At 65.9% G+C, this 56,682-nt stretch carries 52 protein-coding genes, 1 tRNA gene and 4 pseudogenes (2 of these 57 only partly in view); 28 read left to right on the top strand and 29 right to left on the bottom strand.

Annotation, left to right across the window (positions count from 1 at the left end; all coding sequences use genetic code 11):
* Positions 1-778, top strand: partial view of a phosphotransferase family protein gene (locus P3L18_RS16040; protein WP_276114623.1) — the 3' portion only. 293 nt of this gene lie to the left of the window's left edge; only the last 778 of its 1,071 coding nucleotides appear in the window; its start codon lies beyond the left edge, outside the window; it ends in the stop codon at positions 776-778.
* 20 nt (positions 779-798) lie between these two features.
* Positions 799-1,845 carry a hypothetical protein gene (locus P3L18_RS16035; RefSeq protein ID WP_276114622.1) on the top strand — a complete coding sequence of 349 codons (1,047 nt, stop codon included), beginning with the start codon at positions 799-801 and terminating at the stop codon, positions 1,843-1,845.
* Positions 1,846-1,891: 46 nt separating this feature from the next.
* Here the strand turns inward: P3L18_RS16035 and P3L18_RS16030 are convergent, their stop codons facing one another.
* Genes P3L18_RS16030 through P3L18_RS16015 form a run of 4 tightly spaced genes read right to left on the bottom strand, consistent with a single transcriptional unit; the run spans position 1,892 to position 5,750 of the window.
* The gene (locus tag P3L18_RS16030; RefSeq protein WP_276114621.1) at positions 1,892-2,848 is read right to left on the bottom strand and encodes an alpha/beta fold hydrolase; all 957 of its coding nucleotides are present in this window, start codon (positions 2,846-2,848) and stop codon (positions 1,892-1,894) included.
* A 28-nt stretch (positions 2,849-2,876) separates the two neighbouring features.
* Positions 2,877-3,776 carry an SDR family oxidoreductase gene (locus tag P3L18_RS16025; RefSeq protein WP_276114620.1) on the bottom strand — a complete coding sequence of 300 codons (900 nt, stop codon included), beginning with the start codon at positions 3,774-3,776 and terminating at the stop codon, positions 2,877-2,879.
* A 40-nt stretch (positions 3,777-3,816) separates the two neighbouring features.
* Positions 3,817-4,953, bottom strand: a complete 1,137-nt coding sequence (locus P3L18_RS16020) for an acyl-CoA dehydrogenase family protein (RefSeq protein ID WP_276114619.1) — start codon at positions 4,951-4,953, stop codon at positions 3,817-3,819.
* 2 nt (positions 4,954-4,955) lie between these two features.
* Positions 4,956-5,750, bottom strand: coding sequence for an enoyl-CoA hydratase-related protein (locus P3L18_RS16015; RefSeq protein WP_006372221.1), 795 nt, complete (start codon positions 5,748-5,750; stop codon positions 4,956-4,958).
* 277 nt (positions 5,751-6,027) lie between these two features.
* Between P3L18_RS16015 and P3L18_RS16010 the strand changes: the two genes are divergently transcribed.
* Positions 6,028-7,281 carry an MFS transporter gene (locus tag P3L18_RS16010; protein WP_276114618.1) on the top strand — a complete coding sequence of 418 codons (1,254 nt, stop codon included), beginning with the start codon at positions 6,028-6,030 and terminating at the stop codon, positions 7,279-7,281.
* Between the two features lie 63 nt (positions 7,282-7,344).
* On the opposite strand, the gene P3L18_RS16005 is transcribed toward P3L18_RS16010, so the two are convergent.
* Positions 7,345-8,571 carry a CoA transferase gene (locus P3L18_RS16005; RefSeq protein ID WP_276114617.1) on the bottom strand — a complete coding sequence of 409 codons (1,227 nt, stop codon included), beginning with the start codon at positions 8,569-8,571 and terminating at the stop codon, positions 7,345-7,347.
* A 109-nt stretch (positions 8,572-8,680) separates the two neighbouring features.
* Between P3L18_RS16005 and P3L18_RS16000 the strand changes: the two are divergent.
* From P3L18_RS16000 to P3L18_RS15985, 4 genes and pseudogenes are all read left to right on the top strand, one after another.
* A pseudogene (locus tag P3L18_RS16000) lies at positions 8,681-9,228 on the top strand (MarR family transcriptional regulator).
* Between the two features lie 183 nt (positions 9,229-9,411).
* The gene (locus P3L18_RS15995; RefSeq protein WP_276114616.1) at positions 9,412-10,566 is read left to right on the top strand and encodes an acyl-CoA dehydrogenase; all 1,155 of its coding nucleotides are present in this window, start codon (positions 9,412-9,414) and stop codon (positions 10,564-10,566) included.
* Positions 10,563-11,348, top strand: coding sequence for an SDR family oxidoreductase (locus P3L18_RS15990; protein ID WP_276114615.1), 786 nt, complete (start codon positions 10,563-10,565; stop codon positions 11,346-11,348). The genes P3L18_RS15995 and P3L18_RS15990 overlap by 4 nt, the downstream gene beginning before the upstream one ends.
* Before the next feature lie 173 nt (positions 11,349-11,521).
* Complete coding sequence (locus P3L18_RS15985; protein WP_276114614.1) at positions 11,522-13,174, top strand: AMP-binding protein; 1,653 nt, start codon at positions 11,522-11,524, stop codon at positions 13,172-13,174.
* Positions 13,175-13,266: 92 nt separating this feature from the next.
* Here the strand turns inward: P3L18_RS15985 and P3L18_RS15980 are convergent, their stop codons facing one another.
* Positions 13,267-13,407 carry a hypothetical protein gene (locus P3L18_RS15980; RefSeq protein WP_346348433.1) on the bottom strand — a complete coding sequence of 47 codons (141 nt, stop codon included), beginning with the start codon at positions 13,405-13,407 and terminating at the stop codon, positions 13,267-13,269.
* Here P3L18_RS15980 and P3L18_RS15975 point away from each other — a divergent pair.
* Positions 13,357-14,556 carry an SRPBCC family protein gene (locus P3L18_RS15975; protein ID WP_276114612.1) on the top strand — a complete coding sequence of 400 codons (1,200 nt, stop codon included), beginning with the start codon at positions 13,357-13,359 and terminating at the stop codon, positions 14,554-14,556. The two genes, P3L18_RS15980 and P3L18_RS15975, sit on opposite strands and share 51 nt — an antisense overlap.
* A 92-nt stretch (positions 14,557-14,648) precedes the next feature.
* Here P3L18_RS15975 and P3L18_RS15970 read toward each other — a convergent pair whose 3' ends face one another.
* The 3 genes and pseudogenes from P3L18_RS15970 to P3L18_RS15960 form a co-directional block, all read right to left on the bottom strand.
* Complete coding sequence (locus tag P3L18_RS15970; protein WP_276114611.1) at positions 14,649-15,221, bottom strand: dienelactone hydrolase family protein; 573 nt, start codon at positions 15,219-15,221, stop codon at positions 14,649-14,651.
* A 124-nt stretch (positions 15,222-15,345) separates the two neighbouring features.
* A pseudogene (locus tag P3L18_RS15965) lies at positions 15,346-16,202 on the bottom strand (SDR family oxidoreductase).
* Positions 16,199-16,717: an aromatic-ring-hydroxylating dioxygenase subunit beta gene (locus tag P3L18_RS15960; RefSeq protein WP_276114610.1), complete on the bottom strand. Its 519-nt coding sequence runs from the start codon at positions 16,715-16,717 to the stop codon at positions 16,199-16,201. Before P3L18_RS15960 ends, P3L18_RS15965 begins: the two are co-directional and overlap by 4 nt.
* Before the next feature lie 202 nt (positions 16,718-16,919).
* Here P3L18_RS15960 and P3L18_RS15955 point away from each other — a divergent pair, with 202 nt between their 5' ends.
* Genes P3L18_RS15955 through dmpG form a run of 3 tightly spaced genes read left to right on the top strand, consistent with a single transcriptional unit; the run spans position 16,920 to position 19,810 of the window.
* Positions 16,920-17,738, top strand: coding sequence for a fumarylacetoacetate hydrolase family protein (locus P3L18_RS15955; RefSeq protein ID WP_276114609.1), 819 nt, complete (start codon positions 16,920-16,922; stop codon positions 17,736-17,738).
* Positions 17,738-18,709: an acetaldehyde dehydrogenase (acetylating) gene (locus P3L18_RS15950; RefSeq protein WP_276114608.1), complete on the top strand. Its 972-nt coding sequence runs from the start codon at positions 17,738-17,740 to the stop codon at positions 18,707-18,709. The genes P3L18_RS15955 and P3L18_RS15950 overlap by 1 nt, the downstream gene beginning before the upstream one ends.
* A gap of 39 nt (positions 18,710-18,748) precedes the next feature.
* Positions 18,749-19,810 (top strand): 4-hydroxy-2-oxovalerate aldolase, encoded by a 1,062-nt coding sequence (gene dmpG, locus P3L18_RS15945; RefSeq protein ID WP_276114655.1) that lies wholly within the window; start codon positions 18,749-18,751, stop codon positions 19,808-19,810.
* Positions 19,811-19,829: 19 nt separating this feature from the next.
* Here dmpG and P3L18_RS15940 read toward each other — a convergent pair whose 3' ends face one another.
* The 4 genes and pseudogenes from P3L18_RS15940 to P3L18_RS15930 form a co-directional block, all read right to left on the bottom strand.
* Complete coding sequence (locus P3L18_RS15940) at positions 19,830-20,162, bottom strand: PaaI family thioesterase (protein WP_346348434.1); 333 nt, start codon at positions 20,160-20,162, stop codon at positions 19,830-19,832.
* A gap of 6 nt (positions 20,163-20,168) precedes the next feature.
* A complete protein-coding gene (locus P3L18_RS15935) occupies positions 20,169-21,557 on the bottom strand; it encodes an MFS transporter (RefSeq protein WP_276114607.1) in 1,389 nt (462 codons plus the stop codon).
* A 190-nt stretch (positions 21,558-21,747) separates the two neighbouring features.
* Positions 21,748-21,954 (bottom strand): annotated as a pseudogene (locus tag P3L18_RS28440) (acetoacetate--CoA ligase); the annotation flags it as partial.
* 152 nt (positions 21,955-22,106) lie between these two features.
* Positions 22,107-22,751 (bottom strand): annotated as a pseudogene (locus P3L18_RS15930) (acetyl-coenzyme A synthetase N-terminal domain-containing protein); the annotation flags it as partial.
* Between the two features lie 157 nt (positions 22,752-22,908).
* Between P3L18_RS15930 and P3L18_RS15925 the strand changes: the two are divergent.
* Positions 22,909-23,898, top strand: a complete 990-nt coding sequence (locus P3L18_RS15925) for an LLM class flavin-dependent oxidoreductase (protein ID WP_276114605.1) — start codon at positions 22,909-22,911, stop codon at positions 23,896-23,898.
* Here the strand turns inward: P3L18_RS15925 and P3L18_RS15920 are convergent.
* Both P3L18_RS15920 and P3L18_RS15915 read right to left on the bottom strand, forming a co-directional pair.
* A complete protein-coding gene (locus P3L18_RS15920) occupies positions 23,885-24,322 on the bottom strand; it encodes a TIGR03668 family PPOX class F420-dependent oxidoreductase (RefSeq protein WP_276114604.1) in 438 nt (145 codons plus the stop codon). The two genes, P3L18_RS15925 and P3L18_RS15920, sit on opposite strands and share 14 nt — an antisense overlap.
* A gap of 61 nt (positions 24,323-24,383) precedes the next feature.
* Positions 24,384-24,977 carry a TIGR03086 family metal-binding protein gene (locus P3L18_RS15915; RefSeq protein WP_276114603.1) on the bottom strand — a complete coding sequence of 198 codons (594 nt, stop codon included), beginning with the start codon at positions 24,975-24,977 and terminating at the stop codon, positions 24,384-24,386.
* Positions 24,978-25,071: 94 nt separating this feature from the next.
* On the opposite strand from P3L18_RS15915, the gene P3L18_RS15910 reads away from it, so the two are divergent.
* Genes P3L18_RS15910 through P3L18_RS15900 form a run of 3 tightly spaced genes read left to right on the top strand, consistent with a single transcriptional unit; the run spans position 25,072 to position 27,316 of the window.
* Positions 25,072-26,022, top strand: a complete 951-nt coding sequence (locus P3L18_RS15910; protein WP_276114602.1) for a YafY family protein — start codon at positions 25,072-25,074, stop codon at positions 26,020-26,022.
* 56 nt (positions 26,023-26,078) lie between these two features.
* Positions 26,079-26,471: a hypothetical protein gene (locus P3L18_RS15905; protein WP_006373021.1), complete on the top strand. Its 393-nt coding sequence runs from the start codon at positions 26,079-26,081 to the stop codon at positions 26,469-26,471.
* A gap of 2 nt (positions 26,472-26,473) precedes the next feature.
* The gene (locus P3L18_RS15900) at positions 26,474-27,316 is read left to right on the top strand and encodes an alpha/beta hydrolase (protein WP_276114601.1); all 843 of its coding nucleotides are present in this window, start codon (positions 26,474-26,476) and stop codon (positions 27,314-27,316) included.
* Here P3L18_RS15900 and P3L18_RS15895 read toward each other — a convergent pair.
* The gene (locus P3L18_RS15895; RefSeq protein ID WP_276114600.1) at positions 27,279-28,529 is read right to left on the bottom strand and encodes a cyclopropane-fatty-acyl-phospholipid synthase family protein; all 1,251 of its coding nucleotides are present in this window, start codon (positions 28,527-28,529) and stop codon (positions 27,279-27,281) included. The genes P3L18_RS15900 and P3L18_RS15895 overlap by 38 nt on opposite strands.
* Before the next feature lie 160 nt (positions 28,530-28,689).
* A complete protein-coding gene (locus P3L18_RS15890) occupies positions 28,690-30,117 on the bottom strand; it encodes an aldehyde dehydrogenase family protein (RefSeq protein ID WP_276114598.1) in 1,428 nt (475 codons plus the stop codon).
* Between the two features lie 158 nt (positions 30,118-30,275).
* On the opposite strand from P3L18_RS15890, the gene P3L18_RS15885 reads away from it, so the two are divergent.
* The 3 genes from P3L18_RS15885 (at position 30,276) to P3L18_RS15875 (ending at position 31,853) form a co-directional block, all read left to right on the top strand.
* Positions 30,276-30,596 (top strand): putative quinol monooxygenase, encoded by a 321-nt coding sequence (locus tag P3L18_RS15885; RefSeq protein WP_014359385.1) that lies wholly within the window; start codon positions 30,276-30,278, stop codon positions 30,594-30,596.
* A 100-nt stretch (positions 30,597-30,696) separates the two neighbouring features.
* Positions 30,697-31,401, top strand: coding sequence for a TNT domain-containing protein (locus P3L18_RS15880; protein WP_020171805.1), 705 nt, complete (start codon positions 30,697-30,699; stop codon positions 31,399-31,401).
* A gap of 2 nt (positions 31,402-31,403) precedes the next feature.
* Positions 31,404-31,853, top strand: a complete 450-nt coding sequence (locus P3L18_RS15875) for an Imm63 family immunity protein (protein WP_014359387.1) — start codon at positions 31,404-31,406, stop codon at positions 31,851-31,853.
* On the opposite strand, the gene P3L18_RS15870 is transcribed toward P3L18_RS15875, so the two are convergent.
* The 5 genes from P3L18_RS15870 to P3L18_RS15850 all read right to left on the bottom strand — a co-directional run bounded on the left by P3L18_RS15870 (position 31,845) and on the right by P3L18_RS15850 (position 38,563).
* Positions 31,845-34,190 carry an MMPL family transporter gene (locus tag P3L18_RS15870; RefSeq protein WP_079929153.1) on the bottom strand — a complete coding sequence of 782 codons (2,346 nt, stop codon included), beginning with the start codon at positions 34,188-34,190 and terminating at the stop codon, positions 31,845-31,847. The genes P3L18_RS15875 and P3L18_RS15870 overlap by 9 nt on opposite strands.
* Before the next feature lie 13 nt (positions 34,191-34,203).
* A complete protein-coding gene (locus P3L18_RS15865) occupies positions 34,204-34,839 on the bottom strand; it encodes a TetR/AcrR family transcriptional regulator (protein ID WP_276114597.1) in 636 nt (211 codons plus the stop codon).
* A gap of 109 nt (positions 34,840-34,948) precedes the next feature.
* The gene (locus tag P3L18_RS15860) at positions 34,949-36,475 is read right to left on the bottom strand and encodes a DEAD/DEAH box helicase (RefSeq protein WP_276114596.1); all 1,527 of its coding nucleotides are present in this window, start codon (positions 36,473-36,475) and stop codon (positions 34,949-34,951) included.
* A gap of 280 nt (positions 36,476-36,755) precedes the next feature.
* Positions 36,756-36,992: a hypothetical protein gene (locus tag P3L18_RS15855; RefSeq protein ID WP_276114595.1), complete on the bottom strand. Its 237-nt coding sequence runs from the start codon at positions 36,990-36,992 to the stop codon at positions 36,756-36,758.
* A gap of 35 nt (positions 36,993-37,027) precedes the next feature.
* Positions 37,028-38,563: a phospholipase C gene (locus tag P3L18_RS15850; RefSeq protein WP_276114594.1), complete on the bottom strand. Its 1,536-nt coding sequence runs from the start codon at positions 38,561-38,563 to the stop codon at positions 37,028-37,030.
* Positions 38,564-38,770: 207 nt separating this feature from the next.
* On the opposite strand from P3L18_RS15850, the gene P3L18_RS15845 reads away from it, so the two are divergent.
* The 3 genes from P3L18_RS15845 (at position 38,771) to P3L18_RS15835 (ending at position 42,585) form a co-directional block, all read left to right on the top strand.
* On the top strand, positions 38,771-40,228 hold the full coding sequence (locus tag P3L18_RS15845) for an NAD(P)/FAD-dependent oxidoreductase (RefSeq protein WP_006373009.1): 1,458 nt from the start codon (positions 38,771-38,773) through the stop codon (positions 40,226-40,228).
* A 99-nt stretch (positions 40,229-40,327) separates the two neighbouring features.
* A complete protein-coding gene (locus P3L18_RS15840; RefSeq protein ID WP_006373008.1) occupies positions 40,328-40,762 on the top strand; it encodes a MarR family winged helix-turn-helix transcriptional regulator in 435 nt (144 codons plus the stop codon).
* The gene (locus tag P3L18_RS15835) at positions 40,759-42,585 is read left to right on the top strand and encodes an MFS transporter (protein WP_020171800.1); all 1,827 of its coding nucleotides are present in this window, start codon (positions 40,759-40,761) and stop codon (positions 42,583-42,585) included. Before P3L18_RS15840 ends, P3L18_RS15835 begins: the two co-directional genes overlap by 4 nt.
* Here P3L18_RS15835 and P3L18_RS15830 read toward each other — a convergent pair.
* Positions 42,510-43,145 carry a GPR1/FUN34/YaaH family transporter gene (locus tag P3L18_RS15830; RefSeq protein WP_276114593.1) on the bottom strand — a complete coding sequence of 212 codons (636 nt, stop codon included), beginning with the start codon at positions 43,143-43,145 and terminating at the stop codon, positions 42,510-42,512. The two genes, P3L18_RS15835 and P3L18_RS15830, sit on opposite strands and share 76 nt — an antisense overlap.
* Before the next feature lie 194 nt (positions 43,146-43,339).
* Here P3L18_RS15830 and P3L18_RS15825 point away from each other — a divergent pair, with 194 nt between their 5' ends.
* Positions 43,340-44,611, top strand: coding sequence for a chloride channel protein (locus P3L18_RS15825; protein ID WP_276114592.1), 1,272 nt, complete (start codon positions 43,340-43,342; stop codon positions 44,609-44,611).
* Between the two features lie 97 nt (positions 44,612-44,708).
* Here the strand turns inward: P3L18_RS15825 and cynS are convergent, their stop codons facing one another.
* Both cynS and P3L18_RS15815 read right to left on the bottom strand, forming a co-directional pair.
* Positions 44,709-45,161 carry a cyanase gene (gene cynS, locus P3L18_RS15820; protein WP_006372329.1) on the bottom strand — a complete coding sequence of 151 codons (453 nt, stop codon included), beginning with the start codon at positions 45,159-45,161 and terminating at the stop codon, positions 44,709-44,711.
* Positions 45,162-45,296: 135 nt separating this feature from the next.
* Positions 45,297-45,533 (bottom strand): DUF4190 domain-containing protein, encoded by a 237-nt coding sequence (locus P3L18_RS15815; RefSeq protein WP_079930387.1) that lies wholly within the window; start codon positions 45,531-45,533, stop codon positions 45,297-45,299.
* A gap of 132 nt (positions 45,534-45,665) precedes the next feature.
* Between P3L18_RS15815 and P3L18_RS15810 the strand changes: the two genes are divergently transcribed.
* Positions 45,666-46,208 carry a hypothetical protein gene (locus tag P3L18_RS15810; protein WP_276114591.1) on the top strand — a complete coding sequence of 181 codons (543 nt, stop codon included), beginning with the start codon at positions 45,666-45,668 and terminating at the stop codon, positions 46,206-46,208.
* Positions 46,209-46,702: 494 nt separating this feature from the next.
* Here the strand turns inward: P3L18_RS15810 and P3L18_RS15805 are convergent.
* Positions 46,703-46,779: transfer RNA gene (locus tag P3L18_RS15805), tRNA-Leu, on the bottom strand.
* Positions 46,780-46,943: 164 nt separating this feature from the next.
* On the opposite strand from P3L18_RS15805, the gene P3L18_RS15800 reads away from it, so the two are divergent.
* The 3 genes from P3L18_RS15800 to P3L18_RS15790 all read left to right on the top strand — a co-directional run bounded on the left by P3L18_RS15800 (position 46,944) and on the right by P3L18_RS15790 (position 50,914).
* Complete coding sequence (locus P3L18_RS15800) at positions 46,944-49,301, top strand: MMPL family transporter (protein WP_276114590.1); 2,358 nt, start codon at positions 46,944-46,946, stop codon at positions 49,299-49,301.
* Positions 49,255-49,935, top strand: a complete 681-nt coding sequence (locus P3L18_RS15795) for a TetR/AcrR family transcriptional regulator (RefSeq protein WP_276114589.1) — start codon at positions 49,255-49,257, stop codon at positions 49,933-49,935. The genes P3L18_RS15800 and P3L18_RS15795 overlap by 47 nt, the downstream gene beginning before the upstream one ends.
* A 121-nt stretch (positions 49,936-50,056) precedes the next feature.
* Complete coding sequence (locus tag P3L18_RS15790; RefSeq protein ID WP_014359401.1) at positions 50,057-50,914, top strand: Bax inhibitor-1/YccA family protein; 858 nt, start codon at positions 50,057-50,059, stop codon at positions 50,912-50,914.
* Between the two features lie 69 nt (positions 50,915-50,983).
* Here the strand turns inward: P3L18_RS15790 and P3L18_RS15785 are convergent, their stop codons facing one another.
* Entirely contained in the window at positions 50,984-52,207 is a 1,224-nt protein-coding gene (locus P3L18_RS15785) for an acetyl-CoA C-acetyltransferase (protein WP_276114588.1), read from the bottom strand.
* A 59-nt stretch (positions 52,208-52,266) separates the two neighbouring features.
* Entirely contained in the window at positions 52,267-52,869 is a 603-nt protein-coding gene (locus P3L18_RS15780) for a TetR/AcrR family transcriptional regulator (RefSeq protein WP_276114587.1), read from the bottom strand.
* Between the two features lie 85 nt (positions 52,870-52,954).
* Between P3L18_RS15780 and P3L18_RS15775 the strand changes: the two genes are divergently transcribed.
* The gene (locus P3L18_RS15775) at positions 52,955-54,370 is read left to right on the top strand and encodes an MDR family MFS transporter (protein ID WP_079930405.1); all 1,416 of its coding nucleotides are present in this window, start codon (positions 52,955-52,957) and stop codon (positions 54,368-54,370) included.
* Positions 54,371-54,389: 19 nt separating this feature from the next.
* Here the strand turns inward: P3L18_RS15775 and P3L18_RS15770 are convergent, their stop codons facing one another.
* Complete coding sequence (locus P3L18_RS15770) at positions 54,390-55,328, bottom strand: GDSL-type esterase/lipase family protein (RefSeq protein ID WP_276114586.1); 939 nt, start codon at positions 55,326-55,328, stop codon at positions 54,390-54,392.
* 139 nt (positions 55,329-55,467) lie between these two features.
* Here P3L18_RS15770 and P3L18_RS15765 point away from each other — a divergent pair, with 139 nt between their 5' ends.
* A protein-coding gene (locus P3L18_RS15765) for a cystathionine beta-synthase (RefSeq protein ID WP_079930412.1) crosses the window boundary here: on the top strand, positions 55,468-56,682 show its 5' portion. Its footprint extends 186 nt past the window's final position; 1,215 of the gene's 1,401 nt are visible here — the first part of the coding sequence; its start codon is at positions 55,468-55,470; the stop codon falls past the right edge of the window.

The raw sequence follows: 56,682 nt of genomic DNA, 5'->3' as shown, positions 1-56,682 counted from the left end.
CGATGTGCCCCTCTATGTGATGACCTTCGCGAAAGGCCCGGTGGTGACCACCGAGACACCGCACTCGCTGAGCACCACGCAGACACGGCGGGAGATCGGTCTGGCGATGGCCGACACCCTGGCAGCACTCCACGATGTTGATTGGCACGCAATCGGTTTGGGCGACCTGGGGCGACCTGAGGGATTCAACGCACGCCACGTCTCACGGATGCGGCGACTGGTCGCCGACGCCGAGGGAAATGCGCCGGCCGAGTTCGCCGACATCGACGACTGGCTCCTGGCTCACACGCCGCCCGAATCCGGTGCGACCCTGGTGCACTGTGACTTCCGGATCGGCAACGTGGTACTCGAGCCGGACCCACCGGGCCGCATCGCGGCCGTGCTCGACTGGGAACTGTGCACCCTCGGCGACCCGCTGCTCGACGTCGGATACCTCGCCGCGACCATCCCCGAGCCCGGGCACGACCCGAATCCGACCGCAGCCCTGGGCACCGCGATGCTCGAAGCCGGATTTCCCGCCCGCGCCGAGCTCCTGGACCGCTACGCGGATCGCAGCGGACGCGACCTGAGCACCCTCGCGTGGTACACCACTCTCGCGCTGTGGAAACTGGCCGTGCTCTACGAGTACAGCCGTCGCCGAGTACTCGACGGCATCGGCGACCCGTACTACGCCGACCCGTCACTGGTGACGGCGTTTCTCGCCGACGCACGCCGCGCAGCAGGCCTGAGCGGAACCACCGGTCTGCACGCTGACGTCACCGACACCCGACGCACGTGACCGCACCAGAAGGAGATCTCATGGCCGAACAGTCGAACACCATGACGCAGCGCGAGTTTCACGACCCGCTCGTGGACCCGACACGAACCGACCTGCCGGACAAGTTCTTCGACCGCTTCGTGTTCAACCTGCACCCCGAATCGGCGACCGCGCCGTCGGTACTCATGGGGTTCGGGATGTACCCGGCCAAGAACACCGTCGACGGATTCGTCGTCGTGTCCGACGAGACCGAACAGCGCAACCTCCGATTCTCCACCGAGCTCTCCGACACCGACGGCGACGGTGGGGGGCCGTTCCGTTTCGCCGTTGTCGAGCCGAACCGGGTCTGGCGGCTGACGTTGGCGGACAACCCCATCGGGGTAGCCTTCGATCTCACCTGGCGCGCCCGCACACCTGCGTGGTTCGGCACCGTTGCGGTGGACAATGCCGGTGGCGAGTCGACCTCCTTCGAGCATCTCTTCCAGTCCGGTCGCTACGAGGGCACACTGACCATCGACGGCACGACCCACGCCGTCGATGGGTGGTACGGACAACGCGACCGTTCGCGGGGAGTGCGCACGATGTCCGGCGGCCAAGGCCTCCACATCTGGTACCAGGCGCAGTTCCCGGATCTGTCCATCGGATTCCTGCTCGTCGAGACCCGAAATCATCAGCGGCTGCTCCTCGAGGGAGCGGTGATGCACGAGAACGGCCTCGTCGATGACGTCACCGACGTTCGTCATCGTCTCACCTTCGACGACAAGCGCGACCTCGTCGAGGGCGTGGTCGAGGTGACCACCGAGTCCGGCCAGGTCTTCACCGTCGACGCCGATGCCCGAGCACGGGGCGGCTACATGGCCGGTGCCGGCTACGGCGGGCATCACGGAAAGCAACTCGGCCGCGATCACGTCGAATCCGACCGGTATCCGTTCGACGGCACCGTGAATCCCAGCACCGTCGACTCCGCACTGACCGACCGGCTGTGCCGGTTCTACTGGAATGGGCAGCAGGGCAGCGGGATCTTCGAGTTCGCCCTCACTCGCAGCCGTTCGTACGAGTACCTCCCGACGTGGATCGCCCAGCGCTGACCGCGTCGTCCTCTGAGCCCCGGTGGGGCAACGTCGGGCCACGGGTTCAGAAGGACGCCATATGGACGAAGGGCTCGACCGGACGACACCGTGGCGCACTCAACGGTCGTCCGGCGAGCCGGTCGTCGACCAACGATGCGATGTTCTCGTCGTAGGCGACCGTGTTGTGGTCGGCCAGGTCGTTCGGGCAATAGTTCTGGATGACGATGTTGGTCACCGATGGTCCTGGCGGGAGCGCGGATTCGCGCGTCTCCACGACCAGGTCGTGCCGCGAACTGATGGTCAGGTAGCGCACGCCGGGTCGGGTCATCCCGCCGCGTGCGGTCGCACGCACGAAGTCCGAACCCACGGTCCCGTCCCGAACGCTGGGCAGCGCATCACCAACCCGTTGTGCCAATGCGGGATCGGATCTCAGTTCGGTGAGCAGGCCGTAGAGGCGCACACCGTTGGTGATCGGCGCGATGCCGATCATGTCGTGCACCGTGCGATCGCCACCGAGATGATTGATGTAGTAGAGCGGGACCAATCCGCCCTCTGAGTGGCCGACCAGGTCGACGGTATCCGCGCCGGTCTCCCGACGGACGATGTCGACGAATCGCCCGATTTCGGCGGCCGACTCGGTCAACGCATTGACCTGCAGCAGCGGCAATTGTGTGCCGGTGCCGCGACCGTAGTCGGTGCCGTAGACGCAGTATCCCTGTGCGGTCAGGCGGGTCGAGAGGTAGGACCAGCTGACATAGGAGCTCTCGAACATTCCGTTGACCAGGACCACGGGACGTGGATGGCGGGGAGACGGTACGCAACCGGGTTTGTTCATGCCCGGCGGGATTGCGTCGGGATTGGCCAGCCCGTAGGCAAAGGCGTTGTTCCAGTTGACTTGCGGCGGTCCGGTCGGTGGGGGTGTGGCACTCGCGGGACCGGCCGCCGACGCCAGCCACATCAGCATGCACGCGAACGACGTCCACGCGATGCGAATGATTCCTCGGGATCGGGATCTGCACATTGGTGCCTCCTACCGCGAACGTCCTCACCTACACGGTGCGTTGGCTCTTGCTCGACGCGGAGGCAGCCTTGCTGCTCTCCTTGATCTGCTCCCAATCGGCGTCGGAGAGATTCGTCAGGCCGGCAAATGTCCCTGGACCCGCCAACATCTGACCCCCGTCCATCGCGATCGTCTGCCCGGTCAGATAGTCGCAGGCGTCGGAGAGCAGGAACATCGTCAGGTTGGCCAACTCGTCAATGGTGCCGGCACGACCGGCGGGGATCTGATCGGTCTGGGTTGCACCGACCGAGCTCTTGTCGGTGGGATTGAGCATTTCCCAGGCGTAGTCGGTCGGGATCGGCCCGGGGGCGACAGCATTCACGCGGATGTTGTACTTGGCCCACTCCACGGCCAATGACATCGTCATCGAGTGGACCGCGGCCTTGGCCATGGCCGAGGGCACGACGAATGCGCTTCCGGTCCACACCCAGGTGGTCAGGGTGGACAGGATGGAACCGGGCAGACCCTCGGCGATCCACCTCTTGCCGGCGGCGTGTGCGGTGTGAAAGGACCCGTTCATCACGGTGCTGGTGATGGCCGAGAACGCGCGCGGGCTCAGATCCTTGGTTTGTGCGATGAAGTTCGCCGCCGCGTTGTTGAGCACTCCGGTCAGCGGTCCGTGATCGGACCAGATGGTGGCCATCGTCGAGTCAACGCTGTCGTAGTCGCGTACATCCACCGTGTGGAAGTGCACGGACCCGGGTCGGGGAGCCGATGCCTCCTCGGCGGCTTCGGCGAGTACGGCCTCACGCCGGCCCCACAGGTGGACCTCGGCGCCGTGCTCCACCAGGTGGCGGGCGACGCCCCGGCCGAGGCCGGTACCGCCGCCGGTGATCAGGATGCGTTTGTCGGCAAGCAGTTTCGGGGAGAACGTGGTGTCGTCGGTCATCATGCACCTTTCGGAGCAGCGGTCGTCGGGTTGGTGGAACTCACAGGCCGATGTTCTTCGCGATGATCTCGCGCTGAATCTCGTTGGTACCGCCATAGATCGGAGGAGCGAGCGCGCGACGCACCTGACCCTCCATGCCGTATTCGCGGGCGTAGCCGTAGCCACCCATCATCTGCATGGCCTCGAGTGTCGTGTTCTTCGCGACCTCGGTGCATCGCATCTTGGCCATGGCGCTTTCCCGCGCGAGATCGTCCTCGAGGCCGGCATCGATCTTGGTCGCGACATCGTAGACGAACACTCGGGCGAGTTCGATGTCGGTGGCCAGATCGGCGATGCGGTGTCGCAGCGCCTGGAAGGAGCCGATCGCCCGGCCGAACTGCTCACGCTGCCGCGCGTAGGCGATGACGTCGTCGAGTGCTCGACGGGCACCACCGATGCTCATGGCCGCGATGATCATCCGTTCGATGCTCAGGCCCCGCATGAGTTGCTTCCACGCCTTGCAGGGCTCTCCGACGACCGCGGAGGCGGGTACCTCGACGTCGGTGAAGAACACGTCGTTGCAGGTGCGGGCTTCCATCGTCTCGATACCGCGAATGATCAACCCCGGGGCGTCGGTGGGCACCATCAGCAGCGTCAAGCCCTGATGTTTGGTCCCCGAGGAGTCCTCGCGGGCGAGGACCAGGATGTGTTCGGCCACATGGGCGGCCGAGATCCAGGTCTTCTGACCGTTGATCACATATCGGTCGCCCTCGCGCCGCGCGGTGACCCGGAGCCCGGCCAGATCGGAACCGGCGCCGGGCTCGGATAGCGCGATGGCTTCGAGCCGCCCGGCAGCGAGATTGGTGACGATGGTCTTCTTCTGATCGTCGGTGCCCCACCGCAGATAGGTCTGAGCGGCGGTGAGTCCGGTGGAGTAGCCCGTGATCGGGGCCAGTCCGCGGGCGGACTCCTCCAAGAAGATGCACTCATCGACGAATCCCGCACCGCCACCCCCGAATTCTTCCGGCAGCGACACCGCCAGCCAACCGTTGTCCGCCATATCGGCCAGCACTTTCGGGCTGTTGGACAGGGTGCCGCCGTCGGTCACGGCGTCGCGCTGGACGACGGTTGCCAGCTCGCGGCGGCAGTACTGCTCGACGGCCGCCGCGAACTGGACCTGTTCGGTGGAGAACTGCACTGCTACTTGCCCCGGTAGGGGGTGAAGTCGGGCTTGCGCTTCTCGTTGAACGCCGTGATGCCCTCGCGGGCTTCGGGGGTCTCGCCGAAGATCTCCAGAGTCGAATACGCCATCTGCCCGACGCTGACGAAGTGTTCGGTGTCGGTGTTGAGCGACTGCTTGAGGACTTTCAGTGCGGTCGGGGAGAAGTCGAGCATCTGGTCCGCCCATGCACGCACCTCATTGCGCAATTCGGCGGCCGGGACGACCTTGTTGACCAGACCCCAGTCGAGGGCTTCTTCTGCCGACAGGCGGCGCAGCATGAACCAGATCTCTCGCGCGCGCTTCTCGCCGACGACGCGAGCCAGGTATCCCGAGCCGAGGCCGGCGTCGAACGATCCGACGCGGGGACCGTTCTGGCCGAACTGGGCGGTATCGGCAGCGATGGTCAGATCGCACAGCACATGCAGCACGTGTCCACCGCCGATGGCCAGACCGTTGACAGCGGCGATGACGGGCTTGGGGTTGTCGCGGATGACGCGGTGCAGCGACTCGACCTCGAACAAGCCGCTCTGCGACGGGCCGTAGTCGCCGGTCTCGGCACGCTGCTTCTGATCGCCGCCCGCACAGAATGCCTTGTCGCCGGCTCCGGTGAGCGCAACGACGCCGACATCGGAACTGGCCCAGGCCCGCTTGAACGCGAGGATCAACTCGTCGACAGTCTGGGCGCGGAAGGCGTTGTAGCGCTCGGGGCGATTGATCGTGATCCACGCCAGCCCGTTGTCGACCTCGTAGGTGATGTCGGTGAATTCGGCCATCAGACGTCGGTGTCCTTTCGTGTGCGGGCGGGGCCCGGCGGTTTCGGTCATTGGACTGACCATTTGCATAACAGTATCGCCGCTTGCTGCCGCGGCGCAAGGGACCCGCTCGCGATAGCAGTGCGGATCTGTCTGGCGATCGCGACGGCGGCGTGCCCGGGATGGGAATGTCCGATAGGACCGATATTTACAATTGGACTGTCCATATGCTCCAATGGGTGATCCCCGCCACAGCTCGCGTCACCGCGCGGGTTCCTTCGGATACAGGAGTTCTGTGATGACCACGACCACAACGCCCGTCCGCGTCGGCCATCTCAACCGATGGTGGTATGCGGCAACAGGATTCCTCACCCTGTTGTTCGGGACCAGCACGGTGAACGTCCTTTTCAACATCTTGGGCAAACCGATGGCCGATGAGTTCGGATGGAGCCGCTCGGTGATCACCAACGGATTCTCGGTCGAGACGCTCTTCGTGGGGGTCAGCATTGTTGCGCTCGGCGTGCTCGTCGATCGCTACGGGCCACGAATTCCCACCATCCCCATGACGCTCGGCTTCGGGATCGGACTGATGCTGATGGCCGCGCTGCCGGCCAATCAGGGCGTCTTCTACGCTCTGTGCGTACTGATCGGCGCGAGTGCGGGTGCGGTCAATCCGGTCGCACACGCGACCGTGGTGAGCGCATGGTTCTCCGACCGGCGCGGGCTTGCGCTCGGTGTGCTGATGGCCGGACTGGGTGCCTGCGGGGTTCTGATGCCGTACCTGGCCAACTATCTATTGGACATGATCGGCTGGCGCGGAACGTTTCTCGTCATCGGTGCGCTGTGCACGGCGATTCCCACCGCGGTGTACGCATTCGTCACCAAGATGCCGGCCGAGCACGAGCGTGAGCGCGCCGCCGCGCGCGCCGCGGGTCGGACGGCAGGAGAATCGTTGCGGCGCATCGCGACATCGTCTCGTCAATTCTGGTTGTTGAGCGCCGCGATCTTCCTGGTGTCGACGGCCACGTTCGGATTGATGTCACAAGTGGTGCCGATGACCACGGACAAGGGCATCGATCGTACATTGGCCGTCACACTGCTGTCCGTGCTGAGCCTGTCGTCCATCGTCGCCCGCCTGATCGTCGGTTACCTGCTTGACCGGGTCTTCGCATCATTCGTCGGCGCAACCATTTTCGCCGCGTGTGCGGTCGGAGTGGTTCTCGTGATCTCGTCGACATCGAGTCCGGCGCTGTTCCTCGGGGCAGTCCTGATCGGGCTGGCACTCGGCGCCGAAGGCGATGTGGCGGCATACATGACGAGCCGCTACTTCCCGAAGCACTCCTACGGCCGGGTTCTCGGCGTGGTCTACTTCCTCTTCGCCATGGGGTCGGCGGTCGGCGTATTCCTTCTCGGGCAGGTGTATTCGTTCACCGGGTCATATGCGGCGGGTGTCGTGCCGATCGTGGCGATGGTCGCGGTGGCGATCGTCTGCGTGCTCAGCATGGGCCCGTATCGATACTCGCTCGACCATGCCGAGACCACCACGGTCTAAGTGAGCGACGAGGGCCGCGTCGCCACCAGCTGATGGTTGGTGGTGCCGAGCATGCGGTACGCGTCAGATCACATTGTCGGCATGGAGGGCTTCGATCTCCTCATCGGCCAGATGGAGGAATGTCCGGAGCACCTCGTCGGTGTCCTCACCGACCAGCGGTGCCGGACCGCGTGGCGCCGGAGTCGGCGTGCCCATCTGTATCGGGCTACCGAGGATCGTGCATTTCCGGTCGCCGGAACCGATCTCGCCGAGCATTCCCCTGTCCCGGAGGGCGGGATCGTTGATCACCTCGGGCAGCGAGCGCACCGGTGCAGCGGGAACGTCGGCCTGCTGCAATGACGAAAATACCTCGTCTGTGGTCCTCGCCGCGGTCCACGCGGTGACCGCCGCGTCGACGTCGTCCATTCGGTCCACGCGCCCGGCGGGTGTGGCCAGCACGGAATCGCCTGCCAGGTCCGGGCGAGCCATCAACCGGCACAGGTCGATCCAGTGTTTCGGACGAAGACACAAGATCGCGATCCAGCCGTCGGAGGCCGGATAGATGTTGTAGGGGCACACGGCGAGTCCGCCGTGGCGGTTCCCGGTGCGTTCGGGAAAGTCTCCCTCGGACTCCAGTAGACCCGCGATGTTGGAGGTCAGTGTGGGCAAGATGGCATCCTGCATCGCCACCTCGACGTGCTGGCCGATGCCTGTTCGTTCCCGCTGGAACAGAGCCGCGAGCACCGCCGAGGTGAGGTGACTCCCGGCGGCGAAGTCGACCACCGCTCCGCCCGATTTGACCGGCGCGCCATCGGGAAAACCGGTGGCCGACACCATGCCCGACATCGCCTGCACCGTGACGTCCATCCCGCGCAGGCCACTGGTCGCGGGATGTTCGCCGTACGCTCGTCCCGACGCGAGAACGAGCGCCGGATTGATGTCATGGAGAACCTCGAACCCCAACTGAAGCCGTTCCATGACGCCGGGAGCGAAGTTCTCCACCACCACATCGGCGTGTCGGACGAGGTCGCAGAAGAGTTCGCGTCCGCGCCCGGACTTGAGATCGATGCGTGCGCCCAACTTGCCGGCATTGAGCATCAGGAATGCCTGCCCGGAGGACTCACCGGTCGAACGCCAACGAATGGGCTCGCCACCGAAGGGCTCGATCTTGATCACCGTCGCGCCCAATGACCGAAGCAGATGGGTGCAGTAGGGGCCCGCGTATACCTGTCCGAGATCGAGGACCACCACCCCCTCCAGCGCGTCACCGGACTGACTGGAGGAGCGAGTCGGGGTGTGGTTGGTGGACATGTGCAGCCATCCTCGTGAGTTCGCCGCGATCGGAGTCGCTCGCTTTCGGTCGTACCAAATGGTAGGTGGTTCGACGTGCGGGTACGTGCCGTGTGTCAAACTCGTTCTCATGCCTGCATCCGATCCGCTTCCGTACGACCCGATTGCCGAAGCGCATCGGCAATGGCGGCGCCAGGGTTGGGCCGAGGTGGCCGACACGATGGCAGCGTTCACGTCGGTCATGCGGGCGCAGCAGATCATGCTCGCGCAGGTCGACGCGGTGTTGAAGCGGCATCGTCTTACGTTCGCGCGCTATGAACTGCTGGCGTTGCTGACTTTTACCCGTGACGGCTCGTTGCCCATGGCCAAGATCAGTTCGCGGCGCAGGTACATCCGACGAGTGTGACCAACGTGGTCGACCGGCTCGAAGGGGCAGCACTGGTGGCGCGCCGGCCGCACCCGACCGACCGCCGGGCGACCCTGGTGGAGGTGACCGCAGCGGGCCGCAAGGTGTCCCGCGAAGCGACCCTCGAACTCAACGCCGATGTCTTCGCACGTCCGCACATCGAGCGGGCCGACGTGTGCCGACTCAATCGCATCCTCGCCGACTATCGTCAGGCGGCCGGGGATTTCGCCGCAGGACTGCAGTCGGATTCGTGGATCGACTCTGTCAACTGACGCCGTCGACCTCCCGATCGGTCCCGGCGTGCCGAGCGTTCCGTGTGGGTGCATTGTGGGCGTTCGAGTCGGCGAGTTATTTGGTCATACCATTGATCCTAAATGATAGGTCGACCTATAGTAGGACGACCTAGTACATCGCGCCGTCGACTCGGCGCACGGATGAGGATGTAGAGCAGCCTGATGGTCTCGTTCGACTTTTCCAGTGAGCACGCCGCTTTCGCGGACACACTCAAGACATTCGCTGCACGCGAACTGTTGCCGCACTATCGCGACCGCAGCGCGTCCATGGAGTTCCCCTTCGAAGCGTTCAAACAGCTCGGCGATCTCGGTGTCCTCGGCATCGGGTTGCCCGAGGAGTTCGGGGGCACCGGCGAGGAGGATCCGGTATTGCTGGGTCTTGCCACCGAAGTGCTCGCGGCGGGCGACGTGAACATCGCGTCGGCGCCCGTGCAGATCGGCTTGGTCGGTTCGCAGTTCCTGCATTGCGATCGGGCAGTGCAAGAGCGGTACCTGCCGCCGTTGATCCGAGGTGAGGAGACCGTCGCGATTGCGCTCACCGAGCCCGGCTCGGGCTCCGATGCAAGTGCGCTGCGCACCAGCGCGACCAAGGTCGACGGCGGCTGGCGACTATCCGGCGAGAAGACCGCGATCAGTTGGGCGATGAATGCCACCGCGACTCTCGTCTATGCGCGCACTCCCGGAACGACCCGATCACAGGGCATCAGCTGCTTTGTGGTTCCGATGGACAGCGAAGGCGTCTCGGCTCACCACATGCTCGGAATGGGTTGTCTCCCGTTGGGTTGGGGATCGATTCATTTCGACGACGTCTTCATACCCGAAGATCATCTCGTGGGCGAGGAGGGCCGCGGATTCCACACGGTGATGAACCACTTCGACTTCAGCCGTGCAGCCCTCGGTCTGCTGTGTCTCGGCGCCGCACAGCAAAGCCTCAACGAGGCTGTCCAGTATGCCAAGGATCGCCAGACCTTCGGCAAACCGCTCACCGAGTACCAGGGTGTCTCGTTTCTCATCGCCGAACACACGACGATGCTCGAGGCGGCACGGTGGATTTGCTACAGGGCGCTGTGGTTACGTGCCACGGGGCAGCCCCACACCGCACTGGCGTCGATGGGTAAGTGGTGGCCACCGCAGGTTGCCAAGAACGCGATCGAAGCCGCCATGCGTATCCACGGAAACCTGGGATATGCTGCGGAATTTCCACTCCAACAACGCTATCGAGACGTCACGGCCTACCTGATCGCGGACGGCACCGCCGAGATCCAGAAGCGGATCATCGCCGGCGATGTGTTCCGCAGAGGGACGGTGTCGCTGTGAGCGAGAACATCGTGGTGAAGGAGACCAAGGACAGCGCCGCGCTGATCGTGGGCGGCACTGCCGGAATCGGCTTGCACAGCGCGTTCGCGATGGCAGAGGTCGGCGTGCGGCGGATCGCTGTCGTGGGACGAACGGCGCGGCGCGGCGCGGAGGCACGCGCGCAGCTTGCCGAGCGCGGTGTCGAGGCGTACTTCCTGCCGGGCGATGCGCGATCAGCAGACGCCGCCGATGACATCGTGGCTCGTGCACGAGAAGTGCTGGGCGGCTTGGATATCGTGATGTGCACCACAGCTGCCGACACACGCCCCGAGCTGTTCAAGGACATACCTGCGTCGACGATTCCGGCAATACTCAATGATCTGGCGCTACCGGCGATGTTCATGGCGGCAGCCGCCTTGCCGGGCATGCGAGAACAGCGAGGGGGAGTCATCGTCAACGTTGCCTCCGACGCCGCGAAGACTGCCACCCCCGGCGAATCGGTGATTGGCGCTGCCAAGGCCGCACTGGTGATGTTCACCCGGGTGCTCGCAATCGAGGAGAAGAGGCACGGTATTCGGGCCAATGTGCTCACACCGTCCTTGGTCAGCGGGACCGCCTCCACCGAGCGAATCACCGAGGGCGGCTTCAGTGGCAAATTGTTCGCGCGGGCCGCGCAACAAGCGCACCTGGGCGTGGCCACAGCTGACGACATCGGGGCACTGGCCGGCTTTCTGATCACCCCGGCGGCAGCGAAGCTCACAGGTCAGGCGATCAGCGTCAACGGCGGCATATCGGCCGCGTGAGTTCACCGGTCACCCGAGCGGGTGGGTCACGGGGGACTTTGGAGGGGTTCGTGGTGAAGACGGACTTTCCGGGCGGAGCCGAGGTTAACCTCCCGGCAGTAGCAGGAACCCGGTACCGAGCCGGCACTCAGGTCGCCGGTGGAGATTTATCAACATGATGCGAGGAGCCCAGTATGGCCATCACCGAGAACCCGGCAAGTATCCGGCCGGAGAATTGTTACAGCACTGACCAACTCGCGACCTTCCGCGCGAGTGGTGACTGGCGCGACGAGAGCCTGGCCCAGTGGGTTGATCACTGGGCGTCCACACAGCCGGACGTCGTCGCGTTCTCGGACGGGGACGCCGAGGTCACGTGGGCGCAACTGCGTCACCAGGGTTACCGGCTGGGCGCCGAACTGAGGCGGCGGGGCATACGGGCCGGTGACCGCATCCAGGTACAGCTACCCAACTGGGTCGAGTTCGCGATCGCCTATGTCGGGATCACGCGGATCGGCGCGGTGCTCGTGCCGACGATGCCGATCTATCGCCACGACGAGGTCGAGTACATCATCAATCACTCGAACGCACGAATGGCGTTCGTGGCACACACGTTCCGGGGATTCGACTATGCCGCGATGCACGCCGACATCGCAGATCATTGCGCCGGGCTGGACACGGTGGTCGCCGTGCGCGCCGACGAATCGTTCACCGGTACACGCTGGGAGGACCTCATCGGTGACGGTCCGACGCCTGATGACGACGAACTCGGGCCGGTGCCCTCCGGAGATGACAACCACGCGATCATCTACACCTCGGGTACCGAATCGCGGCCCAAAGGCTGCCAGCACACGTTCAACACGATCTCGTTCAGCCTGTACAACCTGTGCCGCGACATCATGGCGATGGCGCCTGGCGAGGTCATGTTCCAGCCGTCGCCGATCACGCATGCCACGGGCCTGATGACCGGAGTGTGCGGTCCGATCGTGCTCGGCGCCGCCGCCCACCTGATGCCCGCGTGGGAGCCGGTCGACGGATTGCGGCGCATCGAGAGATTCGGCTGCACAATGAGTATGACCGCGACACCATTTGTGCGAATGACGCTTGACGCGTTGGCAACTCACGATATCGACGCTTCCTCGTTGCGGACGTGGATCTGTGCGGGCGCACCGATCCCCGAGTCGCTGCTACGCGAGTGGCAGCAGAAGATGCCGACCACATCGCTGTTGCCGCTCTACGGGTGCAGCGAAGGCTTCATCATCACAGCGTGCAGCCCCACGGATCCGATCGAGAAGATCGTGGGGTCCGACGGAAAGGCCTCGCCCGGGGTGTGGTTGGAATTGCGTGACACCGACGGTCGTCCGGCGCCCGCCGGCGCCGAGGGAGAGATCTGCCACGGTGGTCCCGGACTGATGTTGAGTTACTGGAACAATCCCGAACTCACTGCCCGGGATATCGATTCGTCCGGGCTGAAGCGCTCGGGTGATCTCGGGCGGATGGACTCCGACGGCTATCTGCGAGTCACCGGACGAATCAAAGATCTGATCATCCGGGGCGGCACCAACATCTCTGCCCGCGAGATCGAAGACCATCTGATCGCGCATCCGAACATCACCGCGGCGGCCCTCGTCGGCTACCCCGACGAACGGCTCGGCGAGCGGGCGTGTGCGTTCGTCGTGACGGCGGAGGGTGTGTCCATCGAACTCGAAGAGGTCAGCCGGTATCTACGTGACGAGCGCAAGATCGCGGTGCAGAAACTGCCCGAGCGCCTTGTGGTTGTCGACGCTTTGCCGATGACGGCAACTGGCAAGATTCAAAAATTCGTTCTGCGTGACTCAATTGGGGACTGATCGGCGTCGGCGCCGCGCGCGTCCGTGATGTGCATGCGCCGAGAGGAATTCGGCGCATGCACATCATCACCAGCTGGGTTTGTCGGTGCGCGTTACGCGGTGATACGGAGGAAATCCTTGACCAAGGAGTTGAATTCGGCCGACCGCTCGATCTGCGTCCAGTGGCCGCAACGGGAGAACACATGGAGATCGCCGTCCGGGAGGAGACGGACCATGTTCCACGCCACGTCCACCGGGACCACCCGGTCCTCACGGCCATGCACCAGAAGCGTCGGTGCGGTGATCGCACGGACCTGCTCCTCGGTGATCGCCAGTTCACTGCCGGCGTGGTCAGGGCCGACGCACGTTTCATGACATGCTTCTATCACGGATGGAACTTCAGTACCTCCGGCGACATGGTCTCGATGCCCGACGACGCTGCCTACGGTGCCGATTTCGCTCGTCCCGATCTTGCCGCACCTGCCAGGGTCGACAGTTACCGGGGGTTCGTGTTCGTCAGCTTCGACCCGGACATCATCGATTTGCGCACCTATCTCGCCGGCGCAGCCGAGTACCTCGATCTCGTGTGCGACCAATCGGAGTCGGGTATGGAGGTTCTCGAGGGCACCCACGAGTACTCGGTAAAGGCCAACTGGAAGCTGTTGGTGGAAAACAGTTTCGACGGTTATCACGCCGTCTCGACCCACCAGAGATATTTCGAGATGGTGTTGGCGGCGCGTGGTGCGCTCGACCCGGCTGCGCTCGCGGAATCCCGCGCGATCGATCTCGGCAACGGGCATGCGGTGATCGCTGGCGCTCCGGCGACCGAGGGCTTGTTCGGACGTCCGCTGTCAACCGAGGGCGCTTCGGAGCGCGACGCGAGATTCGCCCACTTCCGGGAGTTGTACGGCGACGGTTGGGTGAACCGGATGCAGGGAAATCGCAACCTGGTGATCTTTCCCAATCTCGTCGTCATCGATCTCGTCATGGGTGTTCTGATTCGCAAGATCGATCCGCTGGCAGCCGACTACATGGAGGTGACCGCCTGGGAGCTCGCGCCGCCGGAGGAGGGGAGCGAACTGCGTAAGCAGCGGCTCGACAACTTCCTCACGTTCTGTGTGCCGGGCGGTCTCGCGTCGCCCGACGATGTCGAGGTGTTGGAGAGCTGCCAGGTGGGCTGCGGCGGACGTCGGGAGTTGGGCTGGTCAGACATCTCCCGAGGAACGAACAAGTCGGCAGCCTCGAGCACCGACGAGTTGCAGATGCGCACGTGGTGGCGTCGGTGGAACGAGTTGGTCACCGTAGAGGTGCTGCCGCCTGAGGAGCAGGACGAACTCGGCGAGGTGTTCACGGCCCAGCGTCGCCACTCGGAGGCGCCGCCACCTGCGGTGTCTGCTCGGTGACGTGAACCGATAGCGCAGAACGCAGCCGGTCGCGAGGGTCCGACGGCGTTCTGCTCGGCTGCGTTTTCCGACGGTGCCGACCCACGTCGCGGTCAGTCGCGGTTTGCACCCCGCTCGCGCCACTTCAGCGCGAGCGGGGTGGGCCGGGGAGCGACGCGTGCGCCGAACCACTCAATGGTCCGTTGCCATGAGTCGTACCACGCGCCGTAGCTGAGTCCGTCCTGATCGGCATGGCGATAGAACTCTCGACCGACACCGGGGTATCGCACGATTTCGCTGTGGACAAGGGAATTCGCGTCAAGGGTACGGGTCAACTCGGTGATCGCATGGTGATCCGCGCCAGGATCGGCTGAGCCGAAAAGGCCCAGCCACGGCGTCGACAGCGAGCCACGAACATGGTCGGTCAATCGCCCTGTTGATCCTTCTGGTTTGTGTGTCGCTGAAATACTCACAGCTGCACCGAATTCCAGGCGAGTTGCGGCCTCGAGAACAAGCTGACCGCTGCGGCCCAGGCCCAAGATGCCCACCTGCTCCGGCATCCAACCGCGAGATCCGGCGCGATCGAGGAGTCCATCGAGCCGGCCCGTGTCACAGCCCGCAGCGAGGGACTCGTAGCCGTCTTCGGCGAGCCGATTCATGATCTCGACGCCGAGGACGTCGAGCAACCCGGGCTCGACCGCGAGAATCACGATCCCGTCCGGGGAGCCGCCCAAAGTTATCTCGCGCGAATCGCTGTCTCCACGGCGTCGAGAGTGATCACCGCCGACGTCGGTGCAATCATTACAGTGGTCATCGGGCCCTCCGTATCCATTGGGTGTGGCTTGGGGGTGGGGTCGTCATTGCTATGCGCGGTGGGGAATCGATGGCCAGTACTTCGCGCCTGCACCCCCCGTCCACGGTGATGCTGGTTCCGGTTACCATCGACGCCTCGTCAGAAGCGAGGAAGACCACGGCACCGACATAGTCCTGCGGGGCGGGCAGACGCGACATCGGTATCTGGGCAGAGAAGTCCATCTGGTACTCCTGGGGTCGGGTGACGAGCTCTTCCATCTGCGCGATGGCTGCCGGGTTGGTTGGTGCGGTGGCGGTGGGAGCGAAACCATTGACCCGGATATTGAATTCGGCCAACTCCATCGCCACCGAGCGCGTGAAGTTGAGCAGCCCGCTCTTGACGGTGGAGTATCCGATGTTTCCGGGCTGCCCCTGAAATGTCTCAGTCGAGAGCACGTTGATCACACTGCCGCCCTCACCGCGCTCGATCATTGCCGTCGCAGCCGCAAGAGTGAACAGAAAGGCGCCGCCGAGAATGACGTCGAGTTGCGCGCGATAGACGTCGTAGGGCATCGAGAGTAGTCCCTGCTGCCGGAAAAAGACCGCATTGTTGACCAGGATGTCGACACGTCCCCACTGCGAGAGTGCCCGGGAATGGCCTCGTTCGCGTGATCGGGGTCGGTGACGTCACCGGTGACCGCGATGGCTTCGCCGCCGGCGGCTCGGATACCCGCGGCGCAGGCCTCGGCGACGTCGCCGGAAAGATCGGTACACACCACCCGCGCGCCTTCGGTTGCGAGCCCCGCGGCAAGCGTCCCGCCGATGTTGGGACTGGTGCCGGTGATCACGGCGACTTTGTCGGCCAGCCGGCTCATAGGATGATGCTCACCTTGCCGTGCGGGCGCAGGGCATCGAGGTCGAGCACAGATCGCCGGGTGAGGAAGCGGAAGCCGTGGTCCTCGTCGCGTTCGAGGATGTGATCGTAATGGCCTATGTAGGCATCCACCGTGCCACCACGCATCCGGAAGACGGCGAAGTTGGCAGAGACCTGCAGGGTGGCCTCGGTCTGCACGGCGACCCGAACGTTGGATACCAGCCGCCGGGTACGCGAATGCGGATACTCGGCGTGAGCCGAACGGCGCATGAGTGAATTGATGCGCTGTTCCAACAGGAATCGGTCATCCTGGACGAGAAACAGATCGCGAGCCGGGTCGCCGTCCAGTTTGTCGGTGGAAGGAATGAGATAGAGGCCGGTCGGACCGAATAGTTCCAGCCACTCCGGTAGGCGCCATGAATCGAGCATCTCGGCCTCGCGGTAGAGAAACTTCTCCACCTCATGGGAAAGGGCCATCGACTCGGCGATGTTCGGGCGGGCTACGACATCAACCATGTTCACTCCTCGGCTCGGTGCCTGGTACCCAGGTCTGCGCATCGACACTCGTCGACGCGGCCCGCTGCCGGCCACGGTGTGTTCCGGGGTCTGGAACGAGCGGTGCCCGGGAGTGGACACGTTCCGGCGAACGGACCGAACTCTGCCGGCATCGGTCGCCACGGCTGCATTCTTCACTCGTGAACCGACAGCGAGGTATTCGATGACTGCTACCGAAAAGCTCCAGAACGACACGCCGCGTGTCATCGTCTCGGCCGCCGAGCGGTTGGCTGCGGCACGGCGCACCGGGACGCCCTGCCCTCCGGTGCGTGATCTGCTCGGCACCGAGGACGTCGCCGCGGCATACGAGGTGCAACAGCGCTTCGTCGACGACTGTGAGCGTGACGGCGCTCGGATCGTCGGCCGAAAGATTGGGCTGACCTCGCCGGCCGTCCAGCGTCAACTGGGCGTGGACCAACCCGATTTCGGGGTTCTCTTCGCCGACATGGACGTCTCCGGGCTTTCCGAGGTACCCGTGGGAGTGCTCTTGCAGCCAAAGGTCGAAGCGGAGGTGGCCTTCGCGCTTTCCGCCGATCTCGACGGTCCGACGGACCTGGAGACGGTTCGTGCTGCTGTCGGCCACGCGGTGGCCGCCATCGAGATCGTCGACTCCCGAGTCGCCGCATGGGACATCACCATAACCGACACGGTTGCCGACAATGCGTCGAGTGGGTTGTTCGTTCTCGGTGACAATCCGGTCTCGCTGGCCGACTTCGAACCGATCTCCACCTCGATGACGATGTCGGTGGACGGTGAGGTGGTCTCCGAGGGCAGCGGTGCCGACTGCCTCGGCGATCCCCTGATCGCTCTGCAATGGCTCGCGCGCACCGCCGCGGACTATGGGTCCCCGCTCCGAGCGGGACAGGTGGTCCTGTCCGGTGCGCTGGGACCCATGGCGCCGGTGCATCCGGGAAGCGTTGTGCGGGCCGAGATTTCCGGACTGGGAATCGTCGAGGTTTCCTTCGCGCGAGGAGATCTGTGATGGGCAAGGTGTCCGTGGCGATCATCGGTTCCGGCAACATCGGGACCGATCTCATGATCAAGGTTCTGCGGCAATCGCAGGGCTTGACGATGGGCGCGCTCGTCGGCATCGATCCGGACTCCGACGGGCTCGCCCGTGCGCAGCGTCTAGGGGTCCCGACCACTGCTCATGGGGTGGAAGGTCTGATCGCGCTCGACACGTTCGACGATATAGACATCGTGTTTGACGCCACGTCTGCCGGCGCGCACCTGAGAAACGCCGAGCGGCTCGCGCCCTTCGGCAAGAAGCTCGTTGATCTGACCCCTGCGGCGATCGGACCGTACGTGGTTCCCTCGGTCAATCTCGATGATCAGCTGGCCCGGGGCGTCGACAATGTGAACATGGTGACCTGTGGTGGGCAGGCAACCATCCCCATCGTGCATGCGATCTCGCGTGTCACCGCGGTCCCGTATGCCGAGATCGTTGCGTCGATCGCATCTGCGTCCGCGGGACCGGGGACGCGGGCCAATATCGACGAGTTCACCGAGACAACTGCTGCGGCCATCGAATCGGTCGGTGGCGCGGCCCGCGGCAAGGCCATCATCGTCCTCAACCCTGCATCACCACCGCCGCTCATGCGTGACACCGTGGTGGCGTTGATCGGCGATGCCGATCACGAGCAGATTCGCGAGTCGATCGCGGCGATGGCCGCCGATGTTGCCGATTATGTGCCGGGATACCGCCTCAAGCAAGAGGTTCAGTTCACGCCGGTGTCCACTGACGAGCCGATTCACACGCTGATGGCAGAACCAGAAAGCTCTGTGAAATACAAGGTTTCGGTGTTCCTCGAGGTGGAGGGGGCTGCACATTACCTTCCGGCCTACGCGGGCAACCTTGACATCATGACCTCTGCGGCCCTGCGAACCGGCGAGGCGATCGCTGCACGCGCGCAATCGCATTCGTCGTCGTCTCACGCGTTGACCACGAACTGACAGAACTGACAGAAAGGGTTCCAGGTGAACAACGATTCGATTGGCCAGGACCTGTACATTCAGGACGTCACACTCCGCGACGGCATGCATGCAGTACGGCACCGAATGAGTCCCGCCGACGTCGGGCGGATCGTGGCCGCACTCGACAGGGCCGGCGTCGATGCGATCGAGGTGGCCCACGGCGACGGACTCGCCGGCGGAAGCCTGACCTACGGTCCTGGCTCGCACACCGATAGCGAGTGGATCGAGGTTGCGGCCGAAAACATCTCGACCGCGGTGCTGACCACCCTCTTGCTCCCTGGTATCGGCACCATCCACGATCTCAAGCGGGCTCATGCGTTAGGAGTCCGATCGGTACGAGTGGCGTCGCACTGCAGTGAAGCCGACGTCTCCGCGCAACACATCGCCACCGCGAGAGAGCTGGGAATGGATGTGTCGGGATTCCTGATGCTCAGTCACATGCTCTCGGCTCCCGAACTGGCACAGCAGGCGAAGCTGATGGAATCCTATGGTGCACACTGCGTGTACGTGACCGATTCCGGTGGCCGGCTCACGATGGACGGCGTGCGGGAACGTGTCCGTGCCTACCGCGACGTGCTGGACCCGGTCACCCAGATCGGCATCCACGCGCATGAGAATCTCTCACTCTCCGTTGCGAATTCCGTTGTTGCGGTTGAGGAGGGGGTCACCCGGGTGGACGCGTCACTCGCCGGGCAGGGCGCGGGAGCGGGCAACTGCCCGATCGAACCGTTCGTGGCCGTGGCGAACCTCAACGGGTGGAAGCACCGGTGCGATCTGTTCGCACTCCAGGATGCGGCAGACGACATCGTGCGTCCGCTTCAGGACCGGCCGGTCCGGGTGGATCGGGAAACACTGACCCTCGGCTACGCCGGTGCGTACTCGAGCTTCCTCCGTCACGCCGAGACTGCCGCCGGCCGCTACGGCATCGACGTCCGCACGATCCTGATCGAGGTGGGCAGGCGTGGACTCGTCGGTGGCCAAGAGGACATGATCGTCGACATCGCCCTGGATCTCGTACGCAATGCCGAACCGGCGGCCCATTCAGCGGCGAATGGTTATGCGGCGGAAAGCGTTGCGTGACAGCTTCACCGGCGTCCGATCACACCGATTCAGGCATCGCGATGTTCTGTAACCGGACCTGACTCCGGGCCACGAGCGTGCCGTCGTCGATGCGCATGTCCACCGACCACAACTGTTGGCGCCGACCGCGATGGATCGGCTGCGATCGCGCGGTGATGATGCCCTCGGTGACCGACCGGAGGAAGTCGGTGTTGTTGTTGACGCCGACGGACGTTCCGCCGATCCCGCTGTGCTGAAGCCAGAAGTAGCCGCTGAGACTCTGGGGTGAACAGGTCGCCGCAGTGTTGCGAGCCGCCGACCCAACCCGGTGCCCCGATCCCGACGATCTGAAAAACTGATGTCGAGAGCGTATTTCGGCTCACAAGGTCCCGACGATGTGGTTCTTCGCCGACGAGTTCCCCATGCCGCCGTCCGGCGAGATCCAGAAGTTCAAGGTGCGCGACGCCATAGCGCACGGGGACATGACCCCGGACCAGGTCACCGGCGGCAAACCGGCGACGATGAACGGCTGAGTTCGTAGCTCACCGAGGCTCGTGATCGAACCGCCGATCGGCGAGTAGCGCACTTTCGGCGAGGATGGATTCTCCTCGACGGCCGGGACCTGCCGGGCGGCGTCTTCGGCGACCTGGCGTTCGTGAGAAACGGGCAGTTCCTCGTCGTGATCGGCGGCGACAAGCGCTTTGTGTACGGTGCCCAGGACGATGGCGGCGACGGCAGCGGTGACGGCGCCCAGGACGAAGGGCACGTGCGCGTTGTAATGCTCGACGAGTTTGCCCGCGGCGAAGGGGGGGGCCAAGCCGCCGCCGATGAAACGGACGAAGCCGTAGGTGGCCGAGGCGACCGGGCGGGGGACCGGGGCGATGCTCATGACCGCGGTGGTGACCAGGGCGTTGTTGAGTCCGACGACGATTCCCGAGGCGATGAGGGCGCCGATGACCACCCATCGGTGGTCCGACCAGATGCCGATGACCAGGGAGATCACCGTCATTGTCAGCAGTGCTCCGTAGAGAGTGTTGGGCGTTCCGTTGCGGGACTTGAGCATTGGTGCACCGAAGACGGCGAACAATGCGACCAAGATGCCCCAGCCGAAGAACACGAACCCGAGTTTGATGGCCGACAGATGCATCAGGAACGGTGCGTAGCCGAGGATGGTGAAGAAGGCCCAGTTGTAGAGCAGTCCGGTGACGCTGGTGGTGGCCAGGCTCCGATGGCGCAGCGCCGCAATCGGTTCGATGATCGACGACGTCTTCTCCGGCCTCGGGGTGGGTTCGACCAAGACGATGGTGGCGACGAGTGCGATGAGCATCAGCACGGCGACGCCGAAGAACGGCCCACGCCAACTGATGGTGCCGAGGAGCCCGCCGACCAGTGGACCGGCGGCGATGCCGACTCCCAGCGCTGTCTCGTAGAGGACGATGGCTCCGGCGAAGCCGCCGGCCGAGGACCCGACGATGACCGCGAGGGACGTGGCGATGAACAGGGCGTTGCCCAGTCCCCATCCGGCGCGGAAACCGACGATCTGGGAGATGGAGTTGCTCGCCCCGGCCGCTGCAGCGAACGCGATGATCAGTACCAGGCCGACGATCAGGGTGCGTTTGGCGCCGATGACGCTCGATACCCACCCGGTGATGAGCATGGCGACGGCGGTGACCACGAGGTAACTGGTGAACAGCAAGGTGACCTGTGAGGGTGTGGCATTCAGCTGTGAGGAGATCGCCGGCAGGATCGGGTCGACGAGCCGTACCACCGGTGGTCCTACGACCCCGATGGCCGGTTGCGGACGGTCACTCTCGACGACACCTTCGGCGACTTCGATCGCGGCGACTTCGGATTGGTGCCGAACCGGCGATATCGGTTCCGCCACTGGTCGAGTCGATGCGTACCTCGGTTCCGATGGTGCGCATCAGCCAGCGATATCCCTCCGCGCCCAATGCCGACCCGCTGACCATCACCTGCCGGAGGCGGCTCAGGTCGTGGCGGTCGGCGGCCTCGCCGTGCATGGAGGCAGTCACGACTGCTGCACCGAGGAGCATCACGTCCGCGCGGGTGCGCGCCGCCACCTGCCACACCGCGCCCGCCGGATGGCTCGGACTGCCTTCGTAGAGGACGATGCCCGCGCCCTGGGTGAGTGCGCCGAGCTGCATGTTCCACAGCGCCCATCCGGTGGAGGTGTAGGTGAACATGCGCTCGCCGGGTCGCACACCGCAATACAGGCCGGACCATTTGAGCTCTCGAGAGTGATGCCTCCGTGACCGTGGACGAGTCCCTTCGGTGAGCCGGTGGTGCCGGAGGTGAACAGAACCCACAGTGGGTGTGAGAATTCGACCTGCTCGAAGGTGAGCTCGCCCGGCTCGTTGACGACATCGTCCCAGAGCACCGCGGTATCGGCGGTGGGCGCGGGGAACATGTACGGCACGGTGATCACGTGTCGCACCGTCGGCAGGTCGATGCGCAGCTGGGCCACCACGTCGCGGCGATCGACCGCCCGGCCGTTCCAGTGGTATGCATCGACGGCGATCAGCACCGTGGGCTCGAGCTGCGCCAGGCGGCAGACAGTGCCATCTGTGCCGAAATCGTGTACGCACACGAGCGCGACGTCGTCGCCGGCTCCGTGGGACGACACCCGCTGAGCCCAGTTGAGGGTGGCGCCGGGAAACCAGCGGGTGAACGGCATGGGATCGGCGGTGCGAATGCGAGTCGGGCCGGTCGAGAACTCGACACCGAAGCACTCGGCGATCGACGTCCAGAATCGGTCGAGGTCGGCGACCGACCAGTCCCGGAGGGCGTCGTGATCGGCGAACCGCAGCGACTCGCGGCACTCCAGCCAGTCCAGGTAGGCACGCAGGGCGGAGCGTACGATTCGCTCGGCCGACGGAGCCCACAGCACCCCTGCCTCATGCACGGGTGGTGGCTCGGTGGAGCCGTCAGGCCGCTCATTCATGGCTCGAAGATACTGTGGCGCAACGTCAGTGAAGGTGGACCCGCCACCTGTTGAGGATCTGTTGAGACAGCGTTGAGGGTGGGTTGAGCATTCGTCACTAGCGTCGCGGGTGTACCGCTGTTGCGACCACCGACCGCCAATGATCAGGAGCCGACCGATGAAGCTCGCTCTCTATCTCCCCAACTTCCGCGACGAGGTGACCGTCAAGGAGCTCGAAGACCTCACCGCGCTGGCCGAGGACCTCGATTTCGATTCGGTGTGGACCCTCGACCGCATCGGCGTGCCCGAGGCGTCTGACCGCGAAGAATTGGAGTATCCGTTCGGGATGATGGCCGATCTACCCAACGGGTTACCGGTCATCGCACGCGGCAAGTGGTTCCAGGGAATGCCGCTGATTCCGTGGCTGGCCGCCAAGACCAGCAAGGTGCGGATCGGTATGAGCATCATCGATACCCCGTACCGTTCGCCGGGCGTGTTGGCCGCCGAGCTCGCCACCCAGGACCACCTGTCCAACGGACGGCTCAACGTGGGCATCGGAAGTGGCTGGATGCCTGAGGAATTCGCTGCAGCCAGCGTCTCCCACCTGTTTCCGCGCCGGCACGGGCATGTGCGGGAAACGATCGAGATCATGCAGGGCATCTGGTCCAACGACCTGTTCGAGTACCACGGTGAGTTCGCCGACTTCCCGCTGTCGGGCTTCGGGCACAAGCCGATCCAGAAGCCCGGACCGCCGATCTACTTCTCCGGACTCAAGGACCCCAAACGTTCGGCGCGCCGTATCGCCAAGTACGGACTGCAGGGCTGGATCGGAATCCAGGATTCGCCGGAGGACATCGCGAGATGGAAGGGCGAGATCGGTCGAGAGCTCAACGAACTCGGACACGACTTCCCGGACGGTTTCGACATGTGCAGCATGATCTGGTTCGTGATCACCGACGAGCCGACCGATCAGACACCGGCGGGCAAGGCGTCCAATCTGCTGGCCGGAACCGCCCAGCAGATCGAGGACATCCTCAAGCGGTACCGGGACGCCGGCATGACGATGCCGCTGTTGTGGCCGCCGTTCCGGGATGTCCCGACCTCGAAGACGATGGACGATCTGAAGCGACTGACCGAACAAATCATGCCCAAGGTCAACGCGGGCTGACGGCGCCGGTCTGCGCGGACCAGTGATGCCAGCGCAGACCGGTCACGATGATCACCGCGCCGTGTGGGCGGTGCTCGCGGTACTGCGGATACTTCCCCGCCAACGCGGTGATCGCCGTCGAGCCCTCCTCGGTGGCGGCGTCGACGACGACCGCGTGGCCGTCCACCCGTACCCACCAGAGCTCCTCCCAATCGTCGGAGTAGTGATCGACGAGCACCGACACCCGAGGATTCTCCTCGATGTTCGCCAGGCGTCTGAGGGCTTGGGAGCGTTTGGGTTTGTGGTCGACGCAGGTGACGAGACGCTCGTCATCGAGCGCGAAGACGATGGGCACCAGATGCGGTGTGCCGTCGGCGCGCGCGGTGGCCAGACGAGCCACGCGCGCCGCGGCGACAGCCCGCAGGTAGGCGGTGTCGAAGGACATGGGGTCTACGCTCGCACATCTTCGACGTGGCAGAGCGCGATCGTCAGGCACGGCGTGATCGTCAGGCACGCGTCCACGGCGCGGACTCACGGCCCGACCAGTTCGCCAACCGTTCGGTGGCGCCGGCCTCGGGGCGGGGTTCGACGACGGCGTCGAACGGCACCTCGTCGTCGGCGCGGATCTCGGCCGGGATGAATTGTCGTGCGACCGCGAGTGTGGTCTCGGCAAGTGCCGGCTCGGTCTCGGCGTTCTGGCCGGTGGCCACGGCGAGGTCCCAACCGTGGACCAGGGTTTCGTTGACGTAGCCCCACAGTGCTCCGGCTCCCGGAACTTCTCCCCACGGAACACGTACCGGTGCAGAGAGTTTCGCGTCGTCGGACCAGAGCGCCACGGCCTGGTCGGTGGCGTTGGTGTAGGTGGCGGCATCGTGATGCTCGTCGATGCTGGGAATGGCGAGAACGTCGTCGCCGGCGGCGAGCGCGACCGCCCGGTGGGCGGTGCCGTTGAGGTGTCGGGCGAGCATGCGGACGTCGAAGTCCGCACACGGTGTGGGGGAGTCGAGCTGATCATCGCGAACGTGGGCGAGCAGGTCGCCGACCCATTGGGTGGCCGCGGTGTAGAAGGGGCGGGGATCTGCGGGCTGGGTGTTGGTCATGACGGAGGTCCTTTCGGGTTCTTCGGGCTGGTGAGGACCAGTGAACCCGCGAAACCTGACATCTACTGTCGTGATTTTCTGACAGACTTCTCGCATGCGCGCCGAGCGGTTGTTGTCGGTCCTGATGCTGTTGCGGTCACGGGGCCGGATGACCGCTGCCGAGCTGGCGACGGAACTGGAGGTCTCCGAACGTACGGTGCTCCGCGACATCGAGGCGCTGTCGTTGTCCGGCGTGCCGGTCTACTCCGAACGGGGCCGCCATGGCGGATTCGCGTTGGTCCCGGGATATCGGACGGACCTCTCGGGACTGACGCTGCACGAATCGATCGCCCTGCTCTCCGGCGGAGGGCGAATCGACTCGCCGGCGGCGGCGCGCGCCAAACGCAAACTCGAGGCGTCCCTACCGGATACGCACCGCGGCCAGGTGGCCGACGCGGCCCGCCGAATCCTGGTGCGCCCGGACGGATTCGTGAAAGCGGCAGACGACCTCGTCGCGCTACCGCCGGTACAACAGGCCGTCGTCGAAGGCCGGCGGATTACCGTGATCTACCAGCGGCCCGGAGCCGACCCCGCCGAACGCGTTCTCGATCCGATCGGGCTGATCGTCGCCGGTGATACCTGGTATCTGGTCGCGAATTCCCGAGGAGACGAACGTATGTACCGGATCTCGAGGATGTCAGACGTGCGCCTTCTCGACGAGCCCGCCGACCGTGCGGACTCCGTCGATCTCGAGCAGGTGTGGGAACGCCGTAGGGATGCGTTCCGCTCCGGCTTTACGCCGCTCGACGTGACGGTCGCGTGCTCACCGGAATCGGTGGAGGCCCTGACGCGCGGACCGGGATCCGTCCTGTCCGTTGAACCTGGCTCCGACGCGACCGAAACGGCCGGCGGGGTGCGCGTGACGCTGCGCTTCGGCGACGGGGCGCGCGCGACACGGATCCTGTGGTGGCTGTCGTTCGACATCGAGCTGTCGGTGATCGAGCCGATTGCGCTCCGACGAGAGTTGGCAGAACGCGCCCAGCGACTCGCGGCAGTGCACATCTGAGCCGCGGGTGCCCGCATTTGCCCCCTGTACCTCGCGCGAACAGCGATAATGACGCCATGGCAGACAAAGGTGTGCATGGGGTGGGGGCGCGTCCCGGTGAGCGTCAGCGAATCCGGAAGCTTGCGCAGGCCGCACTCAATGCGGATGTGACCGTCGAGCAGGTCGACACGATCCTGACCGACCTGGGCTCGGCGCTCGACGGCTTCGACCGCACACTGTCCGACCTGGACGGCACGATCGAATCGCTCAACTCCACCCTGGGTCAGCTGAGTACGACCCTGAACATGGTCGATGCGACCGTAGATCGGATGGCCGACGTCGTCGCCCGTCTGGAGAAGGTCGTCGGCAGGGTGGAAGTGCTTGTCGCGGTGGGTGAGACGGCGCTGAAGCCGCTCGGCGCGATCGAATCGGCCGGACGCAGTGTGATGTCGCGGATCGGGTTGGGGTGACCATGTCGGCAGTCGAAGAACGGCAGTTCCGCGGGGCGCACGGCGAGACGATCGTCTACGACCTGTACCGGCCGGATGTCGGTGAGCCGCGTGCCGTGGTCGTCATCGCACACGGGATGGGTGAGCACGGCCGGCGCTACCGGCACGTTATCGATGCACTCACCGGGGCCGGGTATCTCGTCGCCGTTCCCGATCACCTCGGTCACGGGCGATCCGGTGGGGCGCGGATGCGCATCACCCGGTTCAGCCAGTACACCGACGACCTCGCCCGGGTGATCTCCGAGACGGGGATCGACGGCGTGCCGACCTTCTTGATCGGCCACAGCATGGGCGGGTGCATCGCCTTGGACTACGCGCTCGATCACCCCGAAGCCCTTGCCGGACTGGTGTTGTCCGGGGCGGCGATCATGCCGGGCGACGATCTGCCCGGTCCGCTGATCGCGGTGTCCAAGCTGGTGGGCAAGATCGCCCCCACCTTGCCGACCCTGGCCCTGGACTCGGGCAGCATCAGCCGCGATCCGGCGGTGGTCGCCGACTACGAGTCCGACCCACTGGTGCACCGCGGCAAGATTCCCGCCCGTCTCGGAGCCGAGATGGTCTCGACCATGCAGTCGTTTCCCGCGCGGCTGCCCTCGCTGCGGATGCCGGTGCTGGTGATGCACGGCAGCGAGGACACGCTCACCAACCCCGACGGCAGCCGGCTCGTCGACGAGTTGGCGTCGTCGACCGACAAGACGTTGATCATCTGGGACGGGTTGCGTCACGAGATCTTCAACGAGCCCGAAAAGGACGAGGTAATCGGCACTCTCACGCGCTGGCTGGCCCAGCGGGTCGGCGCATCGTGATTTGCTCGACATCCATGCGGCCGTCGCGGAAGGCCATTCGACCGCCGACGAGGTAGAGCCGCCACACCCGCGCCATCTCTTCGCCGACGAGGTCGATGACGGCGGCCTGGTTCTTCTCGAACGTCTCGTACCACGCGTCGACGGTGCGCACGTAGTCCTGGCCCATGTGCCGGATGTCGGTGACGTGCAGCCCGGCGTCGGCGAGCATGCCGACCGTCTGCGAGACCGGACGCATGTACATGTCGGGGGCGATGAAGGACTCGATGAACGGACCGCCGCCCGGATGGTGTCCGGCGCGCCGCGACATCTGCTGGATGCACACGCCGCCGCCGGGAACCACCTTGTCGTGCAACACCTTCGCGTATGTGGGGTAGTTGCGTTGCCCCACATGTTCACCCATCTCGATGGAGGCGACGGCATCGAAGCCGGTGTCGGGGATCTCGCGGTAGTCCTGGACACGGATCTCCACCAGATCGCCGAGGCCGCGTTCGGCGATCCGGGCGTCGATGAACTGTTTCTGCTCGGCGGCGATCGTCACGCCGACGACGCGAGCGCCGTAGTGCTGGGCTGCATACAGCGACAGCGAACCCCACCCGCATCCGATGTCGAGGAGGCGGGCCCCCGGCCCCAGCTGGTCAAGCCCGACATTGCGGCACACCCGATCCAGCTTGTCGGCTTGTGCATCGGCCAGCGAGTAGCCGGGATCGTCGGAGGTCCACAACGCGCTCGAATATGCCATGTGCTCGTCGAGGAGTAGGGCGTAGAAGGCGTTCGACAAGTCGTAGTGGTGGCTGATCGCGGCCCGGTCCCGGGCTCGCGAATGCAGTCGCCCGCGCACCCGCGCCTGCGTCGCCGGCGGGGCCAACGGCAGGCCGAGAAGCCGATATTCGATGGCGAGCCGGGCCAGGTCGAACAGCAGACGGGGCGTCGGACGGATCGGTCCCAGACCGCGCTCGGTGACCGCCGCCCACACGTGGGTCAGCGCCTCGTCGAGGTCGCCCGAGACGTCGAGTTCACCGGTCACATAGGCCTGCGCCGCACCGAGTTCACCCGGATGCCACAGCATGCGCCGCAACGCATCCCGGCTGTAGAGGACGACGTGGGGCGCGTCGTCGGGGCCGGCTGTGCTGCCGTCCCACGCGGTCAGATGAACCGGCAGGTCGCCGCCGATCCGGTCTTCGATCACTCGTGCCAGCGACGCGGCGACGGTCATGGGGCCTCCTGGGATGGGGTCGGTCACCCGTTGTTCGCCGCCCGCCGCGGTGCGGATGGGTCGTTACGGGCCGCAGTTGTCCGCCGACGGCGCCCCCCCGAGATGGCGAGCGCTGTCGGCGGTACCCGAGGCGCCGCCATGCGACGCTGTGCCCGATGGGTCAGGCGCTGTAGCCCAGCAGCGACTTGACCTCGAGGAAGTCCTCGAAGCCGTAGTCGCCGCCCCACTCGCGGCCGTTGCCGCTCTTCTTGTAGCCGCCGAACGGGGCGGCCGGGTCGACCTGCGCGCCGTTGAGCGAGATCGATCCGGCTCGGATCGCCCCGCCGATACGACGCACCTCGTCGAGGTCCTTGCCGGACACGTAGCCGGCGAGGCCGTACTCGGTGTCGTTGGCGATCTTGATGGCCTCGTCGATCGAGTCGTAACCGATCACCACCAGCACCGGTCCGAAGACCTCGGTGCGGGCGATCTCCATGTCGTTGGTGACGTTGGTGAACACGGTCGGCTTGACATAGAAGCCCGTCTCCAGATCGTCCGGTCGACCCGCCCCGCCGATGACGGCGTTGGCGCCCTCGTCGATCGCGCGCTCGATGAGACCCTGGATCTTGTCGAACTGGGCCTCGGAGACCACCGGGCCCAGCCGGACGCTGCTGTTGGGATCACCGACGGTCAGGTCGGCACCGGTGGCCTTGGCGATCTCGGCGACCTCGTCGAGCCGCGAGTTGGGAACGAGCATGCGGCTCGGCGCATTACAGGACTGTCCCGAGTTGAGCATCATCGTCGCGATGCCGCCGGCGACGTTCTTCGCGAAGTCCTCGTCGTCGAGGATGATGTTGGGGCTCTTGCCGCCGAGTTCCTGCGCCACGCGCTTGACCGACGGGGCCGCGTTCTTGGCGACCTCGATGCCCGCCCGGGTGGAACCGGTGAAGGAGATCATGTCGACGTCGGGGTGCGACGACAATGCGACACCGACCCCCGGCCCGTCACCGTTGACGAGATTGAACACACCGGCGGGAACGCCTGCGGCGTCCATGATCTCGGCCACGATGGCCGCGCTGAACGGCGCGATCTCCGACGGCTTGAGCACGACGGTGCAGCCGGTGGCCAGGGCCGGGGCCAGCTTGCACATCACCTGGTTGAGCGGCCAGTTCCACGGAGTGATGAATCCGCACACGCCGACCGGTTCCTTGACGATGCGGTGGCTGCCGCGGTCCTCACCGAACGAATAGGTGGGCAGGGTCGCCGCGGCGGTCATGAGGTGACCCAGCCCGATCGGTACCTGAGCAGCCTTCGACAACCCGGCCGGAGCACCCATCTCCTCGGTGACCGCCGCGGCCAGATCGTCCATGCGCTTCTGATACTCGGCGACGATGGCGTTGAGTACGGCGGTGCGCTCCTCGACGGAGGTGACGCCCCAGGTGGTGAAGGCCCGCTTCGCCGCAGCGACGGCGGCATCGACGTCGGCGGCCGTGCCGAGTGCGACCTGACCCGCCGACTTCTCGGTGGCCGGGTTGATCACGTCGATGAGATTCAGCTCGGTCGGCTCGACCCACTGGCCATCGATGTAGAACTTGGTGATCTCGCGCATGTGTCCTCCGTCTCGGGGCTGATGCCCGTGTGTGTTCCACCCCACAGTATCCCTCCCGGACGGCGCCCGAGCTAGCGGTCGGTAAGCGCAGGTGAACTGTCTCAGAACGAGACGGATCGACGCACCGAACGGCCGGTTGGCGCCCTAGGCTGACCCTCATGATCCACATCGTCGCCACCTGGAAGATCAAGCCCGAATACGCCGACTCCTGGCCGTCGCTGAGCAAGGAATTCACCGAGGCCACGCGCTCCGAACCGGGCAATCGCTGGTTCGAGTGGTCGCGCAGCATCGACGACCCGAACGCCTACGTCCTCATCGAGGCCTTCGACGACGACGCCGCGGGAGCCCACGTCAACAGCGATCACTTCGCGAAGGCCACCGCCGAGCTGCCGGCCTATCTTGCCGAGACCCCGAAGATCATCAACACCACCGTCGATCAGGACGACTGGTCGGAACTGGGGGAGATGGCGGTCGATTAGGACTGCGCTTCTCTGAGATCCGGCTGTACAAATAGTGAGGTGCGGTTAAGATCTGTGCAGCTCGCCATGGTGACGAGCACCTTTGTAGAAAGGCGTGGCCATGGTTCGTCGCAGAGTTCTGTTGATTCTGTGCGTTTCTGTCTCGATCATTCTCTCGGGCGGCGGGATTGCCTCGGCCGCACCGGGTTCGGTTGATCTCGGGTCATCCGGCTGGGATATTCCGGGAATCACGCACGGCTGCTCGAAAGAACTGTTCAACGGAGACAAGCGACTCGGACCCGAAACGCTGTCGAACAAGGCTCCGGTGGGTCCGCAATTGGTCGGTTACCACCGATTCGGAAAGCTCAACGCCACATCTTTCCTGGAGAAGTGGTGGAATGTCGAAAAGAACACCTGGAACTGGCCCGACAAGCAGGGCTACGTGCTCGACGGCAACGGCAATCCGATCAAGAGTGAGTTCACCCTGTCGCCCGGAACGCGAATCGACCGCTATGGCAGCGAGTACGGCAACTTCTTGGCGCCCGAGGGGACACCTTACGCCAAGCGTGGCCTGCCCCCGGTGAACCTGGTTGGCGACTACCCCGAATCGTGCAACTACCACGACTACACGGTGCTCAAGCCCATGAAGGTCTACAGCGGCAAGATCGCCCCGGTATTCGAGCAGCCCAGCCTCGGCCTGCAATACGAGGTGGTGGCCGACCTGCTGGTGGTCACACCGAAGGACGAGGAGTGCGGAGCGACGGTGAACGTCTTCTGGCTGCGATGCGCGGGCTACCTGCAACAGACCTTTCCGGGACCGCAGTAGCGGTGACCCGACCGCCGAACCTGCTCGACGACGAGACGCGCGCACGCATCGAGGACCTCGCGCGCCGGATGGACGCCCGGCCCGGTGATGTGCCGGAACTCGGATTCGTGCGCGACGATGGCTTCCCGTCCTGCTGGCAGGCGCCGGACGGCTCCTGGCATCTGATGAGCCGGGAACGGGGACAGGTCATTTCCGATCGGGTGGCCACCGATCGTGAGGAGTTCGTGCGGATCGTCGCCGAGCAGATCGCCGAGATGCGGGCCCACCGGCTCCACGAGCCGGGTACGCCGGACTTCCGGCGTGCGGCATGGCAGGAACAGTACGACGCACTCGGATCGGTCGACCGAGGGTGGGCCCGGCAATGGCTCGACGCCACGCGAGCGGAGTTGATCTCGCGTGGCGCCGACGCCGCGGTGCTCGGCGGGTTGCCGTCGGCGGAGGATTCAGCGTGAGGTGCTGACGGGTTCGCGTTCGGGCTCGTCATCGGGTGCCGTACCGGCACCGAGTTGCTCGCCCTCGATGTCGATGTTGGGCAGGATGCGGTCGAGCCAGCGCGGCAGCCACCACGCCTTGTCGCCGAGCAGCGTGAGTACGGCGGGCATCAGCGTCATGCGGATGATGAACGCGTCGAAGACCACGGCGATGGCGAGTGCGAAGCCCATCACCTTGATGAACTGCATGTCCTGCAACATGAATGCGGCGAACACCGAGATCATGATGGCGGCGGCCGCGGCCACCACGCGTGCGCTGTGCCGATAGCCGACGACGACCGCCTGTTTCGCGTCGGCGCCGTGTACGTAGGCCTCACGCATGCGCGTCACGAGGAACACCTGATAGTCCATCGCCAGCCCGAAGACGATGCCCACCAACATGATCGGTAAGAAGCTCACCAGCGGCTGTGGGTTGTTGACGATGCCGCCCCAACCGTCGGTGAACAGTGCGACGGTGACACCGAAGGTGGCCGCGACCGACAGCAGGAACCCGAGTGCGGCGACCAGCGGCACCAGGATCGAGCGGAACACCACGATCAGGATCAGGAAGGCCAGACCGACCACGATCAGCACGTAGGGGATCAGTGAACTCGACAACCGGTCGGAGACGTCGAGTTCGATCGCCGTCTGGCCGGTCACCCCGTAGGTCAGTCCGGTACGTTTCTCGACGCCGGACTCCATGTCACGAAGGGTGGTCACCAGATCGTGCGTCTGGTCCGAATCGGCTGCGCTGGAGGGGATCACGGAGATCTCGACGGTGTCCCCGGCCTTGTTGATGCCGTCGGCGGCGATCCATGCGTGTGCCACACCGTTGGTGGAGCGCACCTGATCGACGAGGCGATCGAAGGCCTGCACGCGTTCGGGTTCACCGGTGACCCCGCGTCCGTCGACCACGAGGACGAGCGGTCCGTTGTAGCCGGGTCCGTATTCGTCGGCGACGAGGTCGTAGGCCTGTCGCTGGGTGGTCGAGGGGTCCGAGGTGCCGTCGTTGGGCAACGCCAGTTTGAGTCCCACCAGCGGCAAGGCCAGCAGGATCAGCAGCACGACGATGACACCGGTGATCACGCGCGGATGCTCCACCACCCGCCGCACGTAGCGCTGCCCGTTGTGCACGCGCACCGACTCATCGCCGGTGACGTCGGGGGCGTTGAGGAAGCGTAGGCGGCCGGCAAAGGCCTTGCTGCCGAACAGCCCCAGGATCGCGGGCAGCAACGTCAACGCCACCAGGACGGCCACGATGACGGTGCCCGCGGCGGCGATGCCCATCGCGGTCAGGAACGGGATGTTGACCACGGCGAGCGCGGCGAGCGCGATCACCACCGTCGACCCGGCGAACACCACTGCCGAGCCCGCGGTGCCCACTGCGCGTCCGGCGGCCTCGGCGCGGCTCGCCGACTTGTGTATCTCGTGTCGGTAGCGCGAGACGATGAACAGCGCGTAGTCGATTCCGACGGCCAGGCCGATCATCGTCGCGAGCACCGGGGTTTCCTGGCTCAGGTCAAAGAAGCCGGTGGCGATGGATACACCGAGCATGCCCACGGCGACACCGATGATCGCGGTCAGAATCGGCATACCCCAGGCGACCAGGGAGGCGAAGGTCAGGATCAGGATGATCGCGCCGATCCCGATACCGATGATCTCCGAGGTTTCACTGAGCTTGAATCCGCTTGTGGCGGTGCCCTTCATCTCGACGGTCAGGCCGGCGTCGCGGCCGGTCTGGGCGACCTTGTCCATCGCGTCGTGCATCGACGAGGTGACATCCGCGGCGGCCGAGACATCGAACCCCGCCCCGAACTGCACGGCGGTGGCGTCGGCGTTGACCGGCGCTCCGGCCTGCACGGTGGCCGCAGCGGCCTCGGGGGTGGCGCCGAATGTCTTCTCCTGGAAGGCGATCAGCTGCTGACGGATGGGCCCGGGGTTGGCCTGGGTGCCGTAGACCTGCAGCGGATTGATGAGCTTGTCGGGGTTCTTCACCTTCTCGACGGTCTTGAGCTCGTCGAGCATGCGCTGCACCGCGTCGGCGTAACGCGGGTCGGTGAGCGATGCGCCCTTGGGTGTGGCCACCACGTAGGTCACGCTGACGTCGTCACCGAATTTCGGCTTGTCCGGAAAGCGTTCGACCATGAGGTTCTGCGCCCGCTCGGACGGAATGCCCGGGATCGAGAAACTCTCGGTGGTGGGTTTGGACAGGAAGGCGGCGCCGACACCGAGTGCGATCAGCACCAAGATCCACACTGCGATCGTCTTGAACCGGTTGGTGTAGGCCCAGCGGCCCACCCGGGACAGGAATGTTGCCACGGAACAAAACTCCTCAGTTGTTGGACAAGCTCGGGGATGTGATCGGAAGTTGTTGTGCCATGCCGGCTCCCAGCTGATCGAAAGCGGCGTCGAGCATCTCGCGGGCGGAGTGGTGCACCGTGTCGCGGTGCGCCGACCAGAATTCGAGCGCGGTCCGCGCCGCACACAGTGCGGTGGTGAACGCAAGATGGGAGTGCAGGGTCTCGGGGTCGGCACCGCGGGCGGCCATCATCGCCGACAGTCGGGTGTCGATCGACGCGCCGAGGTCGATGCTGCGGGAGTGCGCGGTCAGGGCGGGTTCGGTGTCGAACAGGCGCAGCAGGGTGACCAGCGCCTCCGGGTCGGTGTCGGAGTCGGTGGCGATCTCGGTCATTGCGAATCGCAGGGAATCCCAGAGTGATTCGCCCTCCGGGCGGGCGCGGACGCCGTCGTCGATGCGGTCGAGGAGAACGCCGACAAAGGCGATGAGGGCGTCCTCTTTGCTGGTGAAGTAATTGTGGAAGGTACGCACCGACACCCCGACCTCGGCGGCGACGGCGTCGATGGTCACCGCGTCGATGCCGTCGCGGGTGGCCAGGGTCAGGACGGCCTCTGCGAGGGCGAGGCGGGTGGCCGCCTTCTTGGACTCACGCAGGCCGGAGGAACGCATGACTCCCACCGTACGGAAATTGCACGGGCCTGCAATGTTGCAGACCCGTGCAATTATGAGGGGCTTGTCTCACCGCGACCCGCAGGTGACGCGGGTCACGCGAGTGTGATCAGCGAGCCGACGACGAGGTGTGTCGACGTGCGACCTGGCCGTTGCCGTTGCGGCCGTTGCCGCGCCGTGCATTGCTCTGTCCGTCGCGGCTGCGGGCCCCACCGGACCGCGCGGCGGTTCCGGTGCGAGGGGTGCTCGACTCCGGGTGGCCGGTCGCCGACCGGTGACCGTTGCCCGAGCGTGACCGTGAGCTCTGGCCGCCGGACCGCTCGCTGCGCGCGCGGCCGCCGCTGTGGCCGCCACCGTCGCGACTCCCGGCGCGGGCGCCACCGCGGTTGCGTCCGCCGGACTGGCCGCCGGATCGACGCGGTCCGCGCGCCTGCCGCTGCGGCGCGGGCTGCTCGGGGGCGGGCGTGACATGGGCGGCCCGTTCCCCGACGAGGGTGACGACGGCGTCGGAGCCGGCGTCCACACGCTGCGGGGTCACCTGGATCTTCGCCTTGTGCAGCAGCGAACGCAGGTCCCGGCGCTGCTCGGGCAGGCACACGGTGACGACGTCACCGGCGTTGCCGGCACGCGCGGTGCGACCCGAGCGGTGCAGGTAGGCCTTGTGCTCGGCCGGCGGATCGACGTGCACGACCAGCTCGATGCCGTCGACGTGCACACCGCGTGCGGCGACGTCGGTGGCGACGAGCACCCGGACCGAGCCGTTGCCGAAGGCGGCCAGACTGCGGTCGCGCTGTGCCTGCGACAGGTTGCCGTGCAGATCAACCGCGGGAATGCCGTCGGCGGTCAGCTTCTTCGCGAGCTTCTTGGCCTGGTGCTTGGTGCGGGTGAACAGGATTCGTCGGCCGGTGCCGGAAGCGAGGGTGTTGATCAATGCGGTCTTGTCGCCGGCGCCCGCCACCTCGAAGACGTGGTGGGTCATCTGCTCGACGGGCGAGGAGGAGTCGTCGACCGAGTGCATCACCGGCTTGTTCAGGAATCGCTTGACGAGTTTGTCGACGCCGTTGTCGAGGGTGGCCGAGAACAGCATCCGCTGTCCGTCGGCGGGGGTGGCCGCGAGGATGCGGGTGACGGCGGGCAGGAAGCCGAGGTCGGCCATGTGATCGGCCTCGTCGAGCACGGTGATCTCGACGTTGTCCAGACGCACGATGCGTTGCTGCACAAGGTCTTCCAGGCGGCCGGGGCAGGCGACGACGATGTCGGCGCCGCGGCGCATCGCGTCTTCCTGACGCTTCTGGCTGACGCCGCCGAAGATCGTGGTGACGCGCAGGCTCAGCGCAGCTGCGAGGGGTTCGATGGCCGTCGCGATCTGGGTGGCCAGCTCACGGGTGGGGGCCAGGACCAGTCCGGTCGGTGCACCCGGGGTGCGGGTGACCTCCATCTCGGCCAGTCCGGCGACCAGCGGGATGGAGAAGGCCAGGGTCTTGCCGGAGCCGGTACGGCCACGGCCGAGGACGTCGGCACCGTCGAGGGTGTCGGTCAGGGTGTCGGCCTGGATGGGAAACGCCTCGGTCTTGCCGTCGGCGGCGAGTACCTCGACGAGTGCGGTGGGTACACCGAGGGATGCGAATGTCGTCATACGTGTGGTGCCTTTCGGGCAGTCTCACGGCGCAGGGATCACCCACATCCGCGAGATGGATGGCGAACGCGCGGGTCCGCGCATTCGTTCGCCGTATGAAGTGGAGTGATCGAGGCGGTTCTGTCCGACCGGCAGGCCAGTGGGCCCGGGGTGGGACCGCCGAAAACAGTCGTTCTACGACGTCTGACTCCGCGCTGTGCGAGTCATTCGTTGAGTAACGCTACACGGTTGCGGCGAGAATGGGCGAATCGTGGCGCGAGTCACCATGGTCACACGCGTCTCAGGCGACGCTGCTCGCGACGGCGACGATCACCCCGGCGACGGTGAGGACGCCGACGACGACCGCACACGCGATGGCCGTGCGGCGACGGCCCTGACGTGCGGCGCTGATGCCGAGGCCGACGGCGATGAGGATCGCCGCGGCATACACCGAGATGCCGATGGTGAGTCCGGCGACGGCGCCGTTGCTCATCGCAAGTACCTGCGGAAAGCGGCCCGGATCACGCGTACCGATCATGATCCGAGTACATCACGGTCGTCCCGCGGCGCCGGTCACCCGGTCGGTGCCTGTCGGGTTCCCGGTTGTTGGCGCGGCATCGAATTCGGCGGGACCGGGTAGGGCCGGCCGTGCCCGGCGGTACCCGCCGCGATGTTGGGACCGCATTGCAGCAGTGCGTTCTGGGCGTCGGGATTGGGGTCGCCGAAGTGCGGCCGCGCGGAATTCGGCCGACTGCCGAAGTCAAAGGCCGAGGTCATGTCGCCGACGGTCGCACGGCGCCACGCCGTCAGGTTGGGCACGTCGACGCCGAACCGCTTCTCGATCAGCCTCAGCTGCGAGGTGTGGTCGAAGGTCTCCGAGGCCACGAGTCCGCCACGGCTGTAGGGCGAGATCACGAAGCAGGGCACGCGATAGCCGAGGCCGATGGGGCCGCGGATGCCCTTGGCTGCCGGGAACCGGTTGAGATCGCCGACGCTCACGTACTCGCCGGCGGTACCCGGAGGTGCCGTCGGCGGGGTGACGTGATCGAAGAAGCCGCCGTTCTCGTCGTAACTGATGATCAGGGCGGTCTTTTCCCACACCGCCGGATTGGACGTGAGGATGTCGAGGAGTTGCACGATGCCGACGGCGCCGAGGGCGGCGGGCAATGCCGGATGCTCGCATTCCATCGCCGGTGGGATCACCCAGGAGACCTTCGGCAGGCGGTTGGCCTTGACGTCTGCGGCGAAGTCGTTGGGGTAGGTGGGGGCGATACCGCGCTTGGCGAGTTCGGAATTCGGGTCCTGGGCCTGCTTGAAGCAGCCCATCATGCCGTCGAGGATCACCGACGAGACCGGCCCGAAGTCCTTGTTGTTGTAGATCTTCCAGCTCACCCCGGCCTCTTGGAGGTTCTCCGGCATGGTGCGCCACGAATAGACGAATTTGGGGATGAGCGTGGGGGTTTCGAGGAGCGGCCCACCGTGGCGGCCCTCCGGGTCGAGGGTTGCGCTCATCCAGTACAGGCGGTTGGGGTCGGTGGGTCCGAGTACCGAGCAGTGGTAGCCGTCGCACAGGGTGAAGGCCTCGGCGAGCGAGCGGTGGACCGGGATGTCCTCACGCTCGTAATAGCCCATCAACGCCGGGGCGTTGTCGGGGCCGACCGACTTGATCGACATCGGGAGCCAGCCGTCGTTGCGGCCGCCGTTCCAGGCCTGGTGCAGGCCGGCCCACGAATGGTCGGGGTCGTTGATGCACTCGCCGTCGAGGTTGGCCCCCGCGGTGGTGTCGAGCCGGAACGGCATGGTGTAGCCGCTGGGCGTCGGACCTTTGCCCGGCGCCCAGCCGTACTGCTTCCAGGCCGGGGATGCTTCACCGAAACCCCGTACGCCGGAATAGGTTCCGAAGTAGTGATCGAACGAGCGGTTCTCCTGCATGAAGAGCACGATGTGCTCGATGTCGGCGAGTGATCCGGTCCCGCCGGGATCGGCCGATGCATAGGCCTTGTCGATGATCGGTGCGGCCCACGAGGTGAGCAGTGCGCCGCCGCCGGTCGCGGCGACCCGTCTCAGGAATTCACGTCGACCCAGTCCTGCAAACATCGATGAACTCACATCTCCTCGTCGCGAACTCCCCACGGGGCAGGGTGCGCCCCGCTGTGACCCGCGGACAGTATCCGACCCACGCGAACGGTGGGTGAATCGGCTGTGATGCCCGCGAATCCCCTCAGCACCCTAGCCCGTCGAGGGGTTCGGGGATGCGCGTCGCCGGGATTGCCGGAGTTGTCGAATCCCGCATCCCGACGCGCCTACGGTGGAGGGATGTCCACGACAGCGACCTACGACGTCCTGGTGATCGGCGGCGGACCGGCCGGGGAAAACGCGGCCGATTACGCGATCCGCGGAAGCGACCGCACCGCCGCGATCATCGACCACGAACTCGTCGGCGGGGAGTGCTCGTACTGGGCATGTATGCCCAGTAAGGCGTTGCTCGGGGCGGGTGCCGCCTTGGACGGGGCTGCCGGTCTTCCCGGTGCTCGTCCGTCGCTGGCGTCGATGAGCCCGGACCGCGGCGCGCTGTTCGCCTGGCGCGACGACTTCACCTCCCACCGCGACGACGCCTCTCAGGTGCAGTGGGCGCGGTCGGCCGGCATCGACGTCATCCGTGGACACGCGCGGCTGGTCGGGGATCGGGAGGTCGAGGTGAGCGGCGCCGAGGGCACCCGGCGGTTGCGCGCACGCCGGGCGGTGGTCCTGGCGACCGGCAGTACCGCCACCATCCCGCCGATCCCGGGCCTGGCCGCCGCGCTGCCCTGGACTTCCCGCGACGCCACCAACATGCTCGACGTACCGCGCCGGGTGGCGATCCTCGGCGGCGGCGTGGTGGCGTGCGAGGCGGCGACCTGGCTCACCGATCTCGGCGCCGCGGTCACCCTGCTGGTCCGGGGGGATCGCCTCCTGGCGAATGCCGAACCCTTTGCCGGACAACGGGTTGCTGACGCACTGTCCGAGCGCGGCGTCGACGTGCGCTTGCGCGCCACGCTCGCCGAGGTGGATAGGGACGACGCCCGTGACACCGGATACGGTCGGCGCCACGGTGGGCCGGTCCGGGTGCGCATCGCCGGGCGCGACGGCGCGGTGACCGACGAGATCGAGGTGGACGAGATCATCGTTGCCGCCGGTCGCACACCCGCGACCACCGACCTCGGTCTCGAGGTCCTCGGCATTGATCCGCACCAACCGCTCGACGTCGACGACCATCTCACCGTCGGCGAGCACTCATGGCTCTATGCGGTCGGCGACGTGAATTCACGTGCGCCCTTGACCCACATGGGCAAGTACCAGGCCAGGGTGGCCGGTGAGGTGATCGCGGCCCGTGCCGACGGCACCGATCTCGTCGACCCCCGTTACCGCGCCTCGGCCGATCACGGGGCCGTGCCCCAGGTGGTCTTCACCCGCCCGCAGGTCGGCAGCGTCGGACTCACCGAACGCGCCGCGCGCGAGGCGGGCATCGATGTGCAGATCTCGGCGCTCGACATCGCGGTCGCCGGATCATCGCTCGAACGCGACAATTACCGCGGTCATGCGCAACTGGTGATCGACCGGTCCCGCGATCTGCTCGTCGGGGTCACCTTCGTCGGTCCCGAGGTCGCCGAACTACTGCACTCGGCAACCGTGGCCGTCGTGGGAAGGGTTCGGCTGCAACAGCTCTGGCATGCGGTGCCGTCGTATCCGACGGTCAGTGAGGTATGGCTGCGGCTCCTGGAGCAGGTGCACTGAAGGTTTCGACGCGCCGATCGCGGATGCTGTCGGAAATACCCCGTTTGCGCGGTACGAGACATTTGATCAACCAAAACTGATAAGCCTAGGCTGTCGATCATGACCGATGACGACATCCTCGACGTCGCGGCGGGACTGAGGCTCACGCTCGGCGTGCTGTTGCGACGGCTCCGGGCACATCGCAATCCCGACGATCCGAGTGTCCCGGAGACGACGGTGCTGGCACGACTGGACCGCGACGGTGAGAGCACCGCAGCCGAACTCGCCCGCCGCGAACAGATCACGCCGCAGTCGATGGGGGTCACGATCTCGTCGTTGCTCTCCGGGGGACTCGTCGCCAAGGCTCCCGACCCCGCCGACGGTCGGCGTGCGGTGCTGCGACTGACCGCCAAAGGCCGTGCGGTGCTCGGTGATCGGCGCAACCATCGCACCCAGGCCATCGCGACCGCCATGACCTCGGTCCTCGACGCCGACGAGATCCGAGTCGTCGCTGCCGCTTTGCCCCTGCTCGACCGGGTGGCCGAGGCCCTGTGAGCGCGCCGACGGACGAGAAAACGGTCACCGACGACCCCGGCTATCGGTGGGTGGCACTGTCGAACACGACTGCCGCGGTGTTCATGTCGGCGCTCGACGGGTCGATCGTCATCATCTCGTTGCCCGCCATTTTCCGCGGTATCGGACTGGACCCGTTGGCGTCACAGAACATCGGTTTCCTGCTCTGGATGATCATGGGTTATCGGTTGGTGCAGGCGGTGGCCGTCACCACGCTGGGCCGGCTCGGCGACATGTTCGGTCGTGTGCGGATCTACAACGCGGGATTCGCGGTCTTCACCGTCGCGTCGATCCTGTTGTCGTTCGACCCTTTTCACGCGTCCGGCGCGGCGATCTGGCTGATCGCGTGGCGGTTGCTGCAGGCGCTCGGCGGATCGATGCTCACCGGCAATTCGGCTGCCATCCTCACCGACGCGTTCGCCTCGGATCGCCGGGGATTCGCGTTGGGGCTCAATCAGGTTGCCGCGCTCGCCGGACAGTTGAGCGGACTGGTCCTCGGTGGTCTGCTGGCCGCATGGGATTGGCGGGCGGTGTTCTGGGTGAATGTCCCGGTCGGCGTCTTCTTCACGGTGTGGGCCTACCGGAAACTCCGCGACAACGGCGAACGCCATCCGGGGCGGATCGATTGGTGGGGCAACGGGTCGTTCGCGTTCGGTCTCTCGGCGATACTCATCGCCATCACCATCGGACTGCAGCCCTACGGCGATCACACCATGGGCTGGGAGAATCCGGTCGTGGTGGCGCTGCTGGTCGGGGGCGTGGTGTCGTTGATCGCCTTCGGTCTCATCGAGAGTCGGGTGGCCGAACCGATGATCGAGCTGACGCTCTTCCGGATTCGGGCTTTCACCGCCGGAAACCTGGCGGCACTGTGTGCGTCGCTGGCGCAGGGCGGACTCCAGTTCGTGTTGATCATCTGGCTGCAGGGCATCTGGTTGCCGCTGCACGGCTACGATTTCGCCGACACCCCGCTGTGGGCGGGAATCTTCATGCTGCCGTTGACATGCGGGTTCTTCGTCGCCGGCCCGCTGACCGGTGCGCTTTCGGATCGGTTCGGTGCCCGCGGCTTCGCCACGGTCGGCATGGTGCTCTTCGGATCGAGTTTCGTCGGCCTGTTGTTCCTGCCGATCGTGTTCCCGTACTGGGCGTTTGCGTTGTTGATCGCGCTGAACGGAATCGGCACCGGCATGTTCGCCGCACCCAACACCTCCTCGATCATGGGAAGCGTTCCCGCCCGGTATCGAGGGGTGGCGTCCGGGATGCGGGCCACCTTCCAGAACTCCGGGACCGCACTGTCGATCGGTGTCTTCTTCTCGTTGATGATCGTGGGCCTCGCCGCGCATCTGCCCGAGACCATGTCAGCGGGATTGCAGCAGCAGGGTGTGCCCGCCGGGGTCGCCGGTGAGGTCGCCAATCTGCCTCCGGTGGCTTCGCTGTTCTCGGCGCTGTTGGGCGTCAATCCGATTGAACATCTCCTCGCCGGCACCGGAGTGCTCGGTCACCTGAGTACGGCCCAGCAGCAGGCACTCACCGGTCACGAGTTCTTCCCTGATCTGTTGTCCGGACCGTTCCACGACGGACTCGTCATCGTCTTCGTCGCCTCGATCGGGTTGTCGATCTGTGCGGCCGTCGCCTCACTGCTACGCGGTGCCCCCACGGCGCCGACGCTGACGTCGACGCCGGAGGTCGTGCGCACAGGAGACGACGACAGCAGGGGTCACGACACCAGAGCTCACGACAGCAGTGGACGTCCCAGTGGCAGCGCCGAGCCGCCGGTGGAACTCGACATCGCGTCGAAGAACAGATAGGCGCCGACCGCGGCGAAGGCGAACACCACCCAACCTGCGGCCGTCTGAATGGTGCTACTGCCCTGCGCGGTGGCCACCAGGACCAGAATCAGTGCGACGTCGATGAGGACGAAGAGCAGGGTGAACGCGAACGGAAGGCGCAAGGTGGCCAAGGTCAGCATCACGATCACCACCACCCACGAGGTGAGGAACACCTCCTGCGTGGCCACGGCGTTGTCGGCTCCGACGCCGTACCAGTTGTGGGCGAGACCGAGCACGAGTGCTGCGTAGCTGAGCCAGAATCCGGCGAAGATGCCGAAGACCGCGGCCACCGCGTTCTGCGCGAGCGACAATGCCCACACGGCGGCGACGAGTTGTCCGATTCCGTTGGCGGCCAGGATGATTGGAATCGACGCGCCGACTGCGGTCGCCGGGACGAATCCGATCAGCACCATCCCGAGTGCCACCGATCCGACGATGAAGGTCGGGACGCCGATGGTCGCCGGATTGCCCACGGGCGCCGGCGGTGCGGTATCGGCGGTGGTGTTCACATCGGGTGGGGCAAGTGCAACGTCGGTCATGGGGGTGTCCTTCGCGGAGAGAATGGCATTCATCGGCGATGCCGATCGTCAACGTAGGCGCTTTGTGTCCGGGGTCACAATGATTGGTCGACAATCCTGTTCCGCGACTGGCCATCAGGTCAGCGGGTCAGTACACCCCTTGGCGAGTGCCTCGCCGACCGCGATCCCGGCTCGCCGGGTGACACTGCCGCATCATGGACAGCGTGATGCGTAGGTTCGGCTGGTTCGTGCTCGGCGTGATCGCCGCGGGTGTGCTGGCCGGTCTCGCCGGTGGCGCCACCGCCGTGGTGCTCAAGGCGATTCAGCATGTGACGTTCGGATACTGGTCGGGCACACTGCTCGACGGCATCAGCGCAGCGACTGCCTGGCGTCGCGTGGCCGGACCCGTGGTTGGGGGAGCACTCGCCGGTGCCGGCTGGTGGTGGTTACGACGTCGTCGGCAACTGATCCCACTGACCGTCGCGATCGAGCGCGGGGAGCCGGTGGCGACAGCCCCTCGCGCGGCCGACTCGTCGCTGCAGATCCTGCTGGTCGGGACCGGGGCATCGCTGGGCCGAGAGGGAGCTGCCCGCGAGTTCGCGGCCGTCGCCGCAGACCTCGTACTCCGCCGAATCCCGTTGCCGGAATCGGACATCCGGGTGTTGCTGGCGTCGGCGGCCGGCGCCGGGCTCGGCGCGGTGTACAACGTGCCGTTGGCCGGTGCATTGTTCACCGTCCAGCTCCTGCTGCGTTCGTGGCGCCCTCGCGAGGTGCTCACCGCGACGTTGACGTCGGTAGTGGCCGTCGTCGCGGCGTGGCCGGTTGTCGGCGATCGACCGACATTCGTCTGGCCAGGCGCCGATCTCACCGCGGCGGTCGCGGTGGTGGCTCCGGCCGCCGTGGCGGCGAGCATGGTCCTGGGTGCGGCGTTCGCGCGGCTGATGAGTCATGTTCAGCGACAACCGGTCTCGGGATGGTGGTTGATCCCTGCGCTGACCGGTGCCGGTGCGTTGACCGGCATCAGCGCGCTGTGGTTTCCCGAACTACCCGGCAACGGCAAGTCCATCATCACCGAATCACTCGGTGGCGGTGGACCTCTGCTCACGGTGGTGGCCGTGGCGCTGCTCAAACCCGTCCTCACCGCCATTCATCTGCGTGCCGGTGCGGTCGGCGGCCTGATCACCCCGGCGCTGGCCACCGGCGCCGCATTCGGTGCGGCCGTCGCGATCCTGGCCGAGCATTGGACCGGCTGGGACATCAATCCCGCCGGGGTCTCCCTGCTCTCCGCGGCGGCGTTTCTGGGTTTCTCGCAACGAGCACCGTTGTTCGCTGTCGTCTTCGCCTGGGAGTTGGCGCATCCACCGCCGATGTTCCTGTGTGCCCTGGCCCTGATCGCGATGGTGGGGTACGCGGTGCAGACGGGGGGTCCGATTCTGCGACGGAACGGGATTGGTGGTCGCTTCGCGATCCGCCGGCGTGGCCACTGAGCCGTAGCGGTGCTGACGCCACCCCCGGGTGTAGGCGATTCTGGGGTGGCGGTGACCCGAACGCCGGCACCGGCGACAAGTGGTCCCAGGAGTACGGCTACCAGCGGTAGTCGAGAAACTTCCCGTCGAAGGTGACGACGACGCGGTCGCCGTCGGGATCGGATCTGCGCGCGAAGTCGACCCTGAAGTTGATGGCGCTCATGATGCCGTCGCCGAACTCTTCGTGGATCAGTTCCTTGAGCGCCGGGCCGTATACGGCGAGCGCCTCGTGGAAACGGTAGATCGTCGGGTCCGATGCGGCGGCGTCGTCGGCGGTGCGGGTCGGTTGGCGCACGAGACTTTCCACGACCCTGTCGTCGAGTCCCAAGAAGGCACACAGCGTGATCGCCTTGTCGGCGGGGACCGGATGTTGGCCCAGTAGCGCCGCGACCGTCCACACCAGCGGTGCGTCGATGTGCTCGGCGATGTCGGCCCAGGTCAGGCCCCGTCGAATGCGTTCGGCGACGATCAATTCCGCGGCGTGTGATTTCGGCATGATGGCGGTGGTCATCGGGTCTCCTCTGCTGGTGCGGATGGCTTATCCACCTTGACCACCGTGGTGGCATTCGTCCACCGGAAAGCCGATCCCGCCGCGCAGTGCGCGGCGAGATCGGCCCGGGGTGTGGTGACCACGGGGCTTGGTGACTCAGTGGCTCGTGACGGCGATGATCACCCCGATGATGCTCAGCACGATGGAGATCCAGCCCAGCACGACCCCGGCCCGGGCCTTGCCGTGTCCGACGGGGGATTCGGCCTGCGCCTGACGACCGACGATGATCGCCGGAATACCTGCGATCAGACCGAGACAGAAGATCGAGACGATCCCCAGCACCAAGCTGACCGTGGCCTTCGTGTTCTTCTGCACCGGGTTGATGACGTTCATGAATTAGTCGGTCCTTGAATATGGCCGTGTCGGAGCACGGTCGTGGATATGGCCGTCCGTCGATGTCGGATTCCCGGATGTGGATGATTTGGTGATCGTCGATCCGGGGTCAGCAGACTTTATACAGAAGCGGTGGACAGCGGCAACACGAGTGCTGTATTTGTTCATCGGACACTTTCGTGTCCGTTCACGACGAGGAGAAAATCGATGCGCCGCTCCACTCTCATTGCTGCCACCGCCACGATGGCCGCCACTGTCCTATTTGCCGGATGCGGGACGAGTTCCGATTCGTCGTCGACGGACAACAGCAGTTCGGCGACGTCATCGATGGCTGCGGTGGCCCTGTCCAAACCGGATTTCATCAAAGCCGCCGACGCCATCTGCGCAGCAGATAATTCCCAGGCGTCGCAGAGCGCGTCGAGTATTCCGGCCGGCCCGTCGGGCGCCGAGCAGCAGAAGGATCTCTTTCTCAGCACATATCGCACCGAACTCCAGAAGCTGCGCGCCCTGACGCCGCCGCCCGAGGACCAGGCCGCCGTCAACGACATCTGGAACGCCCTGGACCAGGGCCTATCCACCGTCGCCAGCAGCCCGGCGGGTCAGTTCGAGAACCCATCGCTCGACAAGGCCAACCAACTGGCGAAGGCCTATGGGATGAAGGTCTGCGGCAGCTGAGTGACCGGGTGTGAACGACCGGTTACCGGGGGCAGTTGTTTCCCGGTAACCGCGTGTTCCGTTATTGGTGGAGAGGGATATCGATTGCCGGCGTTTCGCTCGCACAACCCAGGGGCCGCACCAGCGCATAATTATTGAGACCAGTACCGAATATCGGGAGAACTCAGACCCGAGTTCTGCTGCGATATCGCTGTGGATCGGTTTGTCGCTCTTGCCGATTGATCACTGGCGGTAAACCTGTTGCGGAATTCGCCATATTGTTTCCCTACGTAGCGGCGGCCAAGCGCGTTGATTCCTCTTGGTGGCCGATATTCTCCCGACGGGTGTGTCGCTTTCGCGGATATTGCTGGAGTGCGTTATGGCCGTTTCGGCGGATCCGGTTTCGGCTGTTTTCTCGGTGGCGGCGGGAACCCGGATATCGGGTGGCCTGCTTCATGGGTGTCATGCGCGAAGTGCTTGCCCGGCGCCCATGGCCGAGGAGAAGGCTCACCCCGTGGTGCCCCCAGTCGGACTCGAACCGACACTGGGCGGATTTTAAGTCCGCTGCCTCTGCCAATTGGGCTATAGGGGCGCGCCAACAGCATGCCACGGCCGCCTCGGATCGTCGTCGGCGGATCGCATCTGTGCGGCGGTGCTGACGAAAGATCGTCGTCATACGGTGGATGCGGCCTTGACCCGTTGACTTACTACCGATAACTTAACGGGGATAACTCACCTTCCACGGCTGGAGTGGCCATGCTGGATCGTTTGACCAGGTTCGTGAGCGGATTCCCCAAAACCGTTCTCGCCGTGGCCTTCGTGCTGCTCGTCGGGTGTGGGCTGTACGGCGCGTCCGCGGCGGGTCATCTGCTCGCCGGCGGCTACGAGGACCCGAACTCCGAGTCGGCGAAGGCGGCCTCGGTCATCGACAAGACCTTCGATCGGGGTGGTCCGCAGTTCGTTCTCAAGCTCGACGGCGCGCCGGGAGTCGACATGGCGACCGACCCGACCGCGAAGACGACCGGCCAACAGATCATCTCCGAACTGGGCTCGAGCGGCCACGTGCAGCAACCGATCCTGTCGGTCTGGACCAATCCCGACCTCGCTCCGGCGCTGCTGAGCAAGGACAAGTCGTCGGCGCTGATCGTCACGACTCTGGCCGGCGGTGAGAACGACGCACCGCGCTACGCCGAGGAACTCGCCCAGCGCTACAGCGGCACGCGCGAGGGCGTCACCATCCGGGCCGGTGGGCAGGCGATGGTCTTCCACGATGTCAACGCGCAGACCACCCGCGACCTCGCGGTCGCCGAGGCCATCGCGATCCCGATCAGCTTCCTCGTGCTCATCGTCGTGTTCGGGGGAGTGGTGGCGGCGCTGCTGCCGATCCTCGTCGGCGTCGTCGCGATCGTCGCGACCTTCGCGATGCTGCGCGTCATCGGGTCGATGACCGACGTGTCGATCTTCGCGCTGAATCTCACCACCGCAATGGGTTTGGCGCTGGCGATCGACTACACCCTGCTGTTGGTGACCCGATATCGCGAAGAACTCGCCGCCGGCCGGGACACGCGGTCGGCGATCGCGGTGATGATGCAGACCGCGGGCCGCACGGTCACCTTCTCCGGAGTCACGGTGGCACTGTCGCTGTGCGCCTTGGCGATCTTTCCGATGTACTTCTTGCGGTCATTCGCCTACGCGGGACTCGGAGTGGTTGTCGTCGCCGTACTCGCCGCACTGGTGCTGACCCCGGCCTTGCTCATGCTGCTCGGTCCGCGTATCGACGCACTCGACGCCCGCCGACCACTGCGCCGACTCCTCGGGCGGGGCGAGCCCGCACCGGTGCCGATCGAGCAGGGCCGGTGGTATCGATTCGTCAGTGCTGTTCTGCGGCAAGCTGTTCCGGTGGGTGCCGGCGTGATCTTGGTGCTGTTGGTCCTGGGTGCGCCGTTCGCATCGATCACCTTCGGCTTCCCCGACGACCGGGTCCTGCCGAAGACGGCCACCGTGCACCAGGTGTCGGAGGAGATGCGCACCGATTTCGCCGAGAACCTCTCGGGTGCACTGACCGCCGTTGTCACCGGTGGCACCGACCGGGCACGCACCGAGTACGCGCAAACCCTGTCGCGGGTCGACGGGATCAGTTCGGTGTCGGGTGCTGCGGGCACCTTCGTCGACGGCAGGCAAGTGGCACCACCGCAGCCCGGTGACCTCCACACGGCGGCCGACGGCACCACCACCGCGTTGCTGTCGGTCAGCGGCAGCGCCGAGCCCCTGACCGACGCCGGCGCCGACGAGCTGGCAGCCCTGCGTGCAGCGCCCGTCCCGGAGGGCATGACGTCGCAGTTCGCGGGGCTACAAGCCAGCAACACCGACACCGTCGACTCCATCTACGCGCATCTGCCGTGGGTGCTCGGTGTGATCGCCCTTGCCACGTTCGTTCTGCTGTTCCTGTTCACCGGCAGCGTCGTCCTGCCGCTGAAGGCGCTGGTCCTAAACGTGTTGTCGCTGTCGGCGACGTTCGGGGCGATGGTGTGGTTCTTTCAGGAGGGCCACCTGGGCGGACTGGGAACCACCGCAACGGGGTTCCTGGTGGCCACCATGCCGGTGCTGATGTTTTGTATCGCCTTCGGGCTGTCGATGGACTACGAGGTGTTCCTGCTCGGCCGAGTCCGTGAGGAGTGGCTGGCCTCGGACCGCACGCGGGCGGCCAACGATCACGCCGTGGCCGTCGGCCTGGCGCGCACCGGTCGCGTCGTCACCGCCGCGGCCCTGTTGATGAGCATCGTGTTCGCGGGAATCGCTGCGTCAGAGGTGTCGTTCATGCGTATGTTCGGCGTAGGCCTGACTCTGGCGGTGCTGATGGATGCCACCGTCATTCGCATGTTGCTGGTACCTGCGTTCATGCGGATCGCCGGCCGCGCCAACTGGTGGGCACCACGTCCGCTGCGGGCGCTGCACGATCGCATCGGACTCACCGAGGCGGGACCGCCCGATCCTCGGATCGCCGACGAATGCACACCGGCACAGGACCCCACCGACCACCAGCCCACACAAGACCGTCAGGAGACACGTGACCATCCAGAGGCGGCGGACCAGATCCCCCCGCGGATCGGGTGAACTGCTCGCCGACGAGATCATCGACGCAGCCACCGACCTGCTCCTCGACGAGGCAGATGCGTCGGCGGTGTCGATCCGTGCGGTCGCCACCCGCGTCGGGGTGACGCCGCCATCGATCTATTTGCACTTCGCCGACAAGGACGCACTTCTCGACGCCGTGTGCGCCCACTACTTCGAGCAACTCGACGAGAAACTGGCCGACGCCGAGCACTGTGTGGCCGACCCGCTGGAGCGGGCGTTGAGCCTCGGGATGGCCTATATCCGGTTCGCGCTGTCGACCCCGGTGCTGTACCGGCAGGCGTTTTCCCGCGTCACCGCCGACACCCCGACACGGGTCGACGAGGTGCTCGCCACGTCGGCGGTCGTACGGTTCTCCCGCACCGTGAGCGAACTCGCCGAGGCGGGGATGTTCGAGGCCGAGGAGGTTGCTGACATCGTGCTCGAATGGTGGTCGGCCGCCCACGGTATTGCCTCGCTGATGATCTCCAAACCCAGCCTGAACTGGGGTGACGACCTCGATCGTGCTGAGACGATGCTGCGGTCGATGTGTCTGGGCCGGGCCGTGATGGGTGTGACCGCAGCCCGAGAGCCCGATGAGGTCCGCAGGCTGCTGACCGAGTTGGGCACCCGCTGACCGATTTGTCGGACCCGGCTTCTGACACGAATGGTCAAGAGAAGGTAAAGTCGGAACTCTGACGGGTGATCGCCCGTTGTCCAGACGAGATACCCACTCACGTTCAGATAGGGAGCGCCAGGTGCGAGATAGCAGCAATCCGGTGATGCGCGGCGTGGTCCGCGACAATCAGACCGCCGGCGGCTATGCGGGCTTCGGCACCGGTGCGGCCGGTGCCGGTCAGGCAGCCATGTACAACCAGTACGGCCAGCAGGTGCCGCCGTACACCCAGCAGCCCACCACCACGACCCGGCAGCTCACCATCGATGACGTCGTCACCAAGACCGCCATCACCCTGGGCGTACTCACCATCTCGGCGATCGCGGCCTACTTCCTGGTGTCGGCGAACGAAGCGCTCGCGATGCCGCTGTTCGGCATCGGTGCCATCGTCGGGCTGGTCCTGGTATTGATCGCTTCGTTCGGGCGCAAGCAGGACAATCCGGCGATCGTGCTGGGGTATGCGGTGTTCGAGGGCTTGTTCGTCGGATCGATCTCCTACGTCTTCGCCAACTGGATGGTCAGCGGCACCAGTGCCGGCGCACTGATCGGGCAGGCCGTCCTGGGCACGTTCGGTGTGTTCTTCGGCATGTTGCTGGTTTACAAGGTCGGTGCGATCCGCGTGACCCCGCGGTTCACTCGGATGTTGTTCGCCGGGCTCATCGGGGTCATCGTGCTGATGGTCGGCAACCTGATCATGAGCCTGTTCACCGGCGGTGCCGGCATCCTGCGTGACGGTGGCCCGATCGCGATCATCTTCTCGCTGATCTGCATCGCGCTGGCCGCGTTCAGCTTCCTCGTCGACTTCGATGCCGCCGACCGCCTCATCCGAGCAGGCGCCCCCGACCGCGCCGCCTGGGGTGTGGCCCTGGGCCTGACGGTCACCCTGGTCTGGCTCTACGTCGAGATCCTGCGACTGCTGAGCTACTTCCAGTCGGACTAGTTCCTTCGGTACAAAAGAAACCCCGCTCCTTCTGCGAAGGAGCGGGGTTTCTTCTTTGTTCTGATCAGCTCAGCTCAGGCGCTCGAGCACCATTGCCATGCCCTGGCCGCCACCGACGCACATCGACTCGATGCCAAAGGTCTTGTCGTGGGTCTGCAGGTTGTTCAGCAGTGTGGTGGTGATGCGGGCACCGGTCATGCCGAAGGGATGGCCGAGGGCGATCGCACCGCCGGAGACGTTGAGCTTGTCGTGGTCGATGCCGAGGGCGTCGGCCGAGCCGAGCACCTGCACCGCGAAGGCCTCGTTGATCTCGACCAGGTCGATGTCGGACAACGACATCCCCGACACCTTCAACACCTTGCGGATCGCCTCGATCGGGCCGAGTCCCATGATCTCCGGCGACAGTCCGGTCGCGGCGGTGGCGACCACCCGGGCAAACGGGGTCAGCCCGAGCGCTTTGGCCTTGGTGTCGCTCATGATCACCAGGGCGGCCGCGCCGTCGTTGAGTGGGCAGGCGTTGCCCGCGGTGATGGTGCCGTCGGGGCGGAACACCGGCTTGAGCTGGCTGACCTTCTCGTAGGTGGTGCCGGCGCGCGGACCGTCGTCGGTGCTGACCACGGTGCCGTCGGGCAGGGTCACCGGATCGATCTCGCGCTCGAAGAAGCCGGCCTTGATGGCCTCTTCTGCGAGGTTCTGGCTGCGCACACCCCAACGATCCTGATCCTCGCGGGAGATGCCGGTGAAGCTCGCGACATTCTCGGCGGTTTGACCCATCGCGATGTAGACGTCGGGCAGGATGCCGTCCTCACGCGGATCGTGCCACGCCGGGGCACCGCCCTGAGCGGTCTTCTCGGTGCGGGCGATCGCGTCGTCGAAGATGGGGTTCTTGGAGTTCGGGGCGCCGTCGGCACCACCGGAGATCCCGAAGCTCGAGACGCTTTCGACGCCGCCGGAGATGAAGACGTCACCTTCGCCGGATCGGATGGCGTGCAACGCCATCCGGGTGGTCTGCAGCGACGACGAGCAGTAGCGGTTCACCGTGACACCGGGGATGTGGTCGTAGCCGAGTTCGACGGCGAGCACGCGGCCGATGTTGTAGCCACCCTGTCCGGCGGGCTGGCCGATACCCCAGTGGATGTCCTCGATGTCGGTCGGGTCGAGTTCGGGAACCTTCGCCAGTGCGGCGGCAATCATCTGGCGAGAGAGCTCGTCGGGGCGGATGTCCTTCAGGGACCCCTTCCCGGCGCGGCCGATCGGGGAGCGGGCATGGGCGACAATCACGGCTTCAGGCATGTGGCCCAGATTACTGGACCGCGCGATGCGGCCGATCGGGCGCCATCGGGTGCGGGCGGCTATCCGGGGCCAGGCGTGACCAACGGCAGGAAGACCTCGTCGACGATCTCCTCGAGCGTCTCATCGGCAACCGGTGCCAGCGTCATCATCACCTCATGACGGTAGAGGTCGAACGGCACCGCGACCACTCGCGCGGTGAGCCGGGCCGGGTCGACCTCGCCGCGCGCCACCGCTCGCTCGAGGATCGTGTCGAGGTTCGACGGCCGACCGCCGAACAGCACCGCGCGGAGATCGCGTGGGGTCTCCCCGGTTTCGGCGTAGAACTCGCCGAGCGCGGCGCTGAGCATGACCAGGAAGTTCGACCGGTTGCGGTTGGCGTCGCGTAACGCGGCCAGCAGATCGCCACGCAGCGTCCCGGTATCGGCGAGGACAGGAGCGGCCAGCTCGCCGCGGCGTCGGATTACCGCACGCACCAGGTCCGCGCGGTCGGACCATCGGCGATAGAGCACCGGTCGGCTCGTGCCCGCTCGCTCGGCCACCGCCTCGAACGTCAGACCGCCGTAACCGCGGTCACGCAATTGATCCCATGCGGCGTCGAGGATCGCCGCCTCGAGTTCCGCCCCACGGCGACGGGTCGGTTTCGCCCGCTCCTCAAGATCCACTTGCGTATCTTATCGCGCCGGTCTACGGTCGAGAAATAGATACACCAATGTATCTTAATGACTCTATGGGGAACGAGGCCCGCTCATGTCCACCGTGCGGCACGACGAAGGTGCGAACGGCCACGAGACCGTCGGCGAAACGCCGCCGACGCAGGAGGTACCGCGCGAGGTCCGGAGGGTGGCGATCGCGGTCATCGTCGGACTCGTCGCGCCGATTCTGGACACCACGATCGTGACCATCGCGCTCGACGCGTTGAGTCGGGATCTGCACGCGACGGTGAGCACCGTGCAATGGGTGAGTACGGGGTATCTTCTCGCACTCGCGGTGGCTGTTCCGCTGGCGGGTTGGGCGGCAACCCGATTCGGCTCCCGCGCAGCATGGACTGGCGGGCTCGTGCTGTTCCTCGCCGGATCGGTGATGTGCGCGGCGTCGTGGAACATCGACTCGCTCATCGCCTTTCGGGTGATCCAGGGATTCGGTGCCGGGCTGATCATGCCACTGATGACGTCGATCCTGGTGGCGGCCTCCGGCGGGGTGGCACTGGGCCGACTGGTGGCGATGGTGAGTCTGCCGACGGCGCTCGGGCCGATCCTCGGGCCGGTGGTCGGCGGGATCATCCTGAACTGGCTCGATTGGCGATGGCTGTTCCTGGTCAACGTGCCGTTGTGCATCGCCGCGCTGATCCTGGCGAGACGTATCCCCGTCGACCGTAGCTCCACGGCTCCGCTCGACGTACTCGGACTGCTCCTACTTGCACCCGGGCTGGCGGCGTTGCTGCTCGGTCTCTCCAACGCGCACAACGGAATCGGGCAGATGGATGTGATCGTTCCGGTCGCCGCGGGCGTGGTGTTGACCGCCGCCTTCACCTGGCATGCGCTGCGTCGGAATGGAGTCGCCCTGGTCAACGTCGGCGAATTGCGGCGGCGTTCGGTGAGCGTCTCATCGCTTGGATTGTGCTTCTTCGGCATTGCCTCCTTTGGTGCGATGTTCTTGATGCCCTTGTACTTTCAGCAGGTCAGGGGTGACTCGGTCCTGCAGGCCGCGCTCGTGCTCATCCCGCAGGGGGTCGGGGCGCTGGCCACCCGGAGCCTGGCCGGACGGTTCACCGACACGATCGGCGCACGGTGGGTTGCGGTCACCGGCTTCGCGGTGGTGGCCGCGGCGACGGTTCCGTTCGCGGTCGCCGGCGATCACACCAACACGGTCTGGCTGATGGTGGTCCTCCTCGTTCGCGGCTTCGGTCTCGGGACGCTGCTGTCGCCGCTGATGTCGGCCGGCTTCATCGGATTGCCGGGTTCGGCACGTCACGACGTCAGCATGCTGAACCGGACCTTCCAACAGGTGGGCGGATCGTTCGGCACGGCCCTGCTCGCGGTGGTGTTGACCGCGCGGATGGGTGGGGGCACCGGATTCCACGACGCGTTCTGGTGGGCTGCGGGTCTCGCCGCTGTCGGCGCCGCGGTTTCGCTGCTGCTGCCCGACGGCCGCGCCGTCGTCTGAGGGCGTCGGCGGGCGATGCTCAGCGCACCGTGCGCGCGATCCGCAGGACCCTCTCGGTGAGTTTGCTGTTGTCCACCGACGGCGACACCTCGGGTGGCTCGGGCAGCGGCTCGGGACCCCACTCGCCGAGCGCCGCGAGCACCTCCGGAAGCAGTATGTCGGCAGCGAGGGAGTATCCGTCGGCCGACGGGTGGTAGCGGTCGAAGGAGAACATTCGGTCCGGGGCGTCGCGGAAGTCCTCCGCCAGCAGATCGGCCATCGGGACCGCACGCCCGCCTGCCGAGACGACCGCGGCCTTCTGCCGCGCGGCCAGTCGCATGCCCCATATCCGCAGCACCGAGCGCAGCGGTTGGGGGATCGCGGTGATCACACCGAAATCGGGGCACGTACCGACCACCACCTGGGCGTCGATGGCGCGCAATCTGCTCACCGCCGACCGGAGTCGGCCCGCCGAGGCGCGAACGCCGTTGCGGGCGGTGACATCGTTGGCGCCCACCAGGATCACCGCGATGTCGGGACGGTCACCGGCGATGAGCATGGCGTCGATCTGCGCGGCCAAGCCCTTCGACGTCGCGCCGACGATCGCCTTGTTGCTGTAGCGCACCACGTGCCCGGTCTCGACCGCCACTCGACGGGCCACCCGTGCGCCCGGGGTCTGCGCGCCGGTGTCGGCGCCGAGACCGGCGGCGGTGGAATCCCCGAACACCGCGAGATGCAGCTCGATCTCGTCACGATTGTCGCGGGTGACCCGATGCGGGCCGCTGCCGTCCGGGCGATAGATCCCGTCACCGTCGGGAGCGTTGTCGGTGCGGTGCGGGATGACGGTGCGCGTCTTCTGCGCCTGCCACACCAGCAGGTTGTAGCCGCCCCACGTGATGCCCGCAGCGGCGGTCGTCGCGGCCGCGGTGGCCCCGAGATCGCGCAGCAGATGGTGGTCGGTGGGGCGCGGACCGGTCACGGGTGACAGCTTACCGATGCCTGGGCCGGCGACCGGTGACCTGCGGGTCTGCGGGTCGCCATCGGCACGGCGATCTGCGGTGATCCGGGAATCGACGTCGGATGGAAACGACGGAGAGGGTTCTGGGACCATGGAGGGCATGCGCATCGCCAATCACGTCGTCGACCTGGTGGGCAACACGCCCCTGGTCAAACTCAATTCGGTGGTCACGCCCGGCTCCGGGCTGGTGGCGGCCAAGGTCGAATACCTCAACCCCGGGGGCAGCAGCAAGGACCGTATCGCGCTCCGCATGATCGAGGCCGCCGAGAAATCCGGTGCGCTCAAGCCGGGCGGCACCATCGTCGAGCCGACCTCGGGTAACACCGGGGTCGGTTTGGCGCTCGTCGCACAGCAGCGCGGATACCACTGCGTGTTCGTCTGCCCCGACAAGGTCGGCGAGGACAAGCGCAACGTGCTGCGCGCCTACGGCGCCGAGGTCGTCGTCTGCCCCACGGCGGTCGCACCCGAGCACCCCGACAGCTACTACAACGTCTCCGACCGGCTGGTCCGCGAGATCGACGGTGCGTGGAAGCCCAACCAGTACGCGAATCCCGCTGGGCCGCAGAGCCACTACGAGACGACCGGTCCGGAGATCTGGGCCGACACCGACGGCCGGGTCACCCACTTCGTGGCCGGCGTCGGCACCGGCGGCACCATCACCGGCACCGGGCGCTACCTCAAGGAGGTCTCCGGTGGCGCGGTAAAGGTCGTCGGTGTCGACCCCGAGGGGTCGGTGTACTCCGGCGGTACCGGACGGCCCTACCTGGTGGAGGGTGTCGGCGAGGACTTCTGGCCGGAGGCCTACGACCCGAGCGTGCCCGACGAGATCATCGCGGTCTCCGACGCCGACTCCTTCGACATGACGCGACGCCTCGCCCGTGAGGAGGGCCTGCTCGTCGGCGGATCGTGCGGGATGGCCGTGGTCGCGGCGCTGCGGGTCGCCGAGCGCGAGGGCCCCGACGCCGTCGTCGTCGTGCTGCTGCCCGACGGTGGCCGTGGCTACATGGCGAAGATCTTCAACGACGAGTGGATGAGCAGCTACGGCTTCCTGCGAACCCCTCTCGATGCGAAGGCCACCGAACCACTCGTCGGCGACGTGCTGCGCGGCAAGACCGGCGCACTGCCCGACCTGGTGCACACCCATCCGTCGGAGACCCTGCGCGACGCCATCGAGATCCTCCGTGAATACGGGGTGTCGCAGATGCCGGTCGTCGGTGCCGAGCCGCCGGTGATGGCTGGCGAGGTCGCCGGAGCGGTCACCGAACGGGATCTGCTCAGCGCCGTGTTCGAGGGCCGCGCCAACCTCGCCGACCCG

Origin of the sequence: Gordonia sp. N1V, assembly GCF_029269935.1 — a bacterium.
GTDB classification, from domain to species: domain Bacteria; phylum Actinomycetota; class Actinomycetes; order Mycobacteriales; family Mycobacteriaceae; genus Gordonia; species Gordonia polyisoprenivorans.
The sequence above is the reverse complement of the archived record's forward strand: the minus strand, read 5'-3'. Positions and strand labels throughout refer to the sequence as shown.

Bases quoted from the DNA above. Each gene is read 5' to 3' on its own strand.
- P3L18_RS16010 (WP_276114618.1), top strand. From the start codon at position 6,028: ATGACCACGACCACAACGCCCGTCCGCGTCGGCCATCTCAACCGATGG.
- P3L18_RS15880 (WP_020171805.1), top strand. From the start codon at position 30,697: ATGGTTCGTCGCAGAGTTCTGTTGATTCTGTGCGTTTCTGTCTCGATC.
- P3L18_RS15840 (WP_006373008.1), top strand. From the start codon at position 40,328: ATGACCGATGACGACATCCTCGACGTCGCGGCGGGACTGAGGCTCACG.
- P3L18_RS15905 (WP_006373021.1), top strand. From the start codon at position 26,079: ATGGCAGACAAAGGTGTGCATGGGGTGGGGGCGCGTCCCGGTGAGCGT.
- P3L18_RS15815 (WP_079930387.1), bottom strand. From the start codon at position 45,533: ATGAACGTCATCAACCCGGTGCAGAAGAACACGAAGGCCACGGTCAGC.
- P3L18_RS15900 (WP_276114601.1), top strand. From the start codon at position 26,474: ATGTCGGCAGTCGAAGAACGGCAGTTCCGCGGGGCGCACGGCGAGACG.
- P3L18_RS15775 (WP_079930405.1), top strand. From the start codon at position 52,955: ATGTCCACCGTGCGGCACGACGAAGGTGCGAACGGCCACGAGACCGTC.
- P3L18_RS15910 (WP_276114602.1), top strand. From the start codon at position 25,072: ATGCGCGCCGAGCGGTTGTTGTCGGTCCTGATGCTGTTGCGGTCACGG.
- P3L18_RS15825 (WP_276114592.1), top strand. From the start codon at position 43,340: ATGGACAGCGTGATGCGTAGGTTCGGCTGGTTCGTGCTCGGCGTGATC.
- P3L18_RS15960 (WP_276114610.1), bottom strand. From the start codon at position 16,717: ATGGTTGATGTCGTAGCCCGCCCGAACATCGCCGAGTCGATGGCCCTT.
- P3L18_RS15845 (WP_006373009.1), top strand. From the start codon at position 38,771: ATGTCCACGACAGCGACCTACGACGTCCTGGTGATCGGCGGCGGACCG.
- P3L18_RS15895 (WP_276114600.1), bottom strand. From the start codon at position 28,529: ATGACCGTCGCCGCGTCGCTGGCACGAGTGATCGAAGACCGGATCGGC.
- P3L18_RS15955 (WP_276114609.1), top strand. From the start codon at position 16,920: ATGACTGCTACCGAAAAGCTCCAGAACGACACGCCGCGTGTCATCGTC.
- P3L18_RS15925 (WP_276114605.1), top strand. From the start codon at position 22,909: ATGAAGCTCGCTCTCTATCTCCCCAACTTCCGCGACGAGGTGACCGTC.
- P3L18_RS15915 (WP_276114603.1), bottom strand. From the start codon at position 24,977: ATGACCAACACCCAGCCCGCAGATCCCCGCCCCTTCTACACCGCGGCC.
- P3L18_RS15830 (WP_276114593.1), bottom strand. From the start codon at position 43,145: ATGACCGACGTTGCACTTGCCCCACCCGATGTGAACACCACCGCCGAT.
- P3L18_RS16030 (WP_276114621.1), bottom strand. From the start codon at position 2,848: ATGTGCAGATCCCGATCCCGAGGAATCATTCGCATCGCGTGGACGTCG.
- P3L18_RS15950 (WP_276114608.1), top strand. From the start codon at position 17,738: ATGGGCAAGGTGTCCGTGGCGATCATCGGTTCCGGCAACATCGGGACC.
- cynS (WP_006372329.1), bottom strand. From the start codon at position 45,161: ATGACCACCGCCATCATGCCGAAATCACACGCCGCGGAATTGATCGTC.
- P3L18_RS15785 (WP_276114588.1), bottom strand. From the start codon at position 52,207: ATGCCTGAAGCCGTGATTGTCGCCCATGCCCGCTCCCCGATCGGCCGC.
- P3L18_RS16035 (WP_276114622.1), top strand. From the start codon at position 799: ATGGCCGAACAGTCGAACACCATGACGCAGCGCGAGTTTCACGACCCG.
- P3L18_RS15865 (WP_276114597.1), bottom strand. From the start codon at position 34,839: ATGCGTTCCTCCGGCCTGCGTGAGTCCAAGAAGGCGGCCACCCGCCTC.
- P3L18_RS15800 (WP_276114590.1), top strand. From the start codon at position 46,944: ATGCTGGATCGTTTGACCAGGTTCGTGAGCGGATTCCCCAAAACCGTT.
- P3L18_RS16025 (WP_276114620.1), bottom strand. From the start codon at position 3,776: ATGACCGACGACACCACGTTCTCCCCGAAACTGCTTGCCGACAAACGC.
- P3L18_RS15975 (WP_276114612.1), top strand. From the start codon at position 13,357: ATGGAGATCGCCGTCCGGGAGGAGACGGACCATGTTCCACGCCACGTC.
- P3L18_RS15860 (WP_276114596.1), bottom strand. From the start codon at position 36,475: ATGACGACATTCGCATCCCTCGGTGTACCCACCGCACTCGTCGAGGTA.
- P3L18_RS15855 (WP_276114595.1), bottom strand. From the start codon at position 36,992: ATGATCGGTACGCGTGATCCGGGCCGCTTTCCGCAGGTACTTGCGATG.
- P3L18_RS15985 (WP_276114614.1), top strand. From the start codon at position 11,522: ATGGCCATCACCGAGAACCCGGCAAGTATCCGGCCGGAGAATTGTTAC.
- P3L18_RS15890 (WP_276114598.1), bottom strand. From the start codon at position 30,117: ATGCGCGAGATCACCAAGTTCTACATCGATGGCCAGTGGGTCGAGCCG.
- P3L18_RS15995 (WP_276114616.1), top strand. From the start codon at position 9,412: ATGGTCTCGTTCGACTTTTCCAGTGAGCACGCCGCTTTCGCGGACACA.
- P3L18_RS15920 (WP_276114604.1), bottom strand. From the start codon at position 24,322: ATGTCCTTCGACACCGCCTACCTGCGGGCTGTCGCCGCGGCGCGCGTG.
- P3L18_RS15885 (WP_014359385.1), top strand. From the start codon at position 30,276: ATGATCCACATCGTCGCCACCTGGAAGATCAAGCCCGAATACGCCGAC.
- P3L18_RS16005 (WP_276114617.1), bottom strand. From the start codon at position 8,571: ATGTCCACCAACCACACCCCGACTCGCTCCTCCAGTCAGTCCGGTGAC.
- P3L18_RS16015 (WP_006372221.1), bottom strand. From the start codon at position 5,750: ATGGCCGAATTCACCGACATCACCTACGAGGTCGACAACGGGCTGGCG.